This is a genomic window from Desmonostoc vinosum (assembly GCF_059505385.1).
In genome coordinates, this window is sequence record NZ_JCACKM010000053.1 from 1 (window position 1) to 43,157 (window position 43,157).

Genomic DNA, 43,157 nt, shown 5'->3' on the forward strand with positions numbered 1-43,157 from the left:
TTGTGGGGTGGGCATCTTGCCCGCCCTAATTATGCAAGTTATATGTGGAACAGCATATTCCGCTAATGCGATCGCCATGATCGCCAAATGCCAAGAATGTTCTGCACTATTTTCTTGGCGTGAACCGTCGATGAGCAAGGTTTGGCGCATCACCTGTTTCAGCCCATCAATTTCGACAATGAACTGGATTTGTTGATTTAATCGATTGATATGCACCTGATTTCAGTTATGAGTTAACAGTTACAGCAGGGGAAAGGGAACAGGGAACAGAGTTAAAAGTTTTTTGTTATCTGATATCTTGCACCAGTCCCAAAAACCGCCATAGGTTAGAAACCTATGGCTAATAGCAAAAGTCCTCTCAAGAGGACTAAATCTCACAAAAAGCATAGATTTTAGTCCACTTAAGTGGACTTGACCTAATAAGAGCGAGAATTTATTCTCTGGCGGGAGATTGGGCAGGTGCAAGATCTAAGTTATATGACTTTATTCTTAAAACTTGTACCTCATTTACCCACAATCTGCTGTATCACCACACGATAGATCCTTGCTAACTGCTCATTATTCACAGATGAAAAATCTCTCCGCGTCCCCGCGTCCCCGCGTCAACCATCACAACTGTACATGATTTGTCCCAGTCCCCAATCCCCAGTCCCCAATCCCCAGTCCCCAATCCCCAGTCCCCAGTCCCCAGTCCCCAATCCCCAGTCCCTTATAAAAATTAAAAAGCGCTTGGGAGTGTTGCCGTGTTTCCACCCCAGGCGCTTTTTATTATCTAACTTGCTCCTCACACACAAATAAACCATATCATTGCTTTAATTCAAGCGCAAGTATATAGAGTGACACTTCCAAAACTGCACTATGGAAGGTAATTTTTATTACCAAATTAAAAAGCGTCCAGGAGTGTTGCCGTGTTTCCACCCTAGACGCTCTTTATTTTTAACTTGCTCCTCACACACAAATAAACCATATCATTTACAATCTCAAGTGGGGATCTTACTAAGTGCCACTTTGATAACTGCACCATTTACATTACAGCCAAAACTTAGTGCAAAAAGTGACGTATACCTGTAAATGCCATGATTAAACCTAGTTCATTGGCAGCTTGAACCGAGGCTTGATCCCGCATACTTCCCCCTGGTTGGACGATGGCGGTAATTCCGGCGGCGGCGGCTGTTTTCACCGAGTCATCAAAGGGGAAGAATCCATCACTGGCGAGAAAACCACCTTTGGCTTTGTCTTTTGCTTGTTCTAGGGCAATTTTCACTGAGCCAACGCGGTTCATTTGACCGGCACCCACTCCTAAAGTAGTAAAATCGCCACTCACTACTATGGCATTCGATTTCACATGTTTGCAAACTTTCCAGGCAAATAATAATTCTGCTAATTCATCGGGTGTTGGTTGGCGTTCGGTGACTATTTGCCATTTGCTAGTATCTGCGATCGCATCATCGGCAGATTGTACTAAGAAACCACCTGCGATCGCTTTAATTGTATTTTTGGGGCCGCTACTCAAATCTGATAATATCAAAATTCGCACATTAGATTTGGCGGCGAGAATTTCTTGTGCTTCTGCTTCGCAACCCGGCGCTACTACACATTCTAAAAACGTTTTGGTTAATTCAGTGGCTGTTGTTGCATCAATCGGTCGGTTGAGTGCAACTATGCCGCCAAAGGCAGAAATAGCATCTGCATTGAAAGCTTTTTCGTAAGCTTCCTTGATACTGTCACCTACAGCCACACCGCAAGGATTGGTGTGTTTAAGGATGGCAACTGCGGGACTATCAGTAAACTCTGTAATTATCTGCCGTGCTGCTTCTAAATCAACTAGGTTATTGTAACTAAGTTCCTTACCTTGAAGTTTGGTAGCCGCTGCCCATCCTGTCGGAGTAGTACCTGTTTGATACCATCCGGCGTTTTGATGAGGGTTTTCACCATAGCGTAGAGGTTGCAGTTGTTGTCCTGAGATGGTGTACTCTGGCTGTAAAGATTGATTGCTGAGGTAAGAGGCGATCGCGCGGTCATAGCTAGCAGTATGTAAAAATCCTTTTAATGCAGCTTTTTGACGGAATTCTAACGAAGCTTCTCCATTATTTTGCCGTAACTCTTGCAGATATTCACTATACTGTGCTGGATCACATAATACAGCTAGATGAGCAAAATTTTTCGATGATGCCCGTAACATCGCCGGGCCACCGATATCAATTTGCTCAATTGCTGCCGATAATGTTACACCTGGTTGAGCGATCGTTTCCTCAAAAGGATAAAGATTTACTACTACTAAATCAATCGGGCGGATTTGATTATTTTCTAAATCTGCAACATCAGCAGCAACATCCCGCCGTGCCAAAATCCCACCATGAATTCGGGGATGCAGTGTTTTAACTCGACCACCTAAAATTTCCGGCGAACCCGTGTAATCTGCAACTTTCGTAACTGGTAGCCCTGCATCTTTGAGTGCTTGGGCTGTGCCGCCACTGCTGATTAAATCAAAGTCGAATTCTTCAACCAAGTTACGGGCTAGGTCGATTAAACCAGTTTTATTAGATACACTCAGCAGTGCTAGACGCGCCATGTCTCAATTCCTCAAATGAACCCTGGAAGCAAAGGATCTTAAGTGTTGCATAAGCTTCGGTTTACTTCAAGACTATGAAGAGCGATCGCGTTAATTAGGTTTGTTATTCTTGACGTGGATCTGACTGGGGTGGATGCCAGCCCGCTTCTACCCAAAAACGACGAGCTACTTGAATCGAAGACTCATCTCGACGTTTATCATTGAAATCAAAGCGATCGCAAGTCGCTCTCCCTGTAGCAGTTGTACCTAAAATTTGTGTCCCGTCTTTTGTCCAGATAAAATGCTCAGACCATTGTTGCTGCCGGGGATGAAATAGAAGAACTGGTTCTTGGGTTTTGGGATCGGTAGCTACCCCTCCCCATTCCCCATTGCCCCTAATCCCCAGAGGGGGCCCCGAGTTCCCCATTCCCCGTGGGCTGAGCGAAGTCGAAGCCCACAAGGAATTACGAATTACGAATTACGAATTACGAATTACAAACAATTTGCTAAACTCCAACTTCAGGAAAGAGAATCAAAACAATTTGAGCATCGGGAACTAGAAAGGGGGTTGCAGAGTGGCTTATGACGAACGCGTAGGAAATACAGAACAGATTCATCTCAAGGATTTGTCATGGCCTTTCTGGCCAATTGTGCCAATCTATCCCTATGGCAAACGACGTACAATCCGTAAAGAAGTAGTTAAAGATACAATCTGGACTTTTGACCAACTTCAAGGTATTTTTTACGTTGTCGTGCCCATCCGCATGACTATTGTCAAGCTGGAAACAGGCGGTCTTTTAGTCTACGCACCTGTTGCACCGACTCTAGAATGTATTCGGCTTGTTGAGGAACTTGTAGCAGAACACGGTGATATTAAGTATATTATCTTGCCAACTATCTCTGGATTAGAGCATAAAGTCTTTGTTGGCCCCTTCGCTCGACGTTTTCCGAATGCACAGGTTTTCATTGCTCCTAGCCAGTGGAGTTTTCCACTTAACCTGCCTCTCAGTTGGCTGGGGTTTCCTCCAACACGCACTCAGGTGTTGCCAGCAGATAGTAATCAAGCTCCCTTTGGTGAACAGTTTGACTACGCAATTCTGGGCCCCATTGACTTGGGGCCGGGGCGGTTTGCAGAAGTTGCATTTTTTCACAAGCGATCGCATACTCTTTTAGTGATAGACTCGGTGATTTCTGTACCAGCAGAACCACCTGCGATCGTGCAATTAGATCCATACCCTTTATTGTTTCATGCCAAGGATAAAGCTTCTGATATAGTTGCAGACAATCCAGCAAATCGCCTTAAAGGATGGCAACGTATCTCGCTGTTTGCTTTGTACTTTCGGCCAAGCGCGTTAGAGGTCATGGGAGTAGGTGAGGTGATTCTTGATGCCCTCAAAGCCTCAGAACGCTCAAATAAAGCTTATTTTGGATTGTACCCTTTTAAATGGCAACAAAATTGGCAGCGATCGTTTGAGGCCCTACGCGGAGATGGTCGTTTATTTGTTGCACCCATTCTACAAACACTGATTCTCAATCGTGCCCCAGCAGAAACTATTAATTGGGCTAATCAAGTATCAAGTTGGAATTTTCAATGGATTATTCCTTGCCATTTTGATTCACCAATCAAAGCAGAACCTCATCAATTTCGCCAAGCATTTTCTTTTTTAGAAAAGCAGCCTGCTGTGAGTGCCGGTTTATTCGGCAGTAATAGTTCTCCTTTACCAGAAGAGGATTTTAGAATTATGAAATTAATTGACCAAGGTTTAAATAAAAGCAAAATTGTACCGCCAGCAAAAGATAAAGTGTAATGGTGGAGATTGGGGACTGTGCGAGATGAGGGAGACGCACAGACGTGCAGATTAAATAATTCGTAATTCGTAATTCGTAATTAAAGAAGTCGCAAGTCGCAAGTCCCCTATTTATTAGCAGCAAGTTTGGCAAGTACTCCGCTATATAAAGCTATAAATTTAGACTCTTCTACAGGTGCATTGCTGTTATTCCAAGTGGCGGCTACACAGTAACTTTTTCCGTTCTTGGCTTGCAACCAAGTTGTGAGATTGAGGACACCAGATTCAGATCCACCTTTAAATGCTACCCGCTGCCAATCTTGAGGATTAGCAACACCAGGATTAATACTCATTAAAGGTAAATCAGCAACTTGTTCTATTAATCCACAAAGTTCTTCGGTAGTAAAAAACCATTCCACATCAAGGGCAACGGGATTATTACCCTCAAATTCACTCACATTAGGAAGCGGTTTTTTCGCTAATTCTTGAAGTATTGCACGGCGTTGAGTTTCATTACTAGTGCGATAACGTTTCAGCAAATCTCGATTTTCTGAACCTTTCAAAATAAATAATTCACGAGTAGTTAAGAAAGGACGATTACGGGGTGATACTAATTCAATAGGCTGTCTGCCAATCAGGTTAATTAATGTATCTGTTGCTGTATTATCGCTGAAAGAAATCATCAAAGACGCGAGTGTTTGCACTGTTATATATGCCCCATCTGGCCATGTTTGTAATATTCCAGATGGTAAGCTTTTCCAATTTGTTTGCAGTTGCATTACGTCTTTCCATGCTCTTTTACCAGAGGCAATTTCTAATTTTAATGCTTGCAATACTGCTAGCTTAAAAGCTGAACCAACTGCTAATGGTGTTTTAGTATTTAAGGCAGCTAATACTGTTTTGTTTTCTTGAACTAAAAAACTGACTTGACCTGGTAACGCTTGAAATTGAGTAGTTGCTTCTTTTAAGCTAGTTAGCTTAGTTTGTGGCGGTTCAAATAATAGTCCTGAAATTTGTCCTTTGGGATTGAGATTTATTTTGGTTGGAACTGAACCTTGACTAAAAATAATTAGATAATCTTGAGCATTGTTTTGTACATTTTGATAGTCTCCTAGTTGAGTTTTTATGGTGTTAATTATTTGCTGCATCTTTTCCAGAGGAATCTGAGCTAAAAATTCAGTTGCAAACCATTCTTTTTGTATTTCTTTGGTAGTAAATAATCTTTCTAAAGCAGCTTTGGGAGAAATAGATTTGCTTGATGCTGGCATTTGAGCTAATGGTAGTAGCTGAATTTTGATATCTGCTAATGTCAACTGAGGAAAAATTAAGTTTATTGTTACCAGTGAGATAGTGAATAAGAAACCTATATAGTATTTATACATTAGTAATTTTGAGTTTTTTTGAGTTATGCGATCGCTAAGTTTGTTAAGTTACTCTTGTAGCCAGTAATCTCAATTATCGCATTAACTAGTTCCGTGGGTTTAAGTCCCCGGTTCTATAACCGACAAGTTTTGTGTTGGAGTCTGTCTTATACCAATTCGTAATTCGTAATTCGTAATGACGCGACGCTCCTGTGTCGCTACCGCTGACGCTCGTACCTCGCTACCGCTTCGCTAACGCTAACGCTATCGAGGACTCGCTACCGCTGACGCTCGTACCTCGCTACCGCTTCGCTAACGCTAACGTAATTCGTAATTCGTAATTAAGAAACTGTTATTTAGTATGGGTTTCGGAGTTTGAATGTGTAGACGGATTTCAGAGAATTGGTATTACAAAGTTGAGGCAGTGTGAACTTGGGGAGCCACTGCGTTGGACGAGTTTCCCGGCAGCCGCGCAAGTGGCGTGGTTTCCCCCATGAACAACTTGGGTTGAGGAACGTAGACGCTTGGAGGGCGGCTTCCCGCAGGGTAAACCAACACCGATATCCATGTTGGGTTTCACTTCGTACCCTACGGGATCTTACTACAACCCAACCTACGCCTATTAAATCTAATGCACTAGAATAGCTGAAACAGTCCACTAGAGTGCTAAGTTTTAAGTTAACTTAAAACTGAGAGCATAGTTAAAAATGGGGAGTAAATAATGGATGTACAAACTATTAAACAACGAATTGCCGTAGTTCAAAGCAAGCGTGATTATTTGCTGAGTCTGCTAGAACGCCCTAATTTAGGTATTTTAAGAGTTGATGTCAATCAGGCTTTGGAAGAATTAGATGAGTTAATTGATGAGTTTAGACGCACGATTCCCGATGCGGGAAATAATTAAGCTGAACTAGAGAATTAAAAATATTAAAAATTACGTCGGTTTAACTATCAACTTACAGTTATACCGACGTTTTTTCAATTATAATACCCTGCAAATTTTGGTAATTGATTGTGTTGTCTTCAATCAAGCAATACAGATACATTATTTATCCAGCAAATTAACAAGTTCCGTAGGTTTAAGTCCCCCGGTTCCATAATCGGCAAGTTTTGTGTTGGGGTCAAATCCCCATTACAAAACTTAATTACGTTAGCGCAGCGTTAGCGAGTCCTCGAGCGTCATTACGAATTACGAATTACGAATTATTTTCTGTACGCTGACCTAAGCGTCTAACTAAAGCAATAAGTTCATTTGTGGGTACATCTTTTTTGCAAACATCATCAAAGCTATACATTACTTTTTTCTCGTGATTTACGTCTTCTACTGAGGAGTAGGCAAGAATCCGGGTATTTGGAGATATGGCCTTTATGTGACTAGATGCACTCCAACCATCCATAATCGGCATCTGTAAATCAAGAATAATCACATCAGGTCGGCAACGTTTAACCATTTCTATGGCTTCTTGACCGTTACTAGCTAACCCTACGACTTGAATATTTTCTTGACAAGAGAAGGCCAACTGTAAAGTTAAACGGGTCAATTCGTGATCATCAACCACTAGAACGCGTAAGGTAGAAGACTCACAGGACAACATTAACATTTAAGTGACAAACAAAACGACACACAATAATTTCTCTAGTTTATGGGAAGATGTACCAGCCCTAACTCTATCCTATGGTTGATAACTTGTGTGTCTTGATGAAAACTAATCAAATAACTTTTCTACAAGTTAAAGTTTTATAAAAAAAACTCAGTTTGGTTAGTTATTAAGGTATCGGAAGTTTTCTTTTTTAATTTAGTTATTTAGACAAACTGATAACTGATTGATTGAGGGTAATGCCATATTAGAAAAACTGATAACTGTTCACTAATTAATTGAGGGTAATGCCATATTCATGAGAGTTTTTTGTGAATTAGCTTCTGGACAATCTTCACAGGGGCGTCTTTGAATATAATTGCCATCAGGTTGTAACTCCCAGGCTTGACGATTATCTGCGAGCATAATTCCAAGAATTTCTTGCAAATCTTTAGCAATATCTAGATCTTTTACTGGGATAATTACTTCTACTCGACGATCTAGGTTGCGACGCATCCAGTCGGCACTGCCGATAAAGATTTCTTCTTGTCCATTGTTATAGAAATAATAAATTCGAGAGTGTTCTAAAAAGCGACCGACAATGCTGATGACGCGAATATTTTCACTAATGTCTTTTAGTCCTGGGCGTAAACAGCAAATGCCCCTAACTATTAAATCGATTTGTACTCCAATACGGGAAGCTTCGTATAAGGTGGCGATAATTTGCGGATCGACTAAGGAGTTTACTTTGACAACGATACGCCCGGATAATCCATTTTGCACATTTTCTATTTCGCGATGAATGAGTGCGAGAAAGCGATCGCGCATATTCACAGGTGCAACCAGTACTTCTCGATAGGATTTTTGCCGGGAGTAGCCTGTCAAGAAATTAAATAAATCTGTAATATCAGCACCCAATTCTTCGCGGCAACTAAACAATCCTAAGTCTGTATAAAGTCGTGCGGTTTTGGGGTTATAGTTTCCAGTGCCGATATGCACATAGCGCCGCATTCGGTCTTTTTCGCGCCGCACTACCATGACAGTTTTACAGTGGGTTTTTAGCCCCACCAAACCATAAACAACGTGAACACCAACTCTTTCTAAACGCCTTGCCCAGTAAATATTGTTTTCTTCGTCAAACCGTGCTTTTAATTCCACCAATACAGATACTTGCTTACCATTTTCAGCGGCGGCGATTAAAGCATTGACTATTGGCGAGTCGCCAGAAGTTCTGTACAAAGTCATCTTAATCGCTAACACATTCGGATCGTGGGCAGCGTGGGTGATAAAGCGTACCACCGTTGCTGTAAAGGATTGATAGGGATGATGTACTAGCAAATCCTTTTCTCGAATCACAGCAAAAAAGTCGTTGCCTTCGTCTACCTCTAAGACTTCTGGATCTAAGCTTGGTTCTCTTAATCTTTGTAAGCGTAATGGTACAACAGATTGGCGTGGTGGGTCTTTGAGTTCTGGTAGTGGCAATGCCATAAAATACATTAAATCCCGCAGTCCCAAAAGACCGTCTACTTCATAGACATCGCTGTCTGTTAAATCCAAATCTTGCAAAAGACGCGATCGCACTGGTTCGGGGGTCTGGGGTTGAATTTCGAGTCGGACTGGACTTCCACCCATGCGGCGTTTGCGGAGTTCTTGTTCGATCGCTAACAATAAATCATCTGCTTCATCTTCTTCCAATACCAGGTCAGCATCACGGGTGATGCGAAAGGGATGATATTCTTGGATATTCATGCCTGGAAAAAGAGATTCCAGATTATGAGCGATCGCTTGTTCTAAAGGTACGCCTGTCCAATGGGTAGGTTTGCCATTGTCTTGAATTCTCAACTCTGGCGGTAAAGGTAAAAATCGAGGCAGAACGCTGGGCACTTTGACTCTAGCAAAGAACTCTTCTTCAGTTTCGGGATTTTTGACTACAACAGCCAAATTCAAGCTGAGATTGGAAATGTAGGGAAAGGGGTGACTTGGATCAACAGCCAAAGGAGTGAGAACTGGAAAAACTTGCTCTTCAAAATAGCCGTCTAGATAACTGCGCTGTCTATCATTTAGATCTATGTAATCGAGAATGTGGATGCCCTGCTTGGCCAGTAGGGGGCGGAGTTCTTGTTCAAAATGTTGGTGCTGTTTTGCAACTACGGGACAGAGAGTTGACCTAATATCATCTAGCTGTTGTTGCGGTGTGCGTCCATCGGGGCTTAGCTGAGTGACTTTTGCTTCTACCTGTTGCTTTAAGCCAGCAACCCGCACCATAAAAAACTCATCCAAGTTAGAGCTGAAGATTGCGAGAAACTTGAGGCGTTCGAGAAGAGGTGTGCGTATATCGCAAGCTTCATGTAAGACCCTGTTATTGAATTCTAACCAGCTTAACTCTCGATTAAGGTAGTATTGCGGATCGTTCAGATTTAAGGGAGTCTCGCTCTTTTTAGGTTTCGGCATAATGACCCAAAGTTAGGTAAATGTAGCCCATTCAACAGCAGAATATTAATCATAGTATAAGAATCTGGTTTGATTGATGAAATTATTTGCTTACTTAAGCGTAGCGTCTCGCAGAGAAGCCCACGGGGAGTGGGGTTATGGCTTGGTTGCTATGTGCGATCGCAATTTAGTTCCTGAACATTGTTAGAGGTTGTTTGAAAAATCTAAATTAATACTAACCCCTGCGATTAGAAATCGCCTTTTCAAGCATCCTGTTAGCTTAAGTGTATTTACGTAATACATCCCAACCCTGCCTAATTATACTTTTGGCCTTGAATTATGAATAGCTATCCAGATTTCCATGAACATGGCTATCAAATTTTACGAGAATTGGGACGCAATCGAGAAGGAGGAAGAATTACTTGGTTAGGATCAGATGTTGAAACAGCACAACAGGTAGTATTAAAGCAGTTTTGCTTTGCTCAGATAGGTTCTAGTTGGTCTGGATTTGAGGCACATCAACGAGAAATTCAAGTATTACAAGGACTTAATCATCCTGGTATTCCTCAATACATATGCTCTTTTGCTACATCTGATGGTTTTTGTTTAGTGCAAGAATATATTAATGCCCAATCTTTGGCACAAATCCGCAGCTTTAAGGCAGAAGAAATTAAACAAATAGCTGTTAAAATTTTAGACATACTTGTATATCTGCAAAATCTCAAGCCTCCGGTAATTCATCGAGATATTAAACCAGAAAATATTTTGGTCGATGAACAACTCAACGTTTATCTAATTGACTTTGGTTTTGCACGTATTGGTAGTCAGGAAGTTGCAGGCAGTAGTGTATTTAAGGGAACTCCGGGTTTTATTCCGCCAGAACAGATGTTTGAGCCAACTAAGGCTACAGATTTGTATGCTTTAGGTACTACCTTGATTTGTATGTTGACAAAAATTAAGTCAATAGAAATACGGCAATTGTGCGATCGCAATAATCCATATTTGATTAAGTTTCACCATCTTTTACCTCAATTGAGTTTACGGTTTCTGGGTTGGCTAGAGGGTATGGTACAACCAGAACAAGACAAGCGCTTTGCTAATGCACAAGCAGCTTTAATAGCCTTGCAACCACTTGATGTTGCGCGTGTACCCGCAGTTGATTTCAGTGAGACAGTACTGGAATTCCAAGCGAAACAATTGGGAGAAAAGCTAAAGCAAAGCATCACGGTTGTAAATACGATTCCTGATACTTTATTACAAGGGAGATGGGAAGTTGCACCCCATCCTCATGATCCCCCACATACACCAGATTCCCATGCTTGGATTTCGGTAACACCTACTCAATTTAGCGGGAATAATACTTGGTGTCATGTTCAGGTAGACACAAGTAAATTAATGGCAGATAAGCAATATAAGCGTCAATTAATATTGCATAGTAATGCTTATCCAGCGATTCATACTTTAACTGTAAAAGTGCAAACAGCTGCTTTACCAATTGAAAAGACAGAAGTACCATATGCTTGGCTTGCTGGAGTGTTATTAATTGGTGCGATCGCACCTCTTTTGATGACTTTATTAATAGTTTATTTAACTTCAATCAAATTGATAATTATTGCTGGGTTATCTTTAACTATAACTTGGTTGATAGCGATCGCTGGTTTACGCAGAGTAATTATGGCTATGATTGGGGTAGTAATTGGACTATTATTTGGAGCTTTGGGAGGGATGATAATTGGAACGTTTATTATGATTATTCCTATAGTATTAGGTATTAGTTATGATATTGTTGATAACATCCCAAAGATTGTAGGAGCAATTGGGGCTATTGTGGGATTAGGATATGGGTTTATTAAGGGTTTAACAATAGATAATGACTGTAAAAAATGGAACTGGTTTAGAATTATTTTGTATTTACTCACAGCAGGATTAGGAACAAGCTTCGGAATTATTTGTATAGTTGGATTAGCTAATCCCTACATTTTATTTTTACTAGCAGGAACTGGATTACCCTTGTTCATCTACTTGCTTTATTCACCCCTAAAACGACGGAAACTAATCGCTAAATATCGCAAGTCTGAGGAATCTTTAATTAAACCGTAAAGTATCTTTTAATTATGGGTATTTGATACTGAATAGACTATTTTAAATAAGAATGCGATCGCTATGCCTACTAACTAAAAAAATCACAGATTGATAAAAATAGCCTACTTTTACATTTAGCTACGCGTAGACATTTACAACACTGCTAAAATAAACTCAAGACTAATTAATGCCAGATTGATTCTGTCAGGAACCTCAGCTTAAAGGCATGAGGCTTGAAAGAGAAATCGGGATAGCCATTCTGACCAGCCTAAGTCTTAACTGACAACGTTTTTTGAGTCACGACACCCCGGGATGCGTAGCTAGTCCCTTGCTCTGTCGCTTGTGATTAAACAGTTCTAAGGTCACTGGAACAGTGTTGCAAGCCTAACAAGCTCTTAAAACATTGGCGTTAGCGCAGCGTTAGCGAGGCACGAGCGTCAGCTAACATTACCCCGCAAGGGAGGCTCGCGCATAGCAAAATACTATGCGTACAGGATTGGGAGATTTGAAACGGTGAGTCACTCCGTTGCGGGGTTCCCCCCGTTGAAGGAAGTGACGAACCCGTAAGGGTAACTGTCCCGTTGAAAGTGCAACACAAAAGTACACCGAACTAACCAATCCCAAGGCGATAGTAGATTCAAAAAACAATTGCATTGCCGTACTAGAAGGACGGGGTTTCCACCCACATTTTCTGATGACCATAGCCCAAGAATTAGAATCTCAGCAAGACATCTCGAAAGATGTCACATTTCCCCCTAGCGATTTATATAGTGACGAGCCTCCTTTGGAAACAGAACTGCATCTGCAACAAATAGTTTTACTTTTACAATGCTTAGAATGCCTGTGGCAAGATAGAACTGATTATTACGCAGCGGGAAACCTAACCATCTACTACAGTCCACACCAAAAAAAATCAGAATACTTTCGTGGCCCAGACTTTTTTGTAGTGCTAGGAACTCAACGTAAAATCAGGAAAAGTTGGGTAGTATGGGAAGAATATGGGAAATATCCAAATGTAATAGTAGAAATTCTTTCGGAATCAACAGCGAAGACAGACAAAGGTCTAAAGAAAGAAATTTATCAAGATACATTTCGCACACCAAATTATTTTTGGTTTGACCCATACACATTAGAATTTGCTGGATTTAATTTAGTAGATGCGAAATATCAACCTCTGCAAGCAAATGCACAAGGACATTTGTGGAGTGAACAATTAGGGTTCTATTTGGGAATTCATCAAGGGTTATTACGTTGGTTCACATCTGATGGACAATTAGTACCGACACCACAAGAAGCTAAAGCGCAGGCAGAACAAAGAGCAGAACAGGCACAACGAGAAAAACAACAGGCACAACGAGAAGCAGAAAAAGCACAACAAAGAGCAGAGCAAGCACAACGAGAAACAGAACAGGCACGACAAGAAGCCGAACAGGCACGACGAGAAACAGAACGTTTAGTAGCAAAATTACGAGAGTTAAATATTGACCCAGATATAATTTAGATTCTGGGATTTGCTTGTTTTGTTTAACGGGACTTAGGCAAAAATTGACCCAAAGGCAAACTCATGAGTCGAATTGTTTTAACCACCATTGGCTCTTTTGGTGATCTGCATCCCAAAATTGCGATCGCCCCGGAATTACAGCAGCGTAGTCATGAGGTGGTATTTGCAACTCACAAAGAATATCAAGACAAAATTGCAGCCTTGGAATTCGAGTTTCATCGGATGCGCCCTGATAACACCGCGTTGAATGATCCTCAAGAGACTTGTAGAATTATATGTATTGATTTTAATAATTATGACTACTTTTCATATAGATTAAAGCCAAAGAGGAATATATATTGAAAGACACAAAGCAGCAAATTGAAACTCAGATTATTAACCTTGAAGAACGGCTCGCTCAGGCAATGCTTGCTTCTGATGTTAACGTTTTGAATGAACTGCTAGCCCCTGAAATTATTATTACCAGTCATCTTGGAGAATTATTAGGAAAACAAGACGATCTAGCGGCTCACGAATCTGGTTTGATTAAGATACACGAACTGAAACCTTCACAGCAGCGTATTCAAATCCATGGAGAGGTGGCGATCGTTTCAGTCCGAGTGCAATTGTCTGGTAGTTATAATGGTACCCCTGCAAATGGGGACTTTCGTTTCACGCGTGTTTGGGCTGTCTGCGCGAGCGGAACTTGGCAGATTGTTGCTGCACATATAGGTATGATCGGTTAAACATGGAGAAATTCTCTGGCGATCGCCTTCACTCACCCCTGCAAAAAGCTCCTTAACCACCTAATCGCCTCACTTGTTGTTTGCTCTTTGGCAATTTGCAGGCATTGCTGTACAATTTCTGAAACGTTAGGAAAATAGCTACTTTCTGTAATTGCGTAATTTTCATCCTGCAATCTATAAACTAATAGCTGCTTATTCTTTAATAGCCAAATCTCTGGCACTTTGTAAACAAAATAGTCGTTAATATTGGTATAACTAGTAACATCTACCTCAATTACTAAATCTGGTGGAGGCTCATTGAGCCAGTCGATACGGCTCTTCCCTATTGCAGATCGCCAATTTTCAATATAAAAGCAATAGTCAGGCTCAATACCGCTAATCAGAGGTAAGCTCATGGTGATGGGCGTAAATGAATCGTATCTTTGCTCTAAATGATCTAGTAAAACTTTAGCAATGTCTGCCAGCAAACTCGCATCTCTTCCATGATCCGGTAGCGGTGCCATTAATAAAATTTCTCCAGGTCGATATTTAAGGCGAGGTGAAGCGCGATCTTCAAGTTGTTGACTCAGTAATTGATAGTCTTGCCAAGAACCCAACATCCTTACAACTGTGCCGGGTGGTAACTCGATTCTTTCAGGTGTAATTACAGTATGCATATTCGTTGCCTTTACAAATTCCGTCCACACAAAAATGATTGAGTGTTGTTGATGGCTCCTGTTACGCGATCTGCTGTGCGGGTTTGTGGGAACTATGGCGTTACTGAAATTATAAAGTAACGCCATGATTTTTTTAGATGAATTCATAGGGAACAGGCAGCTGGCTCAGCTGTTCCCTGTTCCCTTTTTTTAAGTTTTTTAGAAAAACCACCCGTAAGAGTGTAAACCTTTACCTAAAAGATTCACTCCCAAATAACAAATCCACACGACAACAAAACCACTGGCCGCTAAAATTGCTGGGCGACGCCCTTGCCAACCGCGAGTGAGTCGGGCATGGAGATAAGCTGCGAAAACTAACCAAGTAATCAATGCCCAAGTTTCCTTGGGATCCCAACTCCAGTAAGAACCCCAAGCTTCATTGGCCCAAACAGCACCAGCAATAATACCAATCGTCAGCAGGGGAAATCCTAATCCGATGATGCGGTAGCTGATGTTGTCGAGGGTTTCGGCAAGGCTAAGGCGTTGAGGTGAAAGAGGTTCGCTAGATGCTATGGCGGGAGATTCGGGAGCGGCGACTAGATTCAAAACAGCGGTGTTACCGTTGCCGTTGTTGTTAGTTTCAAAACGAGCAAAGCCATTATTCTCGACAGGAGGTGTTGATAGTTGAGAAACTAGTTCACTGGCTTTTTGCAAGCGGTAGCCATTGCTACGATAACCACCCGCACCGACAGAACTACCCTGGAGTTGGATGTTTTGACCACGAGTGACAATCAAAAAAGCGATCGCCAGCAAAGAACCCACCATCAAAGCTGCATAACTCAACATCATTACACTGACATGCATCATCAGCCAGTTTGATTTTAATGCAGGTACTAGTGGTTCTGACACTTGCATTTCTGATGGTAATGTCAGGGCGGCAAAAGCCGCGATCGCCATTGCTACAGGAGCAGTAAAAACTCCTACTAAGCGGCTACGACTGGTATTTTCAGCAATTAAATGAACAGTGGTAATTCCCCAAGTCAAGAAAAACAGAGATTCATACAAATTGCTGAGCGGGAAATAACCAGCTTCTATCCATCTAGCCGCTAACAGGGCAGCTATACAAAAATTAGCGATCGCCATCCCAGCTGTCCCCAAAGCGGCTAGATAGGGGAGATTGGGAAAAGCGACCCCTCCCCAAAACACCAGCATTGTCAGGAATAAAATTGCAAAGGAGGCATTGTCTAGCCAGTTCTGGAGTACAACCAGATTCATACAGTCTTCTCCCTAATGAATTGATTAATATATAAATTCTGACTGTTCTGATCCTATCTGCTTAGTGGGATATGGGGGTACTGGGGAATTGGGAATGGGGGTACTGGGGTACTGGGGAATTGTCATTTGTTATTATTCTCCGCGTCCCCGCGTCCCCGCGTCTCCTTCATCCCCGCGTCCCCTCATCCCCGCGTCCCCGCGTCCCAAAGTCCATAGGCTCAATTGCCAGCTTTCTTAAGCACTATAAAAATGTCGTAACGATTACTGCGGTTGTCGCTGACGGCAGAGGTTACTCCAATTGATCGTGTTGCTGCTAGCCAAGTTTGCTGATTGAAGTTGAGAGTTGATGGGGGAAGATTTCTCACAGTGCGTTCTACATCCAAGTAAAATTGACCATTTGTAGGATTGGGTTGTGTAGGTACTGTTTGTTGAAAAGGGAGAGTAATGGCTAGTTGAGTATTTGGCTTGGGAACAATTTTATCGGTGATGGGAGCGCCTATTACTAAAAAAGCAACGTCTCCATCTAACCAACCATGGGTGGCGGTTAATGTACCTAAAGGCCCAATCCACTTAACAACGGGTTTACCTGCAATCGTTCCCGGTTGAATCTGGAACTGATATTGATTTCGCATTGCATCATCTAGTTGGTTTAGGGATGCTTCAGCTGCTTGGCGATCGCTTACCTGTATCATGAACACTAAGCCTGCACGAAAATTCTCTAGCGAACCTTCTTTTGTGATAGAGGGAATCACCGATAAGGAAAACTCTCCTTTCATCCAACTAAGCAAATCCTGCTCTAAATCCAAGGTAGTGAAAGATTTTACGCCACTTCGCAGTTGTTCTGGTGATATGGGCGAGAGAGGATTTCCTTGAGATGTTAAAACATAGTCCGTCCAAAATCGCTGTAAGTTACCACCAGAAAGCATCATTAGGGTTTCTGCTGGTAAGCGGTTTTGCATCTTTCCGGCTTTATTTTCTACCGCCAGTACACGCCGACTATTAGGGTTAAGCCATGAAACACCTTTTAAGCGTATTCCTTCTGACTCTAGGGTTATTGTCCCCGCTAAACCTTGGTTATTCTGAAGTTGAGCCAAAACTTGAGCAGGTAAACGACGATTAGGAGAAGTAGCAGCTATTTTAGCTGCTGTTGGTACGTTTACATAAAACTGGGCAAAGGGTTGATAGTTAGCAATTTTGGGAAAATTCTCGGCAAAGCCTCCTATTGTGGCCAATGATGTCTTAGCTTTATAGGCGTCAATCGCTCGTTTTGTAGCTTTTAGGCTATCACTGATAACCAGGAAACGCTTATCTATTAATGCTGCTGAGAAGTCTTCCCCTGCTTGTCCTTTATTTTGTTTGATTGTGATTCCTTGATAGGTGTGATTAATCCATTTACCTTGTTTGGGAATTTTGGGTTGTGCCAAAATATTTTTCGCTTTTTCGAGGCTTTTGATAGGTATTACCATCACCATCGATTGCTGAACATCAGTAGCATCTCGATTCGTATTTGTAGCAACTGGTTTAGGCACAGGATTTTTTGCTACTTGTGGAACCAGAATTGCGATTGTAACTTGATCACCCACCCAAGGAGCGATATCTTTTTGGAAATCATAACCATTATTTGTCAGAAGGCGATCGCGCAGTTGTACTAAATTTTTATCCAGTTCTACTTGGGTTTGTTTTGTGCCAAATTCTCGCAATTTTTGCCACTGTTTTGCATCTGTCGTCAGGGAAACCGTAAATAAAGCATCACCAGGAATAATGTTTGCTCCTACTGGCAAATCCTTATCAAATGGTTGTCCCTGAGTTAATAACCAGTATGCTGCTATGCTCCCACCAATGAGTAACCCAGCAGACGAAAACGTCAGCATCAAAGACGGTTTCTTTTTTTTCTTCATCGGAACAGACACATTAGGCAGTGCCATTGAAACCAACACCTTATACTTGCAAACTAATCAAGAGGATTGGGGAACTCGGGGCCACCGCTCGCGGAGGGAGTGGGGATTAGGGGTAATGCGGATTGGGGATGAGTGTTTGTTATTTCTCCTCTTTCCCCGGTTACTGAACATACCTCTACGCTTAAGTAAGCTTAAGTATCGTCTTTAATCAAAGAAGTGCTGTCGTCCCCCTACTCCCTCATCTTCCTCATCCCCCCAATTCCCAGTTGCTAATTATGATCAGTTACCTTTTGTAACATGCTTTGTTGAATTTCGCAGATTGAACGCTAATTAACTTAACTATGTCTGGGTACTCACAATACTCAACTGCATAGAACCTAAATATTTTGTTAAATAAGGAGAAAAAACTTCATAAATCAATGTTAATGGCTGTCCGTGATGCCAAAACAAATAATGGCGACCCCAAAAAGGCCCACTCACATCAAAACCTGATTCTAATGCGGCTGAGTAACCGCAGTAAATTCCTTGGACATCTCGATATAACTCTGTGCGAAGACGAGCTAGACTCGCCCAAATTGGTAATGAACGGTTTTGCAAATACTCGTCTACATGACTAGCTTCCCACCATGAGGTGGCATATGCCAATCTCTGACCAGAGGCTGTACGCAGCCACACTTGTCGTCTTAGTCGCGGCCCTGGAACAGCTTGAATTAAATCGGGAGCAGCATCAGCATCCATACCAATCAACGACATGTCAATTACATCTACTTCTGTAGGTTCACCTGTAAGTAATTGTAAGTGCCGTGTTGGTGAACCATCGCCCAAAAGCAGCAATTGCCAAGCAGGTGCTAGCTGCGTATGAGGTAAACCTTGCTGAATTATTTCCTCGGCTCCTTGCCAAATCGGGGTGAGTCGATGCCAAGCTGCTGGTAATGTTAAGTTGTTTGTTGGGGTAAAAGTAGCAGTCAATGTTTTTTACAAAACTTCACCTATCTCTATAAAAGCATAAAAAACTAGAGGTAGGGAGTGGGGAGTGGGGAGTGGGAAATTGAGAATTGTCATTTGTTATTGATTATTCTCCGCGTAAGCGCGTCCCCAGTCGCCAGTTACTAAAAAATGCGGATGGCGAGACTCGAACTCGCAAGGCAAAGCCACACGCCCCTCAAACGTGCGCGTATACCAATTCCGCCACATCCGCATGGGTTGTCTAAATATAGAATATAGCATAAGACTAATTCGTAATTCTTAATGACGACGAATTACGAATTACGAATTACGAATTATTTCAGTGTTCGGTTTGATAAATTTCACACAGTGGATCTTAGATTTACTGAAATCTAGCAGCAGCAGTGATAGTAAAAAGGAGTAGAGCTACCGTGAAAGACACCATGCAATCGCTCCTTTGGTTGGGCATAAGCGCCAAGCTGCCGCTAAAATAGCGTTGCTGTTTCAGCTAAACTCAAACCTAGCGATCGCATTAGCTCAACAGGAAACTGGTAAAGACTCACAGCAGTAATCTTGTTAGTCTAGATCAGACCTGTAGCCAATTTAGGATTGTTGAGCCGATAGTTTGTACTGTTTCAACCATCTCAACCTAGTGTCAATTTGCTTGGGATCGGGGTTGCGAATCTCCTGCGATAATTTGAAATCAAGCGAAAGCATTGTTTTAAATTAGATGTAAAAAAATGTCAATCTACTGGTAGTGATATCAAAACTAAAAAATGAAGTTTGACAAAATATTAATTGCTAATCGAGGAGAAATCGCCCTTCGCATTCTCCGCGCCTGTGAAGAAATGGGTATTACAACGGTAGCGATTCATTCTGTGGTTGACCGGAATGCACTCCATGTCCAACTTGCAGATGAAGCAGTTTGTATTGGCGAAGCTGCCAGCATCAAAAGTTATCTAAATATTCCTAACATTATTGCTGCTGCTTTAACGCGGAACGCCACCGCTATTCACCCTGGCTATGGCTTTTTGGCAGAAAATGCCAAATTTGCGGAAATCTGTGCCGATCATCACATTGCCTTCATTGGCCCCACTCCAGACGCCATCAGGCAGATGGGGGATAAATCGACTGCGAAAGAAACCATGCAAAAAGCTGGCGTCCCAACGGTGCCGGGTAGTGAAGGTTTAGTAGAATCGGAAGAAGAAGGATTAGCGATCGCTAAAGAAATCGGCTACCCCGTGATGATTAAAGCCACAGCAGGTGGTGGAGGGCGGGGTATGCGTTTGGTGCATTCTGAAGATGAATTTGTCAAACTTTTCCTAGCTGCCCAAGGAGAAGCAGGCGCGGCTTTTGGCAACGCCGGCGTTTATATAGAAAAATTTATTGAACGTCCTCGCCATATTGAGTTTCAGATTTTGGCAGATAACTATGGTAACGTCATCCATTTGGGTGAGAGGGATTGCTCGATTCAACGCCGGAATCAAAAGCTACTCGAAGAAGCCCCTAGCCCGGCTCTTGATCCTGACCTACGCGAGAAAATGGGACAAGCTGCGATCAAAGCTGCCCAATTCATCAACTACACTGGGGCGGGCACTATCGAGTTTCTTTTGGATAAATCTGGTAAATTCTACTTCATGGAAATGAATACCCGAATTCAAGTAGAGCATCCTGTGACAGAGATGATTACTGGGGTGGACTTAGTTGTTGAACAAATTCGGATTGCTCAAGGAGAAAGACTCAAGCTAACTCAAGACCAAGTAGTTTTGCGGGGTCATGCGATCGAATGCCGCATCAATGCCGAAGACCCAGACCACGACTTTCGCCCCGCCCCTGGAAGGATCAGCGGCTATCTCCCGCCTGGAGGCCCCGGTGTAAGAATTGACTCTCACGTTTACACAGATTACCAAATTCCACCCTACTACGACTCACTGATTGGCAAATTAATTGTTTGGGGCCCAGACAGAACTACTGCTATCAACCGCATGAAACGCGCACTTAGGGAGTGTGCAATCACCGGACTACCCACCACTATCGCGTTTCACCAAAAAATTATGGAAACCCCGCAATTTTTGCAAGGTAAAGTTTATACCAATTTTGTGCAAGAAATGAATAAATAGTTGAGCGCAGTAAGAGCAGGAGATGAAGAAGACGCGGGGACGCGGGGACGCGGGGACGCGGAGAATAATTAATAACAAATGACAATTCTCAATTCCCCATTCCCTACTCCCTACTCCCCATTCTCTAACTTACACGAGACAACATAGTCAGCAACCCTTGCTGACCCAGCAAAATTTCTCGTAGCAGACTGAAAATACCAACCCAAATAATGGGGGTAATATCTACTCCACCGATAGGTGGTACTAACTTTCGCAGCGGCACTAAAAAAGGTTCAGTGGGCCAAGCGATTAAGTTAAAGGGCAGACGATTTAGCTCCACTTGCGGATACCAAGTGAGAATAATCCGCAAAATAAACAGCAACGTCATGACTCCCAACACAGGGCCGAGAGTCCAGGTAATCAAATTAACACCACTCATCTGTTTAAGCTACTATCTGTGAACAAAGAAAACACGTCAACAACAGCGAAAAATCTTAAGCTTTGTAAAGTAATCTCTCTATTATTTTATTTCAATCCTCACCAGGGATTAACACAAAATCACTGTTATCTAGTAGCGTCAATGAAAGACAAACAGGTTGAAACTGCTAGCTCCATAGTTTGTGAGGTTAGTTAACAAGTTGATTAGCTCATGCTCAGAGGCTTCTCAAGAAACTGATACACCATTAGAATTATGATGAAGTGTGTAAAAAAAGGTTGAGAACTATGACGCCCTCTTTAGCAAATTTTCTTTGGAGTCTGGTTTGGGGTGCTGCAATTGTCGTTATCCCAATTACAGCTGCTTTAATTTTCATTAGCCAGAAAGATAAAATCCAGCGCTCATAATCTTTGAGGGAGTTGCTTGACTCCCACAATTGATTAGTCTGTCAACTGTATGCTTAACTGCATTCATGGCAGAACTTTCTCTTAGAGGGTGACTATAGCTGACAGGCACAAAATTTTTTACCTTTGGGTAAACAGCTTCAGAGCTTCTATGCTAGATGCTTTGAAGCTTTAATATATTGTGATGATTAGAGTAGTGATTTTAATTGTGACTCGCTAACATAGATTTGATATTGGGAAAAGAACAATGCTAAATTTTGGGCTGAACTCAGCCAGTGTTCTGGCTCAGGTCAATTTTGGAACGAACTCAGCCAGTATTCTGGGAATTTTCCTGGCTGTGGCTGGGGCAGCACTGTATTTTATGCGGACTGTGCGCCCCGAACTGTCAAGAGATCAAGATATATTTTTCGCGGCGGTAGGTTTGCTCTGCGGCTTCATTCTCATCTTTCAAGGATGGCGGTTAGACCCAATTCTCCAATTTGGTCAACTGCTTTTAGTGGGCACGACAGTATTTTTTGCTATTGAAAGTATTCGTTTGCGGAGTATAGCTACTCAGCAAGCTAAGCGTAACACTCCTATTGTGGATGAAGAGCGAGAGGTTAGTAGAAACTATTCTTACAATAGAAAAAATTATCAAGCTGAGATGGATGCAGATTTAGAACCACTACCTTATGAGGAAGAGGAACGTCCCGCGCGTCCCCGAATTCGAGGTAGCAGGGATGAGCGTTCATCTCGTGAAGACTATTACGAAGACCAACCTCCCCGTCGTTCAGAACGCCGCAGCGTTAGCGATAGGCAAGAAACAGGAGAGAGAAACCGTCGGCGTAGTTCTGGGCGTCCAGTGAATCGTAGTTCTGAAAAGTTTGAAGAAGATAATTGGGGATCTTCCTCAAGAGATAGAGATGTTGATGATTGGGAAAGCGGCACAGAGGTAAGAAGACCTCCACGTCGCAGCAACAATGGGCCTCAGCGACCAGAAAATCGCGAGGATGATGTTGCTCCTAGACCAAAAAGACGCCGTCCACCAACTGACTCAACACCTCGAAGAGAACGTGAAGAGGATGAAGCGATACCAACTGATTATGTACCGTATAATCCGATTGAAAAACCAAATGAGGAGCCAGATAACTCAACTAATTTTGACGATGATATGTAGCACAATTGGGTTGGCGGTAAGCTTAAAGACGACGGAATTTTGAGGTGAAAAAATTTACGTCTATATTCAGGCTCCAAAAACCTATCTCTTGGAGCCTAATTTTTAGTTTGGTAACTCTGGTTGGATCTTGCGGTTCTAATGATATTCCTATAGGGCCTAGTTCCCTCAACAGTCGCTACACTGAGGAGCAACCAGCTTTGAGTGGAAATGGGCGTTTTTTAGCGTTTATATCCAACCGGAATGGTAATCAGCAGCTGTTGATCTATGACTTGCAGGAACGGCGGTTTATTCGCACACCAGGATTAAATCGAGCCGAGACAATTGCCGAAAGTCCTAGCTTGAGTTATACCGGGCGTTACATTGCCTATATTACGAGCGACCAAGGTAAACCAGTGGTAGCGCTTTTTGATCGCGCTACCCAACAGCCGCAAATTCTCACTCCCATCTATCGTGGCTGGGTGAGAAATCCACATATCAGTCCAGATGGACGTTATGTTGTCTTTGAAACTGCTAGCCGTGGTCAATGGGATATTGAAGTCCTCGACAGAGGGCCGAATATAGAGTTAGATATTCCCAATGGGGCAGCAGTGAATACACCGCCTACAGTGCCGTAGGGTGTAATTCGTAATTTGTAATTCGTAATTCGTAATTTAAAGATGCTTCAAAAGTGCGTTGATGGCAAAGGATTTGTTGCTCTTGACTACTGAAAACTAACCTTGACTAAAATCATGAAACGGGTTGTTTTTGTACCTATATTTTTATCTTTGGGTTTATTGGGTGGGTGTGTTGGCTATCCTCGTCTTTTGAATTATCCGTTTGATCCGGGGGGGCGGAGTCTCAACAGTCTCGCTTCGGAACTGAGTCCGCAAGTTTCTGGGAGATATGTTATTTTTATCACTGACCGCAGAGGCAGCCAAGATGTTTATATGTTTGATACGGTGACTCAGAATTTGGTTGATTTACCGGGTTTAAACTCCTTTGATACGATCGCCTCTCATCCCAGTGTTGCCGATAATGGTCGCTACATTGTTTTTGCCGCTAGTCGTCAGGGACGATCGGCTATTTTTCTCTATGATCGAGAAACACGCCAATCACGAAATTTAACAACAAATCTGCAAGCCGAAGTCCGCAATCCCACAATTAGCGCTAATGGTAACAGGATTGCTTTTGAATCCAGTAATAACGGGCAATGGGATATTTTGGTATACAACCGTTCTGGGCAGCCGTTGAATATACCGTAAGGGGAGTGGGGATGAGGGAGATGAGGGAGATGAGGGAGAAAGATAATTACCCAGTCCCCAGTCCCCAGTCCCCAGTCCCCAGTCCCTATTCTCTTTCCACAGCTTCAATCAATGCTCGCGCTTGTTGTGTTCCTTGGGAAGATTCAAAGGAGAAGGGAAACTTACCTCGGCACAACATCCGCAAACCCAAAGGTGCAATGCTGAGTAAGCCTCTGAGGTCTTTGAAGTAGTTTCCTACAACTTGTAAACCAAATTGGCGCTCATCAATCCAACCGCCTGCTTTGACTAAATCTATCAATACTTTGCGGTGGCGAATTGAGCGACTATCGCTCTTTTGTTTGTGTGTGAGAATTTCTTGTTTAATTTTGGTGATTTGTTCTAAGGGTGCGACTTCCATGGGGCAAACTGAGTCGCAGTATAAACAACGAGTACAGCCCCATACTCCTTTTGTGCCTTCATTGTAGCTTTCTAGACGCTGTTCGGTGTTGCGATCGCGAGAATCTGCGACCATGCGATACGCTTTGGCCAAGGCATGGGGGCCAACAAAATCAAGATTAACTTCACGGGCGTTGCACTCAGAATAGCAAGCACCGCACATAATACAATTGCCAGTTTGATCAAGACTTGATCGCTCTTGTGGTGTTTGCAAAAACTCTCTTTCTGGAATTTGTCTTGCTGCTGTACTTACGTAAGGAGCAACCGCTTCTAAATTATTCCAGAAACTGCTCATATCTACGACTAAATCCTTAATTACAGGCATATTACCTAAAGGGGCCACCGTAATTTCTGGAATTGGATTTGCCTGAGTTTCCGATGCAGATAAGATTTTTTGTAATCGAGAAAGTTCGCTGCCCACATTTTCTTTACAAGCTAAAGCAGAACGTCCATTGATTCGCATAGCACAGCTACCACAAATTGTATTACGACAATTTTTGCGAAATGCTAAAGTTCCGTCTTGCTCCCACTTAATCTGATTGAGGCAATCCAGGATTGTATTACTAGATTCTGCCTCCAACAGATAATTTTGCACTACAGGGGAGGAATTTTGTTTTTGCCGAATGACTTTAAATAAAACTTCCATTTTTACCAACCAAAGTCTTGAAATTTATTGACCTGCCTTAGAAAATAAACACTAGACAGGCGATCGTCAAAAGCGATCAATACTCTTATTGTCCTTCACTCAATGCTGGGTGTTAATAAACTGATTCTAATTTCAGGATAACCATTAAAATTTTAGTTGCATAAGGGTTGTGGGTGACATTTATCTCCAACTCCAGCTCAACAGCAAAAAAGGTACTTGCTGCTTTATATTTCACTTACCTGATTTACGAGTCCAAAAAAGAGGGGTTTCACCACACACAGGCCAGCATCCATTGTCTTTTTGGCAAAAACATCCCAAATAATTGTATATCAGCTGATCAATACATCTGAATTTCAACTTGAGTGATAGCCATTTGCTGGAAAAATCATTCAGGCGGTTGTGAATTGGGAATTTTTTGGTTATATAGAATTGTTAAAGGAGATTTTCAACATCTGATGGTAGTGATAAAGCAGCTGGCAGATGTAGAGAAATTTATTCATCCCATAGACAGACGTACAAAATGCTCTGACCAAAAAAATGAGGAAATCTAAAGGCTGAAAGCCGAAAATACTTCATCTTTCATCTGGGCGCTTTTTGTTTGGTCTCAATCAAAAAAATCTTAGACTTAACTCATTGGTCAAAACTGCTCCTCTAAGTTAGATAAATTTTTATAAAAAATCTACTGCAATACTCACTAGGCAAAAAACCATCAGGAAATCCTCACCGCTTTTCCCTAATCAAGGTTAGGGATTTAGATAAAAGTTCATCAGCAAGTTTAATTCAAAATTAAACAACTATTTTGCTATTATTAGTCCATGCTAGTATTTAATATAAAATTACGAAGTAACAAAACCAGAATCAACAGCCGCATAAGCGCGGCTACTACTGCTTTGTTTCTTTGTAATGTAGGGACAATAAAATTTATGTCTCTGCTGAAAGGACAAAAGGGTGTATGCCCGTAAGACCCTATTCAAATACTATGCTGTCCTAAGCTTGAGAGGACGAGTAGGGAAAATCTTACAACTCAAGGGCAACAAAGGCAAACGCTGAAAGTAGAAAACCTGTAATTTTTTGGGTCTACGACTTATTTGGAGTAGAACTTACCCAATTTATAAAGGTGGCTTGAAGTTACACCGCCACAGTAGCGCCAAAAAAGAAAATAATTTCATTTCCAATGGCGAATGATGGTTAAAAGTGCCGTAAAATCACCGAAGTTAATGTCTGTGATCACCACGACATACAATATGTTGTGGACAACCATAATATAAGCGGTTGTAGCTCCTATTAACAGGAATTAAGCCCTCGCCCTATTGTCCTAAGTAGCTCTATGCAGATGCTAAAAAGCTAAATTCTGGCATGAGAAGACATTGTTTATCAGTTTGGAGAGAGTAAGGAAAATTTGAGCATAATGACTGAAACTGCAATCGCACCATTAACTGGAAAAGCACTACTTGCTAAAGTTAAAGAACTTTCCAATTTACCACGCCGAGAAAGAGCCAAGCAGTGCGGCTACTACACTGTTACTAAGAATAACCAAGTTCGCGTTAATCTCACCGATTTTTATGACGCCTTGCTATCGGCTAGAGGAATTCCTCTCAGTCCGGAAGCACCTAAAGATGGACGTGGACGCGAACCAACTTATCGAGTTAGTGTTCATCAAAACGGTCAAATTGTTATTGGTGCTACATACACCAAAGCAATGGGTTTAAAGCCTGGAGATGAGTTTGAAATTAGGCTAGGATACAAGCATATTCACCTGATTCAACTTGGTGAAACTGACAAAAAAACTTCGCAAGATATAGACTCCGATGACGAAGTGGACGAAGAAGATTTGGAAGAGGAGGAGTAAATTTTTATCATGGTAGGGATTTAGTTGCAGGCAAATGCTTGATAATTTATCCCTACCTTGGCAGTAAACTAGTGGTTCTATGGTGAAAATTTAGCTTAACCAAAAAGAAGCCCCGCGCTCTAACGCTTCGTTGAGCGTCAGAATAGATTTTTGGGCAATTGGGCAATGACGAATTGACGGTTCAGCTCCGCTCACCGTCAACCCGCAACTAACTCAATCCTACGGATTGAATTAGTTGCGGGTCGATGATAACGAAGCGGTAGCGAGTCATCGAGCGTCGGAATTGCCATTTTTGTGATACTGTATTTACGGCTGCTACTTTTAAACAAAGTCGAAAATACTGGTTTGAAAGCAATAGTTGTGAACTCTAATAACGCTAACCAAACTATCAACATAAAGGCGCGTGGGACGCACGCCCTTAAAGCTCAGATCATGTCTTCGCGCGAAGAGTCTTTGAGAAGCCCGCGCTGTATGCGTAAGCATCAAAGTCGGGTACGTCACTTGATTTACTTAGCAAGCAGTTAATTGTAATTTTTTTGTTGATTTCAATAACGTTGTTTGAGCCTTCAGTCAACACCTTGCTGGCGTTTATGAAAGATGCGCCAGTGACAGTTGTAGTGATGGCATTTTTCATATTTTGGGTAGTGTCCTGGTTGCCGATCGCAACATTATCAGCAATGTTACTTAATTGGCAACCAAATAAACCTTTGCAGCCAGAGCAAAAATTGCCCTTGCTAGCATCACTGTACCTGTTAGCTCCGCTAATTCTTTGGGGAATTAATTGGTTAACTAACACATCCTTTGCAGATTATGGTTTTGTTGTCAATGTTGCAATTTTAGGTTCTTTATTACTAGGTTTTGTCTTAGGAGTACTGAGCCTAGCTATTGTTTTTATTGGGGAATTTGCGTTGGGTTGGTGTTCTTGGCAAAAATCGAACGTAAAATTAGTAGCACCCAACTTGCTGCCTATTTTATCAATAGCTTTGTTAGTCGGTTTGATAGAAGAGTTAGTTTTCCGAGGTTTTGTATTCACTCAATTAGAGCAAGATTATCCAATTTGGGTAGCAGCGGCAATTTCTAGCTTAATTTTTGCTTTGTTACACTTAGTTTGGGAACAACGCGAAACCATACCGCAACTACCTGGACTGTGGTTGATGGGAATCGTACTGGTATTAGCAAGGTTTGCCGATCGCGGTAATTTGGGTATAGCTTGGGGATTGCACGCTGGATGGATATGGGCGATCGCTACTATAGATACAACAGAACTGATTACTTACACAGGTAAAGTCTCCGAGTGGTTCACAGGTAAGAACAAAAAACCCCTAGCTGGCGTAGCAGGAATTATTTGTGTACTTTTAGCAGGTGGAGTTTTCTGGCTATATTTAATTAGTTACTAATTCGTAATTCGTAATTATAGGGTACAAGTCCCGCACCAAATTTTTAAAAGGGCGTCTCTACATTCCAAAAATCTTCGCTAGACTGTTTTACCATGGCATATAGTGATTTTAATCTTACTAAAGCCAGAGATGCATTTGGCTTAACCCTGGAAGAAAAACGCAATTTATTTATGGATGTAGCGGGAGTTGAACCTTCTGACTTACTAAAGCGGTTGCTGGATGAGAACTTAACTTTAGCCACTGCTATTAATAGTGAAAAAGCTCGTTCCGAATTCCTGATTGCTCCTGTATTGTCTGAGGTAAGGCGACAGTTGGATTATCGAATCAGCTTGTTTTCGGGAACAGAATTCAACGTTGAGCCGGCTCAAGGACTCTCAGGTTTTTGTGACTTTATGCTCAGCGCGTCTGGTGAGCAGTATTTTATTAGTGTTCCAGTAGTAACAATCATTGAAGCCAAAAACGAGAATATTATAGCAGGGCTAGGACAATGTACTGCCACGATGGTTGCTGCTCAAATATTTAACCAGAGAGCAGGCAATGATCTTGAGGTGATTTATGGAGCAGTAAGCAGTGGTACCAACTGGAGATTTCTCAAACTAGAACAAAATATCGTCTATATCGACTCGATTGAATACTACATTAAAGAAATTAATAAAATTTTAAGTATTCTTTTGCAACCGCTGCAACAATTTGTCTTTGCTTCTTCCTCTTAAAATTCCTACTAGTGCAACCGAACTAAATGTTAAGATGAAAAGTGCTAGATTTTGTGCCTATAATTTCAACCAGCCAAATAGTTCACCTACAGTTAATTGTAAATCTTTAACTAAATCAGGAACTAGTAACACTTGCTGTTCTTCTTCGAGAAACTCTGGTTGCTGATTTTGGGGATAGACTAAAACTGAGCGCTCGTCTGGATTAATTAGCCAACCCAAGCTACTACCATGCTTGAGGCAGTGTAAGATATTTCCGATTACTTTCGTTGGACTTTGATCTGGAGATAAAATCTCAATTGTCCAGTCTGGGTAAGTTGGAAAAACATTTGCCACATCTCCATGCTCATCTAGAGGAATGCGTTCCCAAGCAAACACAGCTACATCTGGTACAGTCGAACGTCCACCAAAAGTATACCGCAGTTCTGGAAAGGCTAGAGCAATCTTGTTATCTTCAAATACTTGATTGATACCAGTAACTAACTTACCTTGTAATTTGCTGTGCTTTCCCTGTGGCATAGGTTTTTGGATAACTTGACCGTTAATATATTCACTTGCTGGCTTGGTTTCTGGTAGTTTTAAAAATTCTTCTAAGGTTAAAGGTTTAGTCGGGGATTTTACCATTTACTTTTGCCTCCTATATCTTGATATACAACTATAAATCATGTATGACAATGCGATTTAATTCCTGATTCCTCTTGCTGTGCATCTGGAAGCAATTATCCTGATTTTTGAGGCGCTTATACTTCCACTACACCCCCATAAAGCATTCCTATCTGATTTGTGAAAATTCGCGGTGTCCAGATCCCCGTCTTCTCAAAGGAAGTGGGGGATCTTAGTTCTCACGAATAATTTAGGATTGCTATATGTCTATTTTCTGACAGATGACTATTAACCATTGAATCAAAATACCCATCATTGGGAAGATGCAGTTCATTGGGTTGCTAGTGTGATACTCTAATAAGTAAGGGAAAACACAAAACCGAATTTAAACGGTGTGTCGTGACCCAATTAGAAGCTAGAGGTGCAAAAATACGCCCGTTTCAGCGTAGCTGTTAATCAAAATTGAGGTAGTATCTCAGGAGCGATCAGTTAAATGGACTATATAGAGAAGTTACTGGAAAAGCTTAAGGAATTAGCACGCAAGCTAATTGGAAGCCTTTTAGGGCCAGAAGCTGAGGCTGAACCGGAACTGATTCCAATTCCTGTAAATGAGCGATCGCGCCGTCGCTAGCAGCCCAAACGTGATCAGCTCACCCTTGCAATCTTTAAGCATTCTAGTACTCCATGGGCCAAACCTCAACTTACTAGGGCAGCGAGAACCAGGTATCTATGGTTCGTTAACATTACCTGAGATTAACCGTCTCTTAGAGGCAGAAGGGCTAAAAATGCAGGTAAAGGTATTTTCTATGCAGTCAAATCATGAAGGGTCTTTAGTAGATGCCATACATGAAGCAATAGGGAAATATCAAGGAGTTTTGATTAATCCTGGGGCGTATACCCATACAAGTGTAGCGTTGCGAGATGCGATCGCTGCCGTTAGTTTACCGACAGTAGAAGTGCATTTAAGTAATATTTACTGTCGGGAAGAATTTCGTCACCATTCATATATCGCTCCGGTAGCTATTGGACAAATCAGCGGTTTCGGAGTACAAAGCTACTTATTAGGCTTACAAGCATTAGTGCATCATTTAAATTCTGCAATCTGAAACCCGAAGTTATATGCACTATTCTCTTGTAAGCAGGTTTAGAGGTATTTTGCTGGGAGCATTCCTCACAGAAGCTTTAGCCTATCGTCATAATATACATTCCCCCAATATAGAGACTCTGCCTGCAATACCTCTACATTGGGGGAAAATAATGGTTTTAGGTACTGAAAGTTTAATCACCCTTGGTAGATTTGATTTAGATGATTGGCTAGTGCATTTGCAACAAGCATCTCCTCATTTCAACGCAACTGGTTCCATCCCAATCAAACTACAGACTTTTCCTTTAACATCTCTACTCGCCACACTGCCAGTCGTACTTTTTTTTCACGAAAATCCTGTCAAGATGCGACAAAACTTGTTGCATGTACTAAAAATCTGGGAAGATGATCCAGTAATTAGAGATGGGACACTAGCCGTAGGGTATGCGATCGCTCAGTCACTTACCGAAAAACTCGATCCCTTAACCCTGATCCCACAAATAATTTCTTTTCTCGGAGAAACAACTACATCCCTACCACAACAATTACTAAAAGTCCATACTTTACTAGAACAAAAGGCTGGATTGGCAAAGGTACAGACCGAGTTAAGCAAGTATGAAAAGACTAGAGACACTGCACATAGCGTCTGGACTATTGCTATGGCATTTTACTGCTTTCTCAGTACATTAGAAGACTTTCGCCTTGCAGTTTTGCGGGCTACTGACAATCGTGATTGTGGACAACAAGAAGCTCGTCTGAACTCACAAATCACGGGTGCCATCACTGGCGCTTTATCAGGAGCATACAATAGCACCGTGGGTATTCCCGTAAATTGGCAAATCTTGCTGATGCAAGCCAATTCAAGTGCATGGGGACTGACCAATTTTTCGCAAATGCTAAAATTAGCTGATGCGTTAGTAGCTGTGTGGTCAGGAATGTATAATCATGCCCTACATGGAAGTGAATCACAAGAAGAGGGAGGTGCTATGTCTTTTGGGTTGGCTCCACTTTCCGTCTATGCAGCGCCTTACGTTATTCGCTCACGTTAATATTATTTTCGCCAACAAAAAGCATGTGAGGAAATAGGGAAGAATTAAATGGAGGTAAAAAATATAGGTATCAACACGCTAGCAGCGGCACAGAGCCAGAACAAACAAGCAGCGGAGGAGAAATTATATACCTAACTTATCAAAAACCAATGACAAAGGCGAAAACCGCAAACGAGAAAGAGCGCTCAGGTCAATGGCAAAATCAGTCAAAACTAATACTGGCATTCATGTAATCGGTTTAGGCTGGGTGCATAAACAGCGTTCCTCTGTGATTTTAGCGATCGCAGTAGTTTCTCTCACAGGTGTTATTGGTCACAAATTATACAATCAACCTCAACTCAAAGTAGGAACCATAGCACCGCAAACAATTAAAGCTCCCTCTAAACGAAGCATCGAAGATCGGAAAAAAACAGAAGCTCGGCGTAAAGCCGCGACTAAAAGTTCCGCACCAGTTTTAATGGTTGATGCGCGAACGAATGGACAAATCGACCAAAATTTACAACGACTTCTGGATGATGGTAACGAAATCCGTGCCGTAGCTGGGTCTTTTCCTTTTTTCGACACTTTAGTTTTGACTATCTCTACCCAGCGCTATCTTCGCTCTTGTCCAGAATTGGAATGGCAAGCACTGGTGACATCGGTAGAAAATACTAAAAATCAGCAAAAGAAAGGGTCTGGACAAAAAGTTTCTTCTGCAAGTCCTCCCCCCTTATTTCCATCATCTACAGCTGTACACAGAAAAGAATACTACTCCGATGCCACAGCGACGCCAATCAACTCTCTACAAGTGACCTCTACATCTAGAGGCTGGTTATCAAACTCCGAGTTTCAAAGTTTGCAAGTAGTTCCAGAGCAAGTAAAACCCATCGATTTTTCCCAAAAAACTGACTTTGTACAAGCAGTAGCAGAACTAGACACTTATCGCGTCACGACTTCTAATAGACACCAATCTTTGCTGATCGCTCAAATCTTCCAAGCACGACAAAGATATGTGCAAGCCACAGCCAAACTTTTAGAGTTAGAGAGTACTAATCCAGAAGCAGTATACGAAGAAACTGCCCTGTTAGATTTGTCAGATGAGGAGTGGGAAAAAACAGAAGCAGGAATCCATGAAAGTGCAGAGCGAATTCTGACTCAAGGCATTCCACCAGGACTACCTAATAGTATTTTACAGGACGCGGTGAGGTTGCAAGTGCAATCATTTGTACCAAAAGATGCCGAATCCTTAGCAATCAAACTGTTGTTGGCTGTGATTGTGCCGAATCTGAAAAATGATGAAGAACAAACAAGGCAACAGGCTCTCAAAGCTGTGGCTGGGGTTACACCTGTAATGGTGGAGGTGCAAGATGGTGAGGTGATTGTGAGCAGAGGAGAGCCGATTAATGCCTGGAAATTTCAGGTATTGGAAGAGTATTACCTCATCCGCCGACAAGTGAATTGGCTGGGGTTGGTGAAGTTGGGTGGCACGATCATTGGTGCAATTAGTATTTTCGTTTGGGTAGAACGGCATACTAAAAACCGATTGCGGCAACGCGATCGCCTATTAGTATTGTTGCTAACCTTGAGTACGCCAGGGTTGCTAGCAATGGGAGTGACTTATACCACCTGGAGTGCGATCGGTTTATTGTTGGGTAGCTTCTACGGTCATACTTTGGGTATGACAGTTGTCGGATTGCTGTTAGTCATCCTGGGAGCCACCTTAGATGTCAGCAAGATTGCGCTTTTAGCTGGTGCTGCTGGAGGAATACTAGGCGCTTATATGACTCAAAAGTTGCGATCGCGCGAGGAACTCGCATTATTGGGGGTTGCGATCGCTCTAACCCAAGGTGGTATTTACCTAGTTATTAAACTCTTGATTGGTGCTGCTTTTGGTTCAACCTGGTACATCGTACTGCGAGAGGCGGCATTATTTGCTTTATCTGGCTTAGCCTGGAGTATTGTCGCCTTGGGTTTGAGTCCTTATTTAGAAAAACTGTTTGATTTAGTCACCTCAATTCGTCTAGCAGAACTGGCAAATCCTAACCGTCCCTTATTAAAACGACTCGCGACTGAAACTCCCGGAACTTTTCAGCACACACTGTTTGTCGCTACACTTGCGGAAGCCGCTGCCAAACAATTAGGATGTAATGTTGAATTAGTTAGGGCTGGAACACTATATCACGATATTGGCAAAATGCACGACCCATTAGCTTTTATTGAAAATCAGATGGGGGGGCCAAATAAACATGACACAGAAATTAACGACCCTTGGAAGAGTGCAGAAATTATCAAAAAGCACGTCAGCGAAGGGTTAGTCATGGCACGAAAACACCTTTTACCTACGGCAATTCAAGCCTTTATTCCAGAGCATCAGGGAACAATGCAGATTGCTTACTTTTATCACCAAGCGCAGCAGAGGGCGCAAGAAGATCCTACCATAACCGTAAATGAAGCAGATTTTCGCTACATTGGCCCAACTCCTCAGTCACGGGAAACAGGAATTGTCATGTTAGCAGATTCTTGTGAGGCGGCATTGCGTAGCTTGGAAGCTTCAGAAAAGCCAGGATCTAAAGAAGCCACCCCAGAACAAGCCCTAGCAATGCTCAACAATATCCTCCGTGCGAGATGGCAGGATAATCAACTAGTAAATTCTGGACTAACACGAGAGGAGATGACACAAATTGCTCAAATTTTTGTAGAAGTTTGGCAACAATTCCATCACAAACGTATTGCTTATCCTAAGTTGAAGGCTATTGACCTTTCCCCTGGCTAAAACCGAGGTGATTCTAAGGCATCAAGTAAAAATAAGTAGTGCGAGCATCTTGCTCGCGCGGGCAAGATGCCCGCACTACAAATATTAAATTGTTCAACTTATTTTTACACGAATCCTAAGTAGATGCCGCAGTTAGTCAACTTATGAGACTCCGAACAAATGAACTCAAGTATTGCTTTGAGTTCAATATTTGGATTAATTAGATTTTGTTGGCATCCATTGAAGGTACAGTGTGGGTAATTTACTTATTCTGCAACGATTCCCGTTGTTTTCCATACTCCCGTAGCTGCTTGAGAAGATTTTCTTGGGATGAGTTGGAGGTAGATGAACTAGGGGTTGGTAGTGGGTTAGTAGTTGGAAAATTAACAGGTGGGGGATTAATAATGTTAGTGCGTAGCGGTGACGAACCCTCAAATCTGTTTGCTAGAGGGGTTCTTGCAGGTGAAGGGACGTTATTGGGTGTCGCCCCCTTAGCTGATACTGGGGGAGTAATCAGAGCATTTGGTTTGTTAACAGCAGCTTTTACCGAGTCTAGGGTGACAGCAACTTGTGTCTGCTGCTGCATTTGTTGAGTGGAAGATACCAAGCTACTTAGACCATTAACCAGTTGTCGGAGATTTTGCCGGAAAGTTGGATCGCCCGTCAATTCATCTAAATCAGATGTAATTTTTTGGGTATTTTCAAATGTGACTCGTGCTGAGTCTAAGGTTTGTTGTATTAAGACTGCATTTTTGGGATCGTTGAGGTTTTTAGTAGCATCTCGCAAATTAGCTGAAGCTTGTGCTGCATTATTGGAGAGAGTTTCTAAATTTTTGAGTAATTCTCCTTGAGTTAAGCGATTGACAGCGGGTGAGAGACTGCTGACTGTCACGCGTAGTTGATTGCTAGTTTCGGTGATATTGTTCAAAGCACCAACTAGGGAAGAACGATTTGTTGTGACTAGGTTATCCAAATTGGTTAGCAGTCGATTCGCTTGATTTGCCGTTGTGCTGAATTGACCAGCGGTTATACCTAATTGATTAACTGTTTTAGTAGTGGATGCTGTGAGTTTATTTGTGGCCTGTTGCACCGAATTGGCAGTGGATGCAAATGTTCCTAACTGTCCTTGAAAACTTTTACTTAAACTGCGGATATCTTGGCTGAGTCCTGCCACACTAATAGCTGCCACCGAGGAAGTCTCTAGGAGTCTATTAACTTTTTGATAAAATCTAGGGTCATTATATACAGTGGCTAACTCAGTTGTACTCCGAATCAGTTCATCAAGACTGATGCCAATCTGACCTTTTAACCGAGAACCATTACAAACAATAAGGTTAGGATTGCAGTTTTTTTCTAGCGGTTTAGCGACAACAGTTCCAGGGGGTAATGTCGTTTTTGGTGTAATGTCTACTATACTCTCGCTGATTAATCCGCTTTGATTAGCCTCTACTTTTACCTGGCTGGGAATGATTAAGTCAGGTTGAGCAATTTCGATCTCTACTTCAATAGCATTGGGTTTTGGTTGAATATTGGAAATATTACCAACCTTAACACCACGATAGCGGACTGGTGCGCCTTTTTGCATTCCGCCAGCATTGGCAAATTCCACAATCGCTTTGTATGAACTGCGAGCAGCAGTAAACCTATTCAACCACAAGAGAATTATTCCAAATACCCCCAGTCCTAGCAGGAGTAGTAACCCTACAGATCCTTCTCGAAATGTTCGCGTAGACGCGAAGCGGTTTGTCGTTAGACCTCGCATTTTTTCCTCCACCCAATAATTAGTTCTGAGTTATGAGTGGTGAGTCTTGAGTATTGTTCTTCTCACTCAGTACTTAGGACTCAGCACTCACAACTAAAATTAACCGACGACTTGAATCGGCCCTTGCACACTTCCACTCATAAATTGTCTAATTAGCGGATGGTCTGTGCTGTTTATTTCGTTAACTGTACCCTGCCACTGCACTTTACCTTGATAGAGAAACACTAGTTTATCAGTTGTACGGCGGATGGTACTTTCTTGGTGAGTCACAATGGCATAAGTACTACAGACTCCTCTTGTGCTTTGCAAATAGCGGATTAAGTCTTCTATGACTGTTGAAGCAATGGGATCAAGTCCCGCTGTGGGTTCATCGTATAGTAAAACTTCTGGGCTGTCTTGGGGACTATCGGGGTTAGACATGATTGCACGAGCAAAACTGACTCGTTTTCGCATTCCTCCGGAAAGTTCGGCGGGGTAGAGATTGCTGATTCCTGGCAAACCAACCATTTCTAATTTTTCTTTGACTAAATCTCGAATGCGCGATCGCGGTAGTCTGGAATTTTGATAGAGTAAAAACCCCACATTTTCATCCACAGTTAACGAATCGAATAATGCTGCTTGCTGAAACACCATGCCAATACCAACCGGATCGCTACCATCTTCAATCAACCCGTCTCGCCGTACCCCCTGCACAAAAACTTCTCCTGCATCGGGAGTCAGTAATCCCGCGATCACTCGTAAAATTGTTGATTTACCAGTCCCTGAAGGGCCAATAATTCCCAGTGCTTCTCCTCGGTTAATTGTCAAGTCCACATTATCTAAAACTTGATTACTACCAAAGGATTTAGAAACACCTTTTAATTCAATTAGTGGTTCGGTCATTGGTCAAGTGTTGGGAGTCAAGGGTCTATTAGTCATTGGTCATTAGCATAGAACAAATGACAAATGACAACTAACAAAGGGCAAACATGCAAGATAGTGATGTCATAGTTATTGGAAGTGGTATCGGCGGGCTATGTACTGCTAGTTTGCTAGCTCGTTATGGTAAGCGGGTGATTGTGTGTGAAAGTCATACAATTGCTGGTGGTGCTGCCCATAGTTTTAGACGACGGGGGTTTGAATTTGATTCTGGCCCTTCTTTTTATTGTGGTTTGGGTGATGTTCAGAGTTTAAATCCGATTAAACAGGTTCTGGATATTTTAAGCGAATCCATTCAAGTTATATCTTATGATCCCCTGGGACATTACCACTTTCCTGAAGGAAGTTTGACAGTTTATCGCGATGTTGAACTTTATTATCAACAAATCGCTAAGATTACACCTCAAGGTGCTAGCGAATTCCAGCAATTTACGGAACGTTTGTTAGGGCTGTACGAAGCTATGAAAGGTATTCCTACTTTGGCTTTGAGGGCAGATTGGCAAGTGGTTTTAGTATTGCTCAGACGCTATCCACTATCCCTAGTAAAGATGTTACCCTACTTGTCACTTGTTCAAGTTGCTGCTGGTGATGTAATGGATGCAACGGTACAAGACCCTTGGGTGCGGCGGCTAATTGACTTGGAATGTTTTTTGCTATCTGGTTTAAAGGCACATGGAACGATCGCTCCTGAAATCGCCTTTATGCTGGGGGAACGCTCCCGCGCTAAAATTGACTATCCTGTGGGTGGGAGTGGTGCAATTGTCCAGGCTTTGGTGAGGGGGTTAAAACGCTGGGGTGGTCAGTTGCGTTTGGGATGCCACATTGAGCAAATTTTGGTGGAATCTGGCAAAGTTGTGGGTGTAAAATCTCGCCAAGGTGAAGTTTTCAAAGCACCTCTGGTGATTTCTAATGCTTCAATTTGGGATACTTACAATCAGCTATTACACCCTGATGATTTACCTGCATCTTACCGCAAAGTTGCTTTAGAAACACCAGCAGTTGACAGTTTTATGCATCTACACTTAGGTATTCGTGCCACTGGGTTAGAAAATTTAACCGGACATCATGTGGTAATTCACGATTCTAGTCAGGATATTACTGTAGCAGGTAATACTTGTATGATATCTATTCCGAGTGTGTGGGATGCGACTCTTGCCCCAGAGGGACATCATGTGCTTCATGCTTATACTCTCGAACCATACGCTGGATGGGAACGTGGTGATGGTTATGAAGGGAAGAAACGACAAAAAGCAGAATCTTTATATCGTGCCCTAGAGCGGATTATCCCAAATATTCGCGAGCGTGTGGTGTTAGAACTTATTGGTACACCGCTGACTCATGCTCATTATCTAAGACGTTATCAAGGAACCTATGGCCCAGCGATCGCAGCTGGTAAGGGGATGTTTCCGAGTACACATACACCTATACAGGGTTTATATCGCGTCGGTGATAGTACCATGCCAGGAATCGGTGTCCCTGCGGTGGCGGCGTCTGGTATTTTGTGTGCCAATACTTTAGTGGAGCGATCAAAAACAGCAGAGTTACTGGAAAGTTTAGGGATTTAATCCCATTCCTTTCCTAGTTTTATAGGACTCCTATTTGATTTTTGAAAAAACCGTCCTCAACTCGAAAAGTCTGATTCCCTACCCTACTCTCTACCAGCGGATTGCTATAGTTGACAAAGTGCTTTAAGAACTTGTAACAACTGAATTGACCGTTCTTTTTCCATAAAATTTAATTCTGGCATCAAGTGATAAATAGGAGGATGCCCTTGTTGGATATAAACAAACTGATAACTTCTACCGTTAGTTGTTAAACCCCAAACTGATTTTTGATTATCTAAACTTTTATAAGCATATGTGAGTAGTTGAGATAATCCAGTTGAGATATCAATCTGACTATTTTTAGATTCAATGATCAGTATCCAAAAATATGTTTGAGTTTTTGTATGCTTAACCTTACTGACAGCTAAAATATCAAATCTTCCTTTGATTTTGATATCTTCATCTTCAACTTCAATATCACTAATATCTTCTTCTAAACGAATCTCAACAGGATAGCGATAAAAGCCAGCTAACCTCAGTATTGGAGCAACTACAAGAAACTTTACCTGACCTTCAGAAACTTTGCCTGATCTCAGGTAACGTCGAAAGTCATCTCTAATTTGTAAAAGTTCTTGTTGTTCGGTCTCTAAGAGAGGTTCTAGAGATAACAAAGCAGAAAATGAGTCACTGTACTGTTCCATAACTGGTTGTATTTAACACCAAGTTTGTACAACACGACCCTTTATTTGTTGTCCTAGCCAAGGTGTATTACTAGAGAGTGTATATAGATTTTTGCGCTCGACTTTCCAGGTTTGCTGGGGGTCAAATAGAGTTAGTTCAGCTGGTTGATGAGGAACAATATTATTTACTTTTTGTCCCAAACATTCTGCTGGTCGAGTACTCAAAGCACTCCATAATTCTAAGGCTGTAAATTCTCCAGTTTCTACCAAATATTCCCATAGTAAAGGTAATGCTAATTCTAAACCAATTGCCCCTGGTGGCGCTTCGGCAAAGGCTTGGACTTTTTCTTCGTAGGTGTAAGGTGCATGGTCAATGGCGATCGCATCTATAATACCTGCACGTACCCCTGCACGCAACGCCGCCAGATCGCTAGGATTACCTAAAGGTGGTTCTATATGTAAGCTGGTATCGTAACTTTTGATGGCTTTGGTATCTAGTAACAGGTGCATCCAAGTTGTACTGGCGGTGATAGGCAACCCAGCAGCCTTAGCTGAGGCAATTAACTCCACACTCCGAGCTGTGGAAACGCGCATAATGTGTACTGGTGTAGCGATGTCTGCAACTAATTCTAACAAAGCAGCGATAGCAGCTGTTTCAGCACTGGCGGGTACGGGAGGTAAACCAAACCGAAAAGCGTCCGAGCCTTCCCGCATGATACCGTTTGATTTGAGTTGGCGATCGCATGGCCAAAACGCCACTGGTTTGCCCAAGGGTTGAAGATATTCCAACACCCGCCGCACTATCCCCAAATTTTCCCACGGTTGACCATCAGTAAAACCAACTACTCCTGCTGCTGCTAAATCTGCCAATTCCGTCATTTGTTTCCCAGCAACATCAACAGTAATAGCACCCCAGGTATGAAGATGAGAGAGAGAATAAGACGCAAAGATGGGGGGACGCGGTGAGTCTAGTGAGTAAGGAGGGTTTCCTGGAGCAGGCAACTGGCTAACCTGTAAGGGGGACGCGGAGACATTTTTCATCATACCTCCACGTCCTTGCATCTTTTTCAAGAACTGTGCCACCATCGCAGGGTTATCAATGGCTGGAGAGGTATCGGGTAAAATACTAATTCTGGTAAAGCCACCAGCAGCAGCAGCTTGCAATAGAGATAATAAAGTCTCTCGTTCTTCAAACCCCGGTTCGCTGGAGTGGCTATACAAATCTACTAATCCAGTCCCCAGAACTAATCCCCGACAATCTCTAATTTGAGTATCAGAGGTGATATCAGCAATAGATGGGGCGACTGCTTGAATACAATTATCAGCAATCAGTACATCAATTATCTGGTCAGTTTCTGAAACTGGGTCAATCACCCTTACTTGTTGCAGCAGTTCAGTCATAAACAGTTATCAGTTATCAGTGAGGAATTAAGAGTTATATCAAGTTCGGGTAATTACTAATTATTAAAATTTCTCCCTGTCCCCGCGTCCCCGCGTCCCCGCGTCCCCAGTGCAAAATCCTCCTGATTCCTGAGCGTTAGTTTGCCCAACTCTGGTGTTCAGAGTATGCAACGCCGCTTTTTTGACTTCTTTACAAAGCTCCTGCTGCGGTTTTATCTAGTACGCCGCCACCCAAGTGGGCGGTAATATTCATTGCTTGCAATACTGGTAAACCGTTGAGTTCCGAGGAGTAATCTATGACGCTGACTGCACCATTACCTTGGCGAAAATTCCAGAAATTTTCCGCAGATAAACCCAGAATATGACACAGCAAGGTTTTATTAGTCGCGTCGTGAGCCACTACTAATCCAGTTTGGAGTTTGTTAGTTAATGCTGTTTGGACGATTGATTGCCAAGTTGCGACACTGCGTTCCCACACTTGTTGTAAATTTTCTCCTTCGGGCATTTGTACTTCCCCTGGCGTTTGCCGCCAGCGCTGCAACTCTCCAGGAAATTCTTGCTCTATTTCTGTTTCTAATTTTCCTTCCCAGAGTCCATGGCTGATTTCTCTCAACCCATCTTGTAATTCCAACTTTACACTAGGATGGTGACGCAAGATGATTTGTGCTGTTTCTTTGGGACGCAGCATAGAACTACTAACAGCAAAATCAAGAGCTACTTCTTGGAGATATTCGCCTGCTTTTTGGGCTTGTTGCCTCCCATTGTCGTTGAGTGGAACGTCAATTTGACCTTGAAATCTCGTTTGGCGATTCCACTCGGTTTCTCCATGACGCACTAACAACAATCGGACTCCGTGATGGTTTGGTCGCAATGAGGGTAAAATTTCCCCCATGTGTTGCGTTTGATTCATCGACTCTAGTTGAACGGGTGCTTCTAATCCACCGGCAAAATTTAGTACCGAAATACCACAGTTAGATTGCTGTATGCAATGGTAGCGACTGGGAGAAATACCCAATGCCGTGCTAATCAGGGCGCGATTAATGCCGTTATGCCCGACTATGAGAATAGTTTCGTTTCGATGCTGGGGTAAAATTTTTTGCCAGAACTGCCGCGCTTGCTCGTACAAAGCAAGGACAGGGAAATGTTCTTTTGTTCCCTGTGCATCGTTGACTAACATCCGCAGCTCGTGGGGGCGTTCGTGCCAAGTACGATAGTCTTCGGGAAACTTCTCTTTTACATCAGCAGTGAGCATTTCTTCCCATAGGGGAAGGTCAATTTCTAACAATTGATCAGAAGTTTGCAAACCAGCATTTCCTGGATGAGTTGCTAACTCGTTATGGATAATGTCTGCTGTTTGTTTTGCTCTTTGTAAAGGACTGCTGTAAACAGCGTCAAATACAATATTGCTGAGGGCTTTACCTACTTTAATCGCATCATCACGACCTTTTTCTGTTAATTTTGACACATCAGTGCGCCCTTGGATACGACGCTCGGTGTTATAGCTGCTTTGACCGTGGCGCACAATGATGACACGAGCCATCCGTCTTGCCCTCCTCTATCTAAAGGACTAATTTTACTGCAAAATGTTTATACAATTATCTATTAGAGATGTTTTGCTTGCGAGTCAAGCTGTATACACAACTAGAACTTATAATGATGCGATCGCGCTTTCAAAGCATATTGTTCATTGTAAAGGTATATTAAGCCCAAGCCTTATAACTCAAATGTGGACAAATGCGATCGCACTACCTATGGGCAGAAGTTGAAAGAAGCTGCTGAAAAACTAGGTGTATCGGTGCAGACAAACAAATCGCTCTCAAAGTCCAGGCTAAAGCCTGTGAGTTGAAAAACTCTAAGCCGCCCAATTACAGAACCGTCGCATTTGCTATTTTGGCGATCGCATTTGCTATTTTGGCGACTGCATTTGTTATTTCGGCGACTGCATTTGTTATTTTGGTGATCGCATTTGTTATTTCGGCGACTGCATTTGTTATTTCGGCGATCGCATTTGCTATTTCGGCGATCGCATTTGCTATTTCGGCGACTGCATTTGTTATTTTGGCGATCGCATTTGCTGATTGCCCTTATTCTCAGCTTGAAAATGGGAGTAGGAGCAAATACGGTTCGGTTAAGCAAATTTATAATTTTTTAGGCGAAGTAGACAGTAGACTTCTTGCAAAAATACTTGAATCGTCAGAGACTCAAGTCTCTGCCTAATAGCAAAAGTCCGTTGAAACGGACTAAA

At 42.3% G+C, this 43,157-nt stretch carries 38 protein-coding genes and 1 tRNA gene; 19 read left to right on the forward strand and 20 right to left on the reverse strand.

Features of this window, described 5'->3' with window-relative positions; genetic code table 11:
* The 3 genes from AC5JMF_RS09265 to AC5JMF_RS09275 form a co-directional block, all read right to left on the reverse strand.
* Positions 1-216: HD domain-containing protein (locus tag AC5JMF_RS09265; protein ID WP_495795416.1), on the reverse strand; the 216-nt coding region annotated here is incomplete at its 3' end.
* 826 nt (positions 217-1,042) lie between these two features.
* Positions 1,043-2,572, reverse strand: coding sequence for a bifunctional phosphoribosylaminoimidazolecarboxamide formyltransferase/IMP cyclohydrolase (purH, locus tag AC5JMF_RS09270; protein ID WP_495795417.1), 1,530 nt, complete (start codon positions 2,570-2,572; stop codon positions 1,043-1,045).
* A 103-nt stretch (positions 2,573-2,675) separates the two neighbouring features.
* Entirely contained in the window at positions 2,676-2,978 is a 303-nt protein-coding gene (locus AC5JMF_RS09275; protein WP_495795418.1) for a hypothetical protein, read from the reverse strand.
* Positions 2,979-3,126: 148 nt separating this feature from the next.
* Between AC5JMF_RS09275 and AC5JMF_RS09280 the strand changes: the two genes are divergently transcribed.
* A complete protein-coding gene (locus AC5JMF_RS09280) occupies positions 3,127-4,359 on the forward strand; it encodes a DUF4336 domain-containing protein (protein ID WP_495795419.1) in 1,233 nt (410 codons plus the stop codon).
* A 107-nt stretch (positions 4,360-4,466) separates the two neighbouring features.
* Here the strand turns inward: AC5JMF_RS09280 and AC5JMF_RS09285 are convergent, their stop codons facing one another.
* A complete protein-coding gene (locus tag AC5JMF_RS09285) occupies positions 4,467-5,720 on the reverse strand; it encodes a serine hydrolase (protein WP_495795420.1) in 1,254 nt (417 codons plus the stop codon).
* 700 nt (positions 5,721-6,420) lie between these two features.
* Here AC5JMF_RS09285 and AC5JMF_RS09290 point away from each other — a divergent pair.
* Entirely contained in the window at positions 6,421-6,603 is a 183-nt protein-coding gene (locus AC5JMF_RS09290; protein ID WP_495795421.1) for a hypothetical protein, read from the forward strand.
* Positions 6,604-6,895: 292 nt separating this feature from the next.
* On the opposite strand, the gene AC5JMF_RS09295 is transcribed toward AC5JMF_RS09290, so the two are convergent.
* Together AC5JMF_RS09295 and ppk1 are read right to left on the reverse strand one after the other, a co-directional pair.
* The gene (locus AC5JMF_RS09295; RefSeq protein WP_495795422.1) at positions 6,896-7,300 is read right to left on the reverse strand and encodes a response regulator; all 405 of its coding nucleotides are present in this window, start codon (positions 7,298-7,300) and stop codon (positions 6,896-6,898) included.
* A gap of 267 nt (positions 7,301-7,567) precedes the next feature.
* A complete protein-coding gene (gene ppk1 / locus AC5JMF_RS09300) occupies positions 7,568-9,727 on the reverse strand; it encodes a polyphosphate kinase 1 (RefSeq protein WP_495795423.1) in 2,160 nt (719 codons plus the stop codon).
* Between the two features lie 318 nt (positions 9,728-10,045).
* On the opposite strand from ppk1, the gene AC5JMF_RS09305 reads away from it, so the two are divergent.
* The 4 genes from AC5JMF_RS09305 to AC5JMF_RS09320 all read left to right on the forward strand — a co-directional run bounded on the left by AC5JMF_RS09305 (position 10,046) and on the right by AC5JMF_RS09320 (position 14,014).
* Complete coding sequence (locus AC5JMF_RS09305; RefSeq protein WP_495795424.1) at positions 10,046-11,806, forward strand: serine/threonine protein kinase; 1,761 nt, start codon at positions 10,046-10,048, stop codon at positions 11,804-11,806.
* A 676-nt stretch (positions 11,807-12,482) separates the two neighbouring features.
* Entirely contained in the window at positions 12,483-13,289 is an 807-nt protein-coding gene (locus AC5JMF_RS09310; RefSeq protein WP_495795425.1) for a Uma2 family endonuclease, read from the forward strand.
* A 63-nt stretch (positions 13,290-13,352) separates the two neighbouring features.
* Positions 13,353-13,631, forward strand: coding sequence for a glycosyltransferase (locus AC5JMF_RS09315; protein ID WP_495795426.1), 279 nt, complete (start codon positions 13,353-13,355; stop codon positions 13,629-13,631).
* Positions 13,628-14,014 carry a nuclear transport factor 2 family protein gene (locus AC5JMF_RS09320; protein ID WP_495795427.1) on the forward strand — a complete coding sequence of 129 codons (387 nt, stop codon included), beginning with the start codon at positions 13,628-13,630 and terminating at the stop codon, positions 14,012-14,014. Before AC5JMF_RS09315 ends, AC5JMF_RS09320 begins: the two co-directional genes overlap by 4 nt.
* A 32-nt stretch (positions 14,015-14,046) precedes the next feature.
* On the opposite strand, the gene AC5JMF_RS09325 is transcribed toward AC5JMF_RS09320, so the two are convergent.
* The 5 genes from AC5JMF_RS09325 to AC5JMF_RS09345 all read right to left on the reverse strand — a co-directional run bounded on the left by AC5JMF_RS09325 (position 14,047) and on the right by AC5JMF_RS09345 (position 19,020).
* A complete protein-coding gene (locus AC5JMF_RS09325; RefSeq protein ID WP_495795428.1) occupies positions 14,047-14,670 on the reverse strand; it encodes a Uma2 family endonuclease in 624 nt (207 codons plus the stop codon).
* Between the two features lie 198 nt (positions 14,671-14,868).
* Positions 14,869-15,924: a c-type cytochrome biogenesis protein CcsB gene (ccsB, locus tag AC5JMF_RS09330; RefSeq protein ID WP_495795429.1), complete on the reverse strand. Its 1,056-nt coding sequence runs from the start codon at positions 15,922-15,924 to the stop codon at positions 14,869-14,871.
* A gap of 218 nt (positions 15,925-16,142) precedes the next feature.
* Positions 16,143-17,849, reverse strand: coding sequence for a DUF3352 domain-containing protein (locus AC5JMF_RS09335; protein ID WP_495795430.1), 1,707 nt, complete (start codon positions 17,847-17,849; stop codon positions 16,143-16,145).
* Positions 17,850-18,161: 312 nt separating this feature from the next.
* A complete protein-coding gene (locus tag AC5JMF_RS09340) occupies positions 18,162-18,791 on the reverse strand; it encodes a chorismate lyase (protein WP_495795431.1) in 630 nt (209 codons plus the stop codon).
* Positions 18,792-18,939: 148 nt separating this feature from the next.
* Positions 18,940-19,020, reverse strand: a tRNA-Leu gene (locus AC5JMF_RS09345).
* Positions 19,021-19,543: 523 nt separating this feature from the next.
* Between AC5JMF_RS09345 and accC the strand changes: the two genes are divergently transcribed.
* The gene (accC, locus tag AC5JMF_RS09350; protein WP_495795432.1) at positions 19,544-20,887 is read left to right on the forward strand and encodes an acetyl-CoA carboxylase biotin carboxylase subunit; all 1,344 of its coding nucleotides are present in this window, start codon (positions 19,544-19,546) and stop codon (positions 20,885-20,887) included.
* A 124-nt stretch (positions 20,888-21,011) separates the two neighbouring features.
* Here the strand turns inward: accC and AC5JMF_RS09355 are convergent, their stop codons facing one another.
* Entirely contained in the window at positions 21,012-21,305 is a 294-nt protein-coding gene (locus tag AC5JMF_RS09355; protein ID WP_495795433.1) for a YggT family protein, read from the reverse strand.
* 284 nt (positions 21,306-21,589) lie between these two features.
* Between AC5JMF_RS09355 and psbX the strand changes: the two genes are divergently transcribed.
* The 4 genes from psbX (at position 21,590) to AC5JMF_RS09375 (ending at position 24,103) form a co-directional block, all read left to right on the forward strand.
* Positions 21,590-21,709: a photosystem II reaction center protein PsbX gene (gene psbX / locus AC5JMF_RS09360; protein ID WP_495795434.1), complete on the forward strand. Its 120-nt coding sequence runs from the start codon at positions 21,590-21,592 to the stop codon at positions 21,707-21,709.
* Between the two features lie 244 nt (positions 21,710-21,953).
* A complete protein-coding gene (locus AC5JMF_RS09365; protein ID WP_495795435.1) occupies positions 21,954-22,862 on the forward strand; it encodes a Ycf66 family protein in 909 nt (302 codons plus the stop codon).
* Between the two features lie 44 nt (positions 22,863-22,906).
* Entirely contained in the window at positions 22,907-23,476 is a 570-nt protein-coding gene (locus AC5JMF_RS09370; protein ID WP_495795436.1) for a TolB family protein, read from the forward strand.
* A gap of 114 nt (positions 23,477-23,590) precedes the next feature.
* A complete protein-coding gene (locus AC5JMF_RS09375; RefSeq protein WP_495795437.1) occupies positions 23,591-24,103 on the forward strand; it encodes a TolB family protein in 513 nt (170 codons plus the stop codon).
* An 85-nt stretch (positions 24,104-24,188) separates the two neighbouring features.
* Here the strand turns inward: AC5JMF_RS09375 and AC5JMF_RS09380 are convergent, their stop codons facing one another.
* The gene (locus tag AC5JMF_RS09380) at positions 24,189-25,184 is read right to left on the reverse strand and encodes a succinate dehydrogenase/fumarate reductase iron-sulfur subunit (protein WP_495795438.1); all 996 of its coding nucleotides are present in this window, start codon (positions 25,182-25,184) and stop codon (positions 24,189-24,191) included.
* 1,408 nt (positions 25,185-26,592) lie between these two features.
* On the opposite strand from AC5JMF_RS09380, the gene AC5JMF_RS09385 reads away from it, so the two are divergent.
* From AC5JMF_RS09385 to AC5JMF_RS09395, 3 genes are all read left to right on the forward strand, one after another.
* A complete protein-coding gene (locus AC5JMF_RS09385; protein ID WP_495795439.1) occupies positions 26,593-27,033 on the forward strand; it encodes an AbrB family transcriptional regulator in 441 nt (146 codons plus the stop codon).
* Positions 27,034-27,623: 590 nt separating this feature from the next.
* Positions 27,624-28,430 carry a CPBP family intramembrane glutamic endopeptidase gene (locus AC5JMF_RS09390; protein ID WP_495795453.1) on the forward strand — a complete coding sequence of 269 codons (807 nt, stop codon included), beginning with the start codon at positions 27,624-27,626 and terminating at the stop codon, positions 28,428-28,430.
* Positions 28,431-28,522: 92 nt separating this feature from the next.
* Entirely contained in the window at positions 28,523-29,143 is a 621-nt protein-coding gene (locus AC5JMF_RS09395) for a hypothetical protein (protein ID WP_495795440.1), read from the forward strand.
* Positions 29,144-29,200: 57 nt separating this feature from the next.
* Here AC5JMF_RS09395 and AC5JMF_RS09400 read toward each other — a convergent pair whose 3' ends face one another.
* Positions 29,201-29,764 carry a Uma2 family endonuclease gene (locus AC5JMF_RS09400; RefSeq protein WP_495795441.1) on the reverse strand — a complete coding sequence of 188 codons (564 nt, stop codon included), beginning with the start codon at positions 29,762-29,764 and terminating at the stop codon, positions 29,201-29,203.
* A 472-nt stretch (positions 29,765-30,236) separates the two neighbouring features.
* Here AC5JMF_RS09400 and AC5JMF_RS09405 point away from each other — a divergent pair, with 472 nt between their 5' ends.
* The 4 genes from AC5JMF_RS09405 to AC5JMF_RS09420 all read left to right on the forward strand — a co-directional run bounded on the left by AC5JMF_RS09405 (position 30,237) and on the right by AC5JMF_RS09420 (position 34,628).
* Positions 30,237-30,374, forward strand: a complete 138-nt coding sequence (locus AC5JMF_RS09405) for a hypothetical protein (RefSeq protein WP_495795442.1) — start codon at positions 30,237-30,239, stop codon at positions 30,372-30,374.
* Positions 30,352-30,849, forward strand: a complete 498-nt coding sequence (gene aroQ / locus AC5JMF_RS09410; protein ID WP_495795443.1) for a type II 3-dehydroquinate dehydratase — start codon at positions 30,352-30,354, stop codon at positions 30,847-30,849. The genes AC5JMF_RS09405 and aroQ overlap by 23 nt, the downstream gene beginning before the upstream one ends.
* Before the next feature lie 13 nt (positions 30,850-30,862).
* Complete coding sequence (locus AC5JMF_RS09415; protein ID WP_495795444.1) at positions 30,863-31,876, forward strand: ADP-ribosylglycohydrolase family protein; 1,014 nt, start codon at positions 30,863-30,865, stop codon at positions 31,874-31,876.
* A 193-nt stretch (positions 31,877-32,069) separates the two neighbouring features.
* Positions 32,070-34,628: an HD family phosphohydrolase gene (locus AC5JMF_RS09420; RefSeq protein WP_495795445.1), complete on the forward strand. Its 2,559-nt coding sequence runs from the start codon at positions 32,070-32,072 to the stop codon at positions 34,626-34,628.
* A gap of 241 nt (positions 34,629-34,869) precedes the next feature.
* Here the strand turns inward: AC5JMF_RS09420 and AC5JMF_RS09425 are convergent, their stop codons facing one another.
* Positions 34,870-36,369 (reverse strand): MlaD family protein, encoded by a 1,500-nt coding sequence (locus AC5JMF_RS09425; RefSeq protein WP_495795446.1) that lies wholly within the window; start codon positions 36,367-36,369, stop codon positions 34,870-34,872.
* A 99-nt stretch (positions 36,370-36,468) separates the two neighbouring features.
* The gene (locus tag AC5JMF_RS09430; protein ID WP_495795447.1) at positions 36,469-37,251 is read right to left on the reverse strand and encodes an ABC transporter ATP-binding protein; all 783 of its coding nucleotides are present in this window, start codon (positions 37,249-37,251) and stop codon (positions 36,469-36,471) included.
* A gap of 86 nt (positions 37,252-37,337) precedes the next feature.
* Between AC5JMF_RS09430 and AC5JMF_RS09435 the strand changes: the two genes are divergently transcribed.
* A complete protein-coding gene (locus AC5JMF_RS09435) occupies positions 37,338-38,852 on the forward strand; it encodes a phytoene desaturase family protein (protein WP_495795448.1) in 1,515 nt (504 codons plus the stop codon).
* A 104-nt stretch (positions 38,853-38,956) separates the two neighbouring features.
* On the opposite strand, the gene AC5JMF_RS09440 is transcribed toward AC5JMF_RS09435, so the two are convergent.
* From AC5JMF_RS09440 to AC5JMF_RS09455, 4 genes are all read right to left on the reverse strand, one after another.
* Complete coding sequence (locus AC5JMF_RS09440; protein WP_495795449.1) at positions 38,957-39,532, reverse strand: restriction endonuclease subunit R; 576 nt, start codon at positions 39,530-39,532, stop codon at positions 38,957-38,959.
* A gap of 12 nt (positions 39,533-39,544) precedes the next feature.
* Entirely contained in the window at positions 39,545-40,912 is a 1,368-nt protein-coding gene (locus AC5JMF_RS09445; protein ID WP_495795450.1) for a dihydroorotase, read from the reverse strand.
* A gap of 190 nt (positions 40,913-41,102) precedes the next feature.
* Entirely contained in the window at positions 41,103-42,452 is a 1,350-nt protein-coding gene (locus AC5JMF_RS09450) for a histidine phosphatase family protein (RefSeq protein WP_495795451.1), read from the reverse strand.
* Positions 42,453-42,661: 209 nt separating this feature from the next.
* A complete protein-coding gene (locus tag AC5JMF_RS09455) occupies positions 42,662-43,048 on the reverse strand; it encodes a hypothetical protein (protein ID WP_495795452.1) in 387 nt (128 codons plus the stop codon).
* Positions 43,049-43,157 lie beyond the last annotated feature (109 nt).

Bases quoted from the DNA above. Each gene is read 5' to 3' on its own strand.
- AC5JMF_RS09375 (WP_495795437.1), top strand. From the start codon at position 23,591: ATGAAACGGGTTGTTTTTGTACCTATATTTTTATCTTTGGGTTTATTG.
- ppk1 (WP_495795423.1), bottom strand. From the start codon at position 9,727: ATGCCGAAACCTAAAAAGAGCGAGACTCCCTTAAATCTGAACGATCCG.
- psbX (WP_495795434.1), top strand. From the start codon at position 21,590: ATGACGCCCTCTTTAGCAAATTTTCTTTGGAGTCTGGTTTGGGGTGCT.
- AC5JMF_RS09450 (WP_495795451.1), bottom strand. From the start codon at position 42,452: ATGGCTCGTGTCATCATTGTGCGCCACGGTCAAAGCAGCTATAACACC.
- AC5JMF_RS09435 (WP_495795448.1), top strand. From the start codon at position 37,338: ATGCAAGATAGTGATGTCATAGTTATTGGAAGTGGTATCGGCGGGCTA.
- AC5JMF_RS09315 (WP_495795426.1), top strand. From the start codon at position 13,353: ATGAGTCGAATTGTTTTAACCACCATTGGCTCTTTTGGTGATCTGCAT.
- AC5JMF_RS09295 (WP_495795422.1), bottom strand. From the start codon at position 7,300: ATGTTAATGTTGTCCTGTGAGTCTTCTACCTTACGCGTTCTAGTGGTT.
- AC5JMF_RS09415 (WP_495795444.1), top strand. From the start codon at position 30,863: ATGCACTATTCTCTTGTAAGCAGGTTTAGAGGTATTTTGCTGGGAGCA.
- AC5JMF_RS09440 (WP_495795449.1), bottom strand. From the start codon at position 39,532: ATGGAACAGTACAGTGACTCATTTTCTGCTTTGTTATCTCTAGAACCT.
- AC5JMF_RS09365 (WP_495795435.1), top strand. From the start codon at position 21,954: ATGCTAAATTTTGGGCTGAACTCAGCCAGTGTTCTGGCTCAGGTCAAT.
- AC5JMF_RS09275 (WP_495795418.1), bottom strand. From the start codon at position 2,978: ATGGGGAACTCGGGGCCCCCTCTGGGGATTAGGGGCAATGGGGAATGG.
- purH (WP_495795417.1), bottom strand. From the start codon at position 2,572: ATGGCGCGTCTAGCACTGCTGAGTGTATCTAATAAAACTGGTTTAATC.
- AC5JMF_RS09425 (WP_495795446.1), bottom strand. From the start codon at position 36,369: ATGCGAGGTCTAACGACAAACCGCTTCGCGTCTACGCGAACATTTCGA.
- accC (WP_495795432.1), top strand. From the start codon at position 19,544: ATGAAGTTTGACAAAATATTAATTGCTAATCGAGGAGAAATCGCCCTT.
- AC5JMF_RS09395 (WP_495795440.1), top strand. From the start codon at position 28,523: ATGGCATATAGTGATTTTAATCTTACTAAAGCCAGAGATGCATTTGGC.
- AC5JMF_RS09420 (WP_495795445.1), top strand. From the start codon at position 32,070: ATGGCAAAATCAGTCAAAACTAATACTGGCATTCATGTAATCGGTTTA.
- AC5JMF_RS09390 (WP_495795453.1), top strand. From the start codon at position 27,624: ATGAAAGATGCGCCAGTGACAGTTGTAGTGATGGCATTTTTCATATTT.
- AC5JMF_RS09325 (WP_495795428.1), bottom strand. From the start codon at position 14,670: ATGCATACTGTAATTACACCTGAAAGAATCGAGTTACCACCCGGCACA.
- ccsB (WP_495795429.1), bottom strand. From the start codon at position 15,924: ATGAATCTGGTTGTACTCCAGAACTGGCTAGACAATGCCTCCTTTGCA.
- AC5JMF_RS09430 (WP_495795447.1), bottom strand. From the start codon at position 37,251: ATGACCGAACCACTAATTGAATTAAAAGGTGTTTCTAAATCCTTTGGT.
- AC5JMF_RS09290 (WP_495795421.1), top strand. From the start codon at position 6,421: ATGGATGTACAAACTATTAAACAACGAATTGCCGTAGTTCAAAGCAAG.
- AC5JMF_RS09445 (WP_495795450.1), bottom strand. From the start codon at position 40,912: ATGACTGAACTGCTGCAACAAGTAAGGGTGATTGACCCAGTTTCAGAA.
- AC5JMF_RS09400 (WP_495795441.1), bottom strand. From the start codon at position 29,764: ATGGTAAAATCCCCGACTAAACCTTTAACCTTAGAAGAATTTTTAAAA.
- AC5JMF_RS09305 (WP_495795424.1), top strand. From the start codon at position 10,046: ATGAATAGCTATCCAGATTTCCATGAACATGGCTATCAAATTTTACGA.
- AC5JMF_RS09335 (WP_495795430.1), bottom strand. From the start codon at position 17,849: ATGGCACTGCCTAATGTGTCTGTTCCGATGAAGAAAAAAAAGAAACCG.
- AC5JMF_RS09285 (WP_495795420.1), bottom strand. From the start codon at position 5,720: ATGTATAAATACTATATAGGTTTCTTATTCACTATCTCACTGGTAACA.
- AC5JMF_RS09380 (WP_495795438.1), bottom strand. From the start codon at position 25,184: ATGGAAGTTTTATTTAAAGTCATTCGGCAAAAACAAAATTCCTCCCCT.
- aroQ (WP_495795443.1), top strand. From the start codon at position 30,352: ATGAGCGATCGCGCCGTCGCTAGCAGCCCAAACGTGATCAGCTCACCC.
- AC5JMF_RS09385 (WP_495795439.1), top strand. From the start codon at position 26,593: ATGACTGAAACTGCAATCGCACCATTAACTGGAAAAGCACTACTTGCT.
- AC5JMF_RS09355 (WP_495795433.1), bottom strand. From the start codon at position 21,305: ATGAGTGGTGTTAATTTGATTACCTGGACTCTCGGCCCTGTGTTGGGA.
- AC5JMF_RS09405 (WP_495795442.1), top strand. From the start codon at position 30,237: ATGGACTATATAGAGAAGTTACTGGAAAAGCTTAAGGAATTAGCACGC.
- AC5JMF_RS09310 (WP_495795425.1), top strand. From the start codon at position 12,483: ATGACCATAGCCCAAGAATTAGAATCTCAGCAAGACATCTCGAAAGAT.